53 protein-coding genes, 1 tRNA gene and 1 pseudogene are annotated in these 57,671 nt (G+C 64.6%); 34 read left to right on the forward strand and 21 right to left on the reverse strand.

Features of this window, described 5'->3' with window-relative positions; all coding sequences use genetic code 11:
* Window positions 1–603: ABC transporter ATP-binding protein (locus OXF11_11685; protein ID MCY4487756.1), on the reverse strand; the 603-nt coding region annotated here is incomplete at its 3' end.
* A gap of 418 nt (window positions 604–1,021) precedes the next feature.
* Here OXF11_11685 and OXF11_11690 point away from each other — a divergent pair.
* The 10 genes from OXF11_11690 (at window position 1,022) to hemB (ending at window position 13,469) form a co-directional block, all read left to right on the forward strand.
* Window positions 1,022–1,954: an ABC transporter ATP-binding protein gene (locus tag OXF11_11690; protein MCY4487757.1), complete on the forward strand. Its 933-nt coding sequence runs from the start codon at window positions 1,022–1,024 to the stop codon at window positions 1,952–1,954.
* On the forward strand, window positions 1,944–4,853 hold the full coding sequence (locus OXF11_11695; GenBank protein ID MCY4487758.1) for a Gldg family protein: 2,910 nt from the start codon (window positions 1,944–1,946) through the stop codon (window positions 4,851–4,853). The genes OXF11_11690 and OXF11_11695 overlap by 11 nt, the downstream gene beginning before the upstream one ends.
* A 90-nt stretch (window positions 4,854–4,943) precedes the next feature.
* Entirely contained in the window at window positions 4,944–5,870 is a 927-nt protein-coding gene (locus tag OXF11_11700) for a DUF4340 domain-containing protein (protein ID MCY4487759.1), read from the forward strand.
* Window positions 5,871–5,977: 107 nt separating this feature from the next.
* Window positions 5,978–6,613 (forward strand): hypothetical protein, encoded by a 636-nt coding sequence (locus tag OXF11_11705; protein ID MCY4487760.1) that lies wholly within the window; start codon window positions 5,978–5,980, stop codon window positions 6,611–6,613.
* Window positions 6,614–6,730: 117 nt separating this feature from the next.
* Window positions 6,731–8,389 (forward strand): LysM peptidoglycan-binding domain-containing protein, encoded by a 1,659-nt coding sequence (locus OXF11_11710; protein ID MCY4487761.1) that lies wholly within the window; start codon window positions 6,731–6,733, stop codon window positions 8,387–8,389.
* A 120-nt stretch (window positions 8,390–8,509) separates the two neighbouring features.
* Window positions 8,510–9,331, forward strand: coding sequence for a cytochrome c biogenesis protein CcsA (gene ccsA / locus OXF11_11715; GenBank protein MCY4487762.1), 822 nt, complete (start codon window positions 8,510–8,512; stop codon window positions 9,329–9,331).
* Window positions 9,324–10,682, forward strand: a complete 1,359-nt coding sequence (gene hemA, locus OXF11_11720; protein ID MCY4487763.1) for a glutamyl-tRNA reductase — start codon at window positions 9,324–9,326, stop codon at window positions 10,680–10,682. Before ccsA ends, hemA begins: the two co-directional genes overlap by 8 nt.
* Window positions 10,683–10,711: 29 nt before the next feature.
* Window positions 10,712–11,662, forward strand: a complete 951-nt coding sequence (gene hemC, locus OXF11_11725) for a hydroxymethylbilane synthase (GenBank protein ID MCY4487764.1) — start codon at window positions 10,712–10,714, stop codon at window positions 11,660–11,662.
* On the forward strand, window positions 11,638–12,489 hold the full coding sequence (locus OXF11_11730; protein MCY4487765.1) for a uroporphyrinogen-III synthase: 852 nt from the start codon (window positions 11,638–11,640) through the stop codon (window positions 12,487–12,489). The genes hemC and OXF11_11730 overlap by 25 nt, the downstream gene beginning before the upstream one ends.
* A gap of 11 nt (window positions 12,490–12,500) precedes the next feature.
* The gene (gene hemB / locus OXF11_11735; GenBank protein ID MCY4487766.1) at window positions 12,501–13,469 is read left to right on the forward strand and encodes a porphobilinogen synthase; all 969 of its coding nucleotides are present in this window, start codon (window positions 12,501–12,503) and stop codon (window positions 13,467–13,469) included.
* Here hemB and OXF11_11740 read toward each other — a convergent pair.
* From OXF11_11740 to OXF11_11750, 3 genes are read right to left on the reverse strand one after another with little or no spacing between them, the layout of a single operon-like run.
* Complete coding sequence (locus tag OXF11_11740; protein ID MCY4487767.1) at window positions 13,464–13,739, reverse strand: hypothetical protein; 276 nt, start codon at window positions 13,737–13,739, stop codon at window positions 13,464–13,466. The genes hemB and OXF11_11740 overlap by 6 nt on opposite strands.
* Window positions 13,740–13,752: 13 nt before the next feature.
* The gene (locus OXF11_11745) at window positions 13,753–14,193 is read right to left on the reverse strand and encodes a cytochrome c (protein MCY4487768.1); all 441 of its coding nucleotides are present in this window, start codon (window positions 14,191–14,193) and stop codon (window positions 13,753–13,755) included.
* A 12-nt stretch (window positions 14,194–14,205) separates the two neighbouring features.
* The gene (locus OXF11_11750; GenBank protein MCY4487769.1) at window positions 14,206–14,991 is read right to left on the reverse strand and encodes a PAC2 family protein; all 786 of its coding nucleotides are present in this window, start codon (window positions 14,989–14,991) and stop codon (window positions 14,206–14,208) included.
* Between the two features lie 153 nt (window positions 14,992–15,144).
* On the opposite strand from OXF11_11750, the gene OXF11_11755 reads away from it, so the two are divergent.
* Both OXF11_11755 and OXF11_11760 read left to right on the forward strand, forming a co-directional pair.
* Window positions 15,145–17,364, forward strand: coding sequence for a DNA polymerase II (locus OXF11_11755; protein MCY4487770.1), 2,220 nt, complete (start codon window positions 15,145–15,147; stop codon window positions 17,362–17,364).
* Window positions 17,365–17,520: 156 nt separating this feature from the next.
* Window positions 17,521–18,219: a urate hydroxylase PuuD gene (locus tag OXF11_11760; GenBank protein ID MCY4487771.1), complete on the forward strand. Its 699-nt coding sequence runs from the start codon at window positions 17,521–17,523 to the stop codon at window positions 18,217–18,219.
* 4 nt (window positions 18,220–18,223) lie between these two features.
* Here OXF11_11760 and OXF11_11765 read toward each other — a convergent pair whose 3' ends face one another.
* The 4 genes from OXF11_11765 to OXF11_11780 form a co-directional block, all read right to left on the reverse strand.
* Entirely contained in the window at window positions 18,224–18,448 is a 225-nt protein-coding gene (locus OXF11_11765; protein MCY4487772.1) for a hypothetical protein, read from the reverse strand.
* A gap of 190 nt (window positions 18,449–18,638) precedes the next feature.
* Window positions 18,639–20,003 carry a glutathione-disulfide reductase gene (gene gorA, locus OXF11_11770; GenBank protein MCY4487773.1) on the reverse strand — a complete coding sequence of 455 codons (1,365 nt, stop codon included), beginning with the start codon at window positions 20,001–20,003 and terminating at the stop codon, window positions 18,639–18,641.
* Window positions 20,003–20,911 carry a VOC family protein gene (locus OXF11_11775; GenBank protein MCY4487774.1) on the reverse strand — a complete coding sequence of 303 codons (909 nt, stop codon included), beginning with the start codon at window positions 20,909–20,911 and terminating at the stop codon, window positions 20,003–20,005. The genes gorA and OXF11_11775 overlap by 1 nt, the downstream gene beginning before the upstream one ends.
* A gap of 11 nt (window positions 20,912–20,922) precedes the next feature.
* Window positions 20,923–21,801: an LLM class flavin-dependent oxidoreductase gene (locus tag OXF11_11780; GenBank protein MCY4487775.1), complete on the reverse strand. Its 879-nt coding sequence runs from the start codon at window positions 21,799–21,801 to the stop codon at window positions 20,923–20,925.
* A gap of 178 nt (window positions 21,802–21,979) precedes the next feature.
* On the opposite strand from OXF11_11780, the gene OXF11_11785 reads away from it, so the two are divergent.
* From OXF11_11785 to rplI, 17 genes are all read left to right on the forward strand, one after another.
* A complete protein-coding gene (locus tag OXF11_11785) occupies window positions 21,980–22,495 on the forward strand; it encodes a thiamine pyrophosphate-binding protein (GenBank protein MCY4487776.1) in 516 nt (171 codons plus the stop codon).
* Between the two features lie 3 nt (window positions 22,496–22,498).
* The gene (locus OXF11_11790; protein ID MCY4487777.1) at window positions 22,499–23,113 is read left to right on the forward strand and encodes a thiamine pyrophosphate-dependent enzyme; all 615 of its coding nucleotides are present in this window, start codon (window positions 22,499–22,501) and stop codon (window positions 23,111–23,113) included.
* A gap of 46 nt (window positions 23,114–23,159) precedes the next feature.
* Window positions 23,160–24,164 (forward strand): amidohydrolase family protein, encoded by a 1,005-nt coding sequence (locus OXF11_11795; GenBank protein ID MCY4487778.1) that lies wholly within the window; start codon window positions 23,160–23,162, stop codon window positions 24,162–24,164.
* Entirely contained in the window at window positions 24,161–25,516 is a 1,356-nt protein-coding gene (locus OXF11_11800) for a UbiD family decarboxylase (GenBank protein ID MCY4487779.1), read from the forward strand. The genes OXF11_11795 and OXF11_11800 overlap by 4 nt, the downstream gene beginning before the upstream one ends.
* Before the next feature lie 28 nt (window positions 25,517–25,544).
* Window positions 25,545–26,633 (forward strand): alcohol dehydrogenase catalytic domain-containing protein, encoded by a 1,089-nt coding sequence (locus OXF11_11805; GenBank protein ID MCY4487780.1) that lies wholly within the window; start codon window positions 25,545–25,547, stop codon window positions 26,631–26,633.
* Window positions 26,634–26,643: 10 nt separating this feature from the next.
* Window positions 26,644–27,732 (forward strand): alcohol dehydrogenase catalytic domain-containing protein, encoded by a 1,089-nt coding sequence (locus OXF11_11810; GenBank protein ID MCY4487781.1) that lies wholly within the window; start codon window positions 26,644–26,646, stop codon window positions 27,730–27,732.
* A 40-nt stretch (window positions 27,733–27,772) separates the two neighbouring features.
* Entirely contained in the window at window positions 27,773–28,621 is an 849-nt protein-coding gene (gene ispE, locus OXF11_11815; GenBank protein MCY4487782.1) for a 4-(cytidine 5'-diphospho)-2-C-methyl-D-erythritol kinase, read from the forward strand.
* Window positions 28,622–28,659: 38 nt separating this feature from the next.
* Window positions 28,660–28,944, forward strand: a complete 285-nt coding sequence (gene spoVG / locus OXF11_11820) for a septation regulator SpoVG (protein MCY4487783.1) — start codon at window positions 28,660–28,662, stop codon at window positions 28,942–28,944.
* 34 nt (window positions 28,945–28,978) lie between these two features.
* Window positions 28,979–29,053 (forward strand) — tRNA-Gln (locus OXF11_11825).
* A 108-nt stretch (window positions 29,054–29,161) separates the two neighbouring features.
* Window positions 29,162–30,112 carry a ribose-phosphate pyrophosphokinase gene (locus OXF11_11830; protein ID MCY4487784.1) on the forward strand — a complete coding sequence of 317 codons (951 nt, stop codon included), beginning with the start codon at window positions 29,162–29,164 and terminating at the stop codon, window positions 30,110–30,112.
* Window positions 30,113–30,148: 36 nt separating this feature from the next.
* Window positions 30,149–30,799, forward strand: coding sequence for a 50S ribosomal protein L25 (locus OXF11_11835; protein MCY4487785.1), 651 nt, complete (start codon window positions 30,149–30,151; stop codon window positions 30,797–30,799).
* Window positions 30,800–30,866: 67 nt separating this feature from the next.
* Window positions 30,867–31,433, forward strand: a complete 567-nt coding sequence (gene pth / locus OXF11_11840; GenBank protein MCY4487786.1) for an aminoacyl-tRNA hydrolase — start codon at window positions 30,867–30,869, stop codon at window positions 31,431–31,433.
* 44 nt (window positions 31,434–31,477) lie between these two features.
* Window positions 31,478–33,526, forward strand: coding sequence for a sodium-translocating pyrophosphatase (locus tag OXF11_11845; GenBank protein MCY4487787.1), 2,049 nt, complete (start codon window positions 31,478–31,480; stop codon window positions 33,524–33,526).
* A gap of 163 nt (window positions 33,527–33,689) precedes the next feature.
* Entirely contained in the window at window positions 33,690–34,376 is a 687-nt protein-coding gene (rpsF, locus tag OXF11_11850) for a 30S ribosomal protein S6 (GenBank protein ID MCY4487788.1), read from the forward strand.
* Window positions 34,377–34,433: 57 nt separating this feature from the next.
* A complete protein-coding gene (gene rpsR, locus OXF11_11855; protein MCY4487789.1) occupies window positions 34,434–34,712 on the forward strand; it encodes a 30S ribosomal protein S18 in 279 nt (92 codons plus the stop codon).
* A gap of 31 nt (window positions 34,713–34,743) precedes the next feature.
* Window positions 34,744–35,688, forward strand: a complete 945-nt coding sequence (locus tag OXF11_11860; protein ID MCY4487790.1) for a DUF2232 domain-containing protein — start codon at window positions 34,744–34,746, stop codon at window positions 35,686–35,688.
* Window positions 35,689–35,698: 10 nt separating this feature from the next.
* Window positions 35,699–36,238 carry a 50S ribosomal protein L9 gene (rplI, locus tag OXF11_11865; protein ID MCY4487791.1) on the forward strand — a complete coding sequence of 180 codons (540 nt, stop codon included), beginning with the start codon at window positions 35,699–35,701 and terminating at the stop codon, window positions 36,236–36,238.
* Window positions 36,239–36,268: 30 nt separating this feature from the next.
* On the opposite strand, the gene OXF11_11870 is transcribed toward rplI, so the two are convergent.
* From OXF11_11870 to OXF11_11910, 9 genes are all read right to left on the reverse strand, one after another.
* On the reverse strand, window positions 36,269–36,769 hold the full coding sequence (locus OXF11_11870; GenBank protein MCY4487792.1) for a hypothetical protein: 501 nt from the start codon (window positions 36,767–36,769) through the stop codon (window positions 36,269–36,271).
* Window positions 36,770–37,271: 502 nt separating this feature from the next.
* Window positions 37,272–37,628: a hypothetical protein gene (locus OXF11_11875; protein MCY4487793.1), complete on the reverse strand. Its 357-nt coding sequence runs from the start codon at window positions 37,626–37,628 to the stop codon at window positions 37,272–37,274.
* Window positions 37,629–37,992: 364 nt separating this feature from the next.
* A complete protein-coding gene (locus OXF11_11880; protein ID MCY4487794.1) occupies window positions 37,993–38,394 on the reverse strand; it encodes a hypothetical protein in 402 nt (133 codons plus the stop codon).
* A gap of 300 nt (window positions 38,395–38,694) precedes the next feature.
* On the reverse strand, window positions 38,695–40,425 hold the full coding sequence (locus OXF11_11885; GenBank protein ID MCY4487795.1) for an alkaline phosphatase D family protein: 1,731 nt from the start codon (window positions 40,423–40,425) through the stop codon (window positions 38,695–38,697).
* A 109-nt stretch (window positions 40,426–40,534) separates the two neighbouring features.
* A complete protein-coding gene (locus tag OXF11_11890; GenBank protein ID MCY4487796.1) occupies window positions 40,535–41,170 on the reverse strand; it encodes a hypothetical protein in 636 nt (211 codons plus the stop codon).
* 642 nt (window positions 41,171–41,812) lie between these two features.
* The gene (dgt, locus tag OXF11_11895) at window positions 41,813–42,730 is read right to left on the reverse strand and encodes a dNTP triphosphohydrolase (GenBank protein MCY4487797.1); all 918 of its coding nucleotides are present in this window, start codon (window positions 42,728–42,730) and stop codon (window positions 41,813–41,815) included.
* Window positions 42,731–43,301: 571 nt separating this feature from the next.
* Window positions 43,302–43,877: an SLATT domain-containing protein gene (locus OXF11_11900; protein MCY4487798.1), complete on the reverse strand. Its 576-nt coding sequence runs from the start codon at window positions 43,875–43,877 to the stop codon at window positions 43,302–43,304.
* Between the two features lie 52 nt (window positions 43,878–43,929).
* Window positions 43,930–44,265 carry a universal stress protein gene (locus OXF11_11905; protein MCY4487799.1) on the reverse strand — a complete coding sequence of 112 codons (336 nt, stop codon included), beginning with the start codon at window positions 44,263–44,265 and terminating at the stop codon, window positions 43,930–43,932.
* On the reverse strand, window positions 44,234–44,524 hold the full coding sequence (locus tag OXF11_11910; protein MCY4487800.1) for a universal stress protein: 291 nt from the start codon (window positions 44,522–44,524) through the stop codon (window positions 44,234–44,236). Before OXF11_11910 ends, OXF11_11905 begins: the two co-directional genes overlap by 32 nt.
* A gap of 383 nt (window positions 44,525–44,907) precedes the next feature.
* Here OXF11_11910 and OXF11_11915 point away from each other — a divergent pair, with 383 nt between their 5' ends.
* The 4 genes and pseudogenes from OXF11_11915 (at window position 44,908) to OXF11_11930 (ending at window position 46,883) form a co-directional block, all read left to right on the forward strand.
* On the forward strand, window positions 44,908–45,306 hold the full coding sequence (locus OXF11_11915; GenBank protein ID MCY4487801.1) for a thermonuclease family protein: 399 nt from the start codon (window positions 44,908–44,910) through the stop codon (window positions 45,304–45,306).
* Between the two features lie 356 nt (window positions 45,307–45,662).
* On the forward strand, window positions 45,663–46,049 hold the full coding sequence (locus tag OXF11_11920) for a hypothetical protein (GenBank protein ID MCY4487802.1): 387 nt from the start codon (window positions 45,663–45,665) through the stop codon (window positions 46,047–46,049).
* 117 nt (window positions 46,050–46,166) lie between these two features.
* A complete protein-coding gene (locus tag OXF11_11925) occupies window positions 46,167–46,379 on the forward strand; it encodes a tyrosine-type recombinase/integrase (GenBank protein ID MCY4487803.1) in 213 nt (70 codons plus the stop codon).
* A gap of 208 nt (window positions 46,380–46,587) precedes the next feature.
* Window positions 46,588–46,883 (forward strand): annotated as a pseudogene (locus OXF11_11930) (DDE-type integrase/transposase/recombinase).
* A gap of 116 nt (window positions 46,884–46,999) precedes the next feature.
* Here OXF11_11930 and OXF11_11935 read toward each other — a convergent pair.
* Complete coding sequence (locus OXF11_11935; GenBank protein MCY4487804.1) at window positions 47,000–48,139, reverse strand: endonuclease/exonuclease/phosphatase family protein; 1,140 nt, start codon at window positions 48,137–48,139, stop codon at window positions 47,000–47,002.
* A gap of 602 nt (window positions 48,140–48,741) precedes the next feature.
* On the opposite strand from OXF11_11935, the gene OXF11_11940 reads away from it, so the two are divergent.
* Window positions 48,742–49,815: a phospholipase D family protein gene (locus OXF11_11940; protein ID MCY4487805.1), complete on the forward strand. Its 1,074-nt coding sequence runs from the start codon at window positions 48,742–48,744 to the stop codon at window positions 49,813–49,815.
* 248 nt (window positions 49,816–50,063) lie between these two features.
* On the opposite strand, the gene OXF11_11945 is transcribed toward OXF11_11940, so the two are convergent.
* From OXF11_11945 to OXF11_11955, 3 genes are all read right to left on the reverse strand, one after another.
* On the reverse strand, window positions 50,064–53,246 hold the full coding sequence (locus OXF11_11945) for an N-6 DNA methylase (protein MCY4487806.1): 3,183 nt from the start codon (window positions 53,244–53,246) through the stop codon (window positions 50,064–50,066).
* Between the two features lie 65 nt (window positions 53,247–53,311).
* The gene (locus OXF11_11950) at window positions 53,312–55,444 is read right to left on the reverse strand and encodes an N-6 DNA methylase (protein ID MCY4487807.1); all 2,133 of its coding nucleotides are present in this window, start codon (window positions 55,442–55,444) and stop codon (window positions 53,312–53,314) included.
* Window positions 55,431–57,284, reverse strand: coding sequence for a DNA methyltransferase (locus tag OXF11_11955; protein ID MCY4487808.1), 1,854 nt, complete (start codon window positions 57,282–57,284; stop codon window positions 55,431–55,433). The genes OXF11_11950 and OXF11_11955 overlap by 14 nt, the downstream gene beginning before the upstream one ends.
* Window positions 57,285–57,671 lie beyond the last annotated feature (387 nt).

The following is a 57,671-nucleotide window of genomic DNA, read 5'->3' on the forward strand; positions in this document are numbered from 1 at the left end:
GGGAAAACTCTCTCGCACCTGGTCGAGGTCATGCAGCACGGCGATGATCGTTCGTCCTTCGCCATGCCATCCCACCACCACCCTCAGAAGGTCGGCCGTGGTCTTGGCGTCGATTGCCGTGAAGGGCTCGTCGAGCAGAATGACAGGACAGTCTTGCAGCAGCATGCGGGCGAACAAGACCCGTTGAAACTGCCCCGCGGACAAGGAGGCAATCGGCCGTCGACCGAAGCCATCGAGACCGACGGCCACCAGCGCTTTCTCGGCTTGCCGCCGCAGGGTACGCGTGATCGGGCGGAACAGACCGGTGGTGCGCCAGTGACCCAGCAACACCGTCTCGATGACCGAAATCGGGAAACTGCGGTCGATCTCTGCCTGCTGGGGCAGATAGGCAATATCCCTCTGGCACAGGCCGTTGCGTTCCAAGTGGCCCTCAAGAGGCGCCAGGAGACCGATCAGTCCCTTGAGCAAGGTGCTCTTGCCTGATCCATTGGGGCCGACCAGCGCCGTCAACGAACCGGTTGCGAAGCTGCCGGTCAGGTGATGCACGGCCGGATGGCGGTCGTATCCCAGGGTGACGTCGTGGAGGGAAAAGGCGGTTGTCATGGCAGCCACCCCATTGCCCAGGCCGCGGCGACCCACAGCAGGGTCGCGAGGGTACCAGCCCAAACAAGCTGAACGGCCACGCCACTGCCTAGAGGCGAGACGGCACGTCCGAACCGCGTCTCTCCCGCGGAGCCCTTGATTCTGATTGGCCTGCGCATTGATGGGGAAAACGCTTTTCCCACTCGGCCGGCGTCCCGCATGGTCCCTCCTGATGTCTATGATTAATGATAAGCTAATATCAATAAAGAACCTTGTCAAACACCCCAGCGACGGTTGCCGTGAAACATTCATCCATCCCGCCCGCCGCCTCTGATTCGCACCCCGCGTCCCGATCTGTTAAAAATTCGTCATTCGGCTACAAGCAGCCATCCCCAAACCCTGAACATTGTAGTGAACAGTCCGGCCTGAAAGGTGCAGCGTGATCGAGGTCGAGGGTCTCACCCGAAAGTATGGTGATCTGGTGGCGGTGGACGACGTCTCCTTTTCCATCGGGAAAGGGGAGGTGGTCGGCCTTCTGGGGCACAACGGCGCCGGCAAGACCACCATCATGCGCATGCTCACGGGGTACATCGAGCCCACCGCGGGGTCGGTGGTCATCGACGGCATGGCGGTTTCCGAGGAGCGCCTGAGCATCCAGCGCAGGTTGGGTTACCTGTCGGAGAACGCGCCGCTCTATCCGGACATGTCGGTGGTGCGCTACCTGGAGTACGTGGCGGACCTGCGCGGGGTGGCGCCCGCCGAACGGCCGGCGGCGCTGCGGCGGGCGCTGGAGCGGACGTGGCTGGCGGACCGGGCGCTGGATCCGGTGGGGACGCTGTCCAAGGGCTACAAGCAGCGGCTGGGAGTGGCCCAGGCCATCGTGCACGAGCCGGAGATCCTGATTCTCGACGAGCCCACCAACGGTCTGGACCCGGCACAGATCTTCCAGATGCGCTCGCTGGTGAGCGACCTGAGCGAGAACGCCACCATCATCGTTTCCACGCACATCCTCCAGGAGGTGGAGGCGGTGTGCGAGCGGGTGATCATCATGGTGCAGGGGCGCATCGCGGTGGACGCCCGGTTGAGCGAGCTGCAACAGTCCAACCGGCTGGTGGTGGGGCTCGCCAATCCCTCCGACGACGCGGCCGGCCGTCTGGGCGAGATCCCCGGAGTGGCCGAGGTCCTGCCGGCGGAGGGCCCGCGCGGCGAGACCTACGCGCTGGAGCTCGAAGCCGCCACGGACGAGGTGGCTCCCGGCGTCGCCCGGGCGGCGGTGGAAGGCGGCTGGCAGCTCTACCGCCTGAGCGAGCAGGCGCGCACCCTGGAGAGCGTGTTCCGCGAAGTGTCGGAGAGAGGCAGCCATGGCAGGTAGCATCTGGAGCATCGCCAAGAAGGAGTTTTCCACCTACTTCGCGTCGCCGGTGGCGTTCATCTTCCTGGGGACGTTCTCGGCGGTGTGCCTGTTCATCTTCTTCTGGGTCGAACAGTTCTTCTCGCGCAACATCGGCGACGTGCGTCCGCTGTTCGAGTGGATGCCGACCCTGCTGATCTTCCTGAGCGCCGCGCTGACCATGAAGATGTGGAGCGAGGAGCGGCGCATGGAGACCCTGGAGTTCCTCTTCACCATGCCGGTGAAGACGCTCCACCTGGTGCTGGGCAAGTTCCTCGCCTGCATGGGACTGGTGGCCATCGCGCTGGCGCTCACCGTGGGGGTGCCCGCGACCGTGTCGTTCATGGGCCCGCTGGACTGGGGTCCGGTGCTGGGAGCGTACGTCGCGTCGCTGCTGCTGGCGGCGGCCTACTGCGCCATCGGCCTGTACATCAGCGCGCGCAACGAGAGCCAGATCGCGAGCCTCATCCTCACCACGGTGATCGGCTTCGTCTTCTATCTCCTGGGCTCGCTGACCTTCGGTTCCCTGGTGGGCAATCAATGGGCGGAATACCTGGGTCTGGCGGCCACGGGGGTACGCTTCGAGTCCATTACCCGGGGGATCCTGGACCTGCGGGACGTCTACTACTACGTCAGCGTCGTGGGCGTCTTCCTCGCCCTGAACGTCTTCTCGCTGGAACGGCTGCGCTGGTCCAGGGAAGGGCAGAAGCCGCGCCACCGGGCATGGCGGCTGGTCACGGCCCTGGTCATCGTCAACTTCGTGCTGGCCAACTTCTGGTTGCAACGCGGCGTGACGGTGCGCGCCGACCTGACCGCGGACCAGGACTACTCCATCTCCCAGGCCACCCGCGACCTCGTCGCCCAGTTGCAGGAGCCGCTGCTCATCCGCGGCTACTTCAGCGCCCGGACGCACCCGTTGCTGACCCCCCTGATCCCGCGCATCCGCGACACCATTCGCGAGATCGAGTCCATCAGCGGCGGCCGCGTGCGCGCCGAGTTCGTCGACCCGCGGGAGGAACCCGGTCTCGAGGAGGAAGCCAACCAGCGCTTCAACATACGTCCGACCCCCTTTCGCACCGTCGACCGTTATCAGAACTCGCTGGTCAACTCCTACTTCGACCTGCTGCTCCAGTACGGCGACAAGCACGAGGTGCTGCGCTTCAGCGACCTGATCGAGGTCAAGAGCGGCAGGACGGGAACGCGGGTACGCCTGCGCAATCTCGAGTACGACCTCGCCCGCGGCATGAAGAGGGTGCTGTACGGCTTTCAGGACATCGGCGCGCTCTTCGCCGGCATCGCTCAGCCGGTGGAGTTCGAGGCGTATGTTTCGCCCGCGGAGAAGCTGCCCGAGTCCATGGCGGTCTTCCGCAGGCAGTTGCTGATCTCGCTGCGGGAGTTGCGCAAGGAGTCGGACGGGAAGCTCAAGTATGCCGTCGTCGATCCGGAGGCCGAGGGCGGCGTGGTGGCGCGGCAGCTCGCGGAGCGTCACGGGTTTCGCCCCATGTCCCTGGGTCCCCTCGATCCCAAGAAGTTCTATTTCTACATGCTGATGAAGAACAACGGCACCACGGTACAGGTGCCTCTGCCGGAGAAGCTCAACCAGGAGGCCATCCGGCGCAGCATCGAGGGGGCGCTCCGGCGCCTGGCTCCGGGCTTCATCAAGACCATCGGCATACACGTGCCGCCGCTGCGGCCGCCACAGCAGCCGGGGATGCGCCCCCGGCCTCCGGAGCGCGGCTTCCGGTTCCTGGCGCAGAAGCTGCAGGAGAACTACCGCGTCGAGCTGGTGGACATGAAGTCCGGAGTGGTGCCGGAGAACGTGGACCTGCTGCTGCTGGCGGCGCCCGCGGATTTCACGGCCAAGCAGCGGTTCGCCGTCGACCAGTTCCTGATGAAGGGCGGCTCCGTGGCGCTCCTGACCTCGCCCTATGCCGTCACGCGGACCGAGGCCGGCCTGGCCGCCAAGCCTCATGCCTCCGGCCTCGAACCGTTGCTCGAGCACTACGGCGTGACCGTGCGGGAGGCTCTGGTGCTGGATCCGCAGAACGAACCCTTTCCGGTGACCGTGAACCGGAAGGTGGGAACCTTCACGGTGCGGGAACTCCAACTCGTGCCCTACCCCTATTTCGTCGATGTACGGGGTCGAGGCCTCAACGAAGACAACCCCATCACGGCCCGGTTGCCCCAGTTGACCCTGAGCTGGGCGTCGCCGCTGTCGCTTCCCGACGACGAGGCCGGGGGCGTCCGCGCGACGCCGCTGCTCTCCAGCTCCGGCGAGTCCTGGGTGTCCGACTCCTTGAAGGTGCACCCCGACTACAAGCTCTACCCCAAGCTGGGGTTCGAGCGCGAGGGACAGCCCGGGGCACAGGTGCTGGCCGCGGTGTTGGAAGGGGTCTTCCGCTCCTATTTCGCGGACAAGGAGTCGCCGTTGCTGGCCGGGGACGAGGAGGAGAAGCCGGAGGGGGCGGCGGACGCCGCGCCCGCGCGGGAAGCGGCCGAAGAGGAGCCGGAGCCGGTGGTGACGGGTCTGATCGACAAGTCGGCGGAATCGGCGCGCATCATCCTCGTCGGCTCCAACGACGCGTTCACCGACCAGACGCTGCAACTCTCCCGCGCCGCTGCCAACGACCGCTTCGTCAACTCGCTGCAGTTCATGGAGAACGTGGTGGACTGGGCGTTGGAGGACCGGGCGCTGCTGTCCATCCGCAGCCGTGCCCGCTTCGCGCGCACGCTGGTTCCCATGACGCGGGAGCAAAAGGCGTTCTGGGAGTATCTCAACTACGCTTTGGTGCTGGCGGGTCTCGCGCTGGTCTACGGCGGCCACCGCTACCATTTGCGGCGCGCGCGGGACCGCTACCACCGGATGCTGGCGGTCCTGTAGGGGCGACCTGCGGTCGCCCGTCCGTGCTTACTGCCGCTCCCGCCGCACGGAGCGGCCGGGACGGTGCTGTCGATACGGAGAGGTCTTAGCGTGAGTCGATCTATCAAGTTCCTGCTGCTGTTGTTGGTGCTTCAGGCGGGACTCGTGGCGTGGGTCCATCTGGAGGGAGACGCGCCCGACCCGTTCAAGGCCGACACACCGCTCGTGGCCGTGGACATGGACAGCGCGGATACGGTCACCATCGAACAGCCGCGGGAACGGCTCCTGCGCCTGACGCGCAAGGGCGAGGGGTGGGTGTTGCCGGACAAGAGCGACTTCCCCGTGTTGCCCGCGAAGTTCGAGCAGTTCACGGACAAGCTCCTGGGCGCCAAACGGTCGTGGCCGGTGGGGCGGACGATGGTGGGGGCCCGGCAGTTCAAGGTGACGCTGGACGAGTTCGAGAGGCGGGGGCGTTTCCTCAAGGGAGAGACGGTGCTGGGCGACGTCTTCCTGGGTTCGTCCCCGGGCTTCCGCAAGGTGCACGCGCGTCTCGATGGTGACGAGCATACCTACGCCATCGATTTCAATGCCTTCGACGTGCCGGTGGACCCGAGTCAGTGGTACGACACGGAGGCGCTCAGGACGCCGGTGGAGGACATCGCTCGCATCGATCTGGGAGTCTTCGCGCTGAAGGCCCAGGACGGGACGTTCCAGGTGGAGGACCTGCGCGAGAACGAGCAGACCGATGCCGAGCCCGTGCAGGAGATGGTCGAACGAGTCTCGGAGGTGGCCTTCACGGACGTGCTCGGGGACGACGGCCGGGCGCGGTTCGAGGCCGGCAAGCCGGTGGTGCGGTACACCATCGAGCTCAAGGAGGGAACCCCGGTCGAACATGCCGTGGTCGCCGAGGAGGAGAAGAGTCGGTACATCCTGAAGAGTTCCGCGCAACCCTACTACTTCGAGGTGGAGAAGGACCGGTTCGACAAGCTGCGCGATGCGAGCCGCGTAGGGGTGGTCAAGGGCGTGGCCGCGGGTTGACAGGGGCGGCCGATCCTCGGATACTTTTGATTCCCATGGGGCGGGCGAGCCCGCTCCCTACGCACGCAACAGCATTCACACCCCACGAAGCCAAGGGAGGAGACACCATGAGCGCACGTCCCATGCCGACCCAGGAAACGGAGCAATCCTCCGCCAAGCGTTTCATCGCGGCGATCCGGCAACTCCATGCCGACGAGCCCGACGTGGACCAGCGTTGGGAGAAGATGGGGTCGCTTCTGAGCGAGCTCCTGGCGGACCCCAGCGTGAAGGCGCAGGCCGAGCAGTGGCCGTCCTGTGATCAGGGCGGTCTGACCGTCGCCGAGGGCGGGCAGCGGGCACAGAACCTTCTCCTGTACGAAGACCCGGACCACGGTTTCGTCATCAACGGGTTGGTCAAGGCGCCGGGGATGCGCACCAGCATCCACGACCACGCGCACAACTGGACGCTGTACGGCGTGCTCGACGGCAACGAGACCATCGAACGCTACGAGCGGCTGGACGACGGCTCCACGCCGGACTACGCGGAAGTACGCAAGACCGAGAACGCCGAGGTGGGACCCGGCAAGATCGATCTCGTGCGCCCGTGGCAGATCCACGCCGAGCAGAGCGGCGAGGAGCGTACCGTGGCCATCATCGTGCGCGCGGAGAAGCCGGGCACCTTCCTGCAGGGAAGGTACGATCCGGAGACCCGCAAGTACTGGCAGGGATACGGACCCACCCAGATACCCTTCGACTTCGAATAGTTGCCGACGGGGCGGGGTACAGGTTGAAAGTGGAGTCTTTCCGGGGAAGAGGCCGGTATATTTGACATACAGGTTTACACCGGTTACTCTAAGCCCATGCTTTTGAAGGGGTTCTGCATGACACGCTTCTTCGTAGCCCTGGCGAGTCTTTTCATCCTCCTTTGCAGCAGCATGCCTTACGCGCCCGAGGCCTCGGCGCGCGTACAGGCTTCCAGGCAAGCGGATCCGTTCGCCATACCCGCGGGGCTCGAGCCTGCCGTCAAGTTCTGGAAAAAGATCTTCCTGGAATACGACTCCACCCAGCTCGTGTTCTTCGATCCCCGGAACATGTCGAGGATACATGAGGTGGTCAGGGTCAAGAAGGGTGCCAGCACCCGGAGAGTGATCCGTTCCGTGCGCGCGCGGCTCCAGCGGCGCGGAATTTCGTCGCGCCGGATCAAGGCGCAACGGGGCATCCGCGAGCGTTTCGAGGGCGGGGTGCGACGATCGGGACGCTACATGGAGCACATGCGCAAGGTCTTTGCCGCCCGCGGCCTCCCGGTGGAGTTGACCTACCTGCCCCTCGTCGAGTCGTCGTTCAGGAACGACGCGCGTTCGTTTCGCGGTGCCGTGGGCATGTGGCAGTTCATGCCCGGCACGGGGCGGCGGTACATGCGTGTGACCCGGCTCGTGGACGAGCGCAGGGACCCGATGGAGGCGACCCGAGCGGCGGCGCGCCTCTTGCAGGAGAACTATCGGGAGCTTCGCGTCTGGCCGCTGGCGGTGACCGCCTACAACCACGGGCGCGCCGGCATGAAGCGGGCGGTGCGCCAGGTCGGCTCACGGGACATCGTCAAGATCATTCGCCGTTACCGCAGCCGCACCTTCAAGTTCGCTTCCAAGAATTTCTACGCGGAGTTTCTCGCCGCCGTGCACATCATGCGCGATGTCGAGCGGCACCTGCCCCATGTCCGCTTCGATCCGCTGGTGCATCTCGAAGAGATCAGCCTCACGAAGCGCGTGTCGGTGTCCTCGTTGCTGCGTCACAGCCGGGTGTCGCGGGCGGAGTTCCTCAAGTGGAACCCCGCGTTGAGCCGTCGTGCCGCGTGGCTGCCGAAAGGCTATCGGCTCAAGGCGCCGGAGCTGCAGGGTCAATGGTTCCGCAAGGCGTTGGCCGGCATCGGTCCGATGTCGTCTTTCCCGTACCATGTGGTCAGCCGGGGCGATACGCTCTCCGAGATCGCAAGAGTCTATGGTACGTCGGCGAGCGCGATCCAGTCCATCAACGACCTGAGGAGCGCCCACCGCTTGCGCGTCGGGCAACGGCTGGAGATCCCGGGCCGGTCGTCGGCCAGGTCCCGCAACGAGAAGCGGTCCGTCAGCGTCGTGGACAAGCCGCGGGCAGTCGCGAAACGGCGGGCGGCGGACAAGCCACGGGGGGCGCAGGCGGTCGCTGACGACAAGGCTGTACACCATGTGGTGAGGCGCGGCGACACGCTGTGGGACATCGCCAGAGTCCACGGCACGACGGCGCGTGCGATACGGAGTGCGAACGGTGTGCAGAGCGTCCGGCGTTTGTCCGTGGGACAACGGTTGGAGATCCCGAACCGGTCGTCCACGAAGCGGGTGGTGAAGCAACGGCGCTTGTACCACCGCGTGCGTCGCGGGGAGACGCTTTCCACCATCGCCGACCGCTACCGGGTATCGCTGGCCGCCCTCCAGCGCGCCAACGCCATCCGCGACCGGCACCGGATACGTGTCGGCCAGCGCCTGAGAATCCCAGGCACGCAGTCCTGATCGCACACGGGCGGCTCGACACGGCCGCGGTTGCCCTGGATCCGCGTGACGGGTTCGGGCGCGCGTCATCCATGCGCCGGTACACCCTGCTCCGCCGATGCGATATAATCGTCGGAGATCATGTACCAGAGCCTCCTTCAGGCCACGGCCGGCTTCTACCTGCTGGCGACCGGCGCATTCATCCTCCACCTGTTCTTTCAGCGGGAGGCGTTTTCCCGGGCGGGCCAGTGGCTGCTGCTCGCCGGTTTCGTCGGCCATGCGGTAAAGTTCGCCTTCCTTTTTCATGACGCGGGCTTCCCCGCCCTCGCCCAGACCGCGGCCACGCATTCGTTCTACGGCTGGCTGATGGTGGGGGTCTACCTCACCGTGCAGCTTAAGTACCGGCTTCCCATCCTGGGAGGCTTCGTCGCTCCGCTGGCGTTTCTCATGTCGCTGCGCTCCATCGCGTTGGGGGAACCCGGTCTGGAGACGCCGCCGGCGCTGTTGACCTACTGGCTGCCGCTGCACGTGACGCTGGCGCTGCTGGGGAACGCCGTCTTCGCCCTGGCGTTCGCGGTGAGCGTGGTCTACCTGGTGGTCCGCCGACAGCTCAAGCAGAAGCGCATGACCGGCCTGAGCCGTACCGTGCCGGCCCTGGAGACCCTGGACCGTCTCAACAAGATCTTCCTGGTGTGGGGCTTCCCGTTCATGACCCTGGGCATCCTCACGGGCAGCGTGTGGGCGCACGCGCAGTGGGGCAACTTTTGGTCCTGGGATCCGCGCCAGATCACCTCGGCGCTGACCTGGCTGTTGTACGGCATCCTGCTCCACGGCCGGCTGACAGCGGGCTGGCGCGGGCGCAAGGCGGCGCTCTGGACCATCGCCGGATTCCTCATCGTCCTGGGCTACTTCCTCGGGGGCGACGCCTTCTTCCTGAGCCGGCACGGAGGCCGCTTTGAGTGACGCGGCGCACCAGGTCCCGCACCAGATCCTCGTGGTCGGCGTGAATCACCGCACCGCGCCCGTGGAGGTGCGGGAGCAGCTCGCGTTCCCGGCCAAGCGCGTCGATGGCGCCTTGCAGGACCTGCTGACGCTGCCGTCGGTGGACGAGGGGGTGATCCTGTCCACGTGCAACCGGGTGGAAGTGGTGGCGGTGGCACGGGACGGCCACGCCGGACTCGTCGAGATCGAGGACTTTCTCAAGAGCCAGCCCGACGTCCACCTGAAGCCTGCCGAGGACCATCTCTACCACCACGCGCGCAAGAACGCGGTGCGGCATGTCTTCCGCGTGGCCTCCAGCCTCGACTCCATGGTCGTGGGCGAGCCCCAGATCCTCGGTCAATTGAAGGAGTACTACGCCATCGCGCAGCAGGCCGGCACCGTCGGCAGCATCCTGCACCGGCTCTTCCATCGTTCCTTCGCCGTGGCCAAGCGGGTGCGGCAGGACACGGGCATCGCCAACCGGCCGGTGTCCGTGGGCTCGGTGGCGGTGGACCTGGCCCGGCGCATCTTCGACAAACTGGAGGAGAAGACCGTCATGGTCATCGGCTCCGGCGCCATGGGCGAAGCGCTGGTGCGCCACCTGGTGGAGAGCGGCGTGCGCAGCCTGATGATCACCAACCGCACCTTCGAGAAGGCGGTGGAGCTGGCGGACCGCTTCGAGGCCAGCCCCATCCGTTTCGAGGACTACGACCGCTATCTCAGGCTGGCGGACGTGGTCATCGGTTCGGTGGAGTCGGAGGAGGCTCTGATGACGCGCGACACCGCGGCCGAGGTGCTGCGGGAGCGCAAGCAGGACAACATGTTCCTCATCGACCTCGGCGTGCCGAGGAACTTCGACCCGCTCATCAACGACCTGGACAACGTCTACCTCTATCATATCGACGACCTCGCCGACGTGGCGCGGGAAAACCTGCGGGGGCGGGAAAGCGAGGCGGACAAGGGAGAGGTGATCGTCGACCACGAGGTGGAGGCGTTCCATCGGTGGTTGACGTCCCTGGATCAGGTCCCCACCATCGTGGCGCTCAAGCGGAGGCTCGAGGAGATCCGCCGGGGCGAGCTCAAGAAATCGCTGGAGTCGAGTCTCAAGGACGTGTCCGAGCGCGAGCGCAAGGCCATCGAGGATCTGACCGCGGCCATGATCAACAAGATCCTTCACGCCCCCTTGACGCGGCTCAAGCAGCGGCCCCCCGACGACGCGGACTACGACGACGTCGTTCGGGCGCTGTTCGACCTGGACGAGGAGCCCGAACGGGGGCTTCCCCCCGAAACGTCATTCCCGCGAAGGCGGGAATCCGGGGGCGGAGAGGGGTAGCCCGGGCCGAAAGGCATCCCGACCACGCCATGAACGGATTTCGTATCGGTACCCGGCGCAGCCCGCTGGCCATGGTCCAGGCGGAATGGGTCCAAGGCCGCATTCGCGAGCACCATCCGCGAACCGCGGTGGAGATCGTGCCCATCCGCACCAGCGGCGACCGCTTCCAGAACGTTCCCATCGAGCAGATCGGCGCCAAGGGCGTGTTCATCAAGGAGATCGAGGAGGCGCTTCTGCGCGGGGACGTCGACGTCGCGGTGCACTCCATGAAGGACCTGCCCACGGAGCTTCCCGAGGGGCTGGCCATCGCCGCGGTGCCGGAACGCGAGAATCCCGCGGACGTGCTGGTGAGCCGGATCGCGGGGAGCCTCGACGCGCTCCCGGCCGGAGCCCGAATCGGCACGGGCAGCCTCCGGCGGCGCGCGCAATTGCTGTACCACCGCCCGGACCTCACCGTGGTGCCCATCCGGGGCAACGTCGGCACGCGCATCGCCAAGCTCGACCGCGGCGAAGTGGACGCCCTGGTGTTGGCGCTGGCCGGGCTCACGCGTCTGGGACGGGCGCACGAAGCCACGCAGTTGCTGCCGTTGGAGACCTGCATGAGTGCCGTGGCCCAGGGCGCCCTGGGCCTGGAGACGCGCGGCGCCGAGGTGGAGCGCCTGCGCTTCCTGGACCACGCGCCGTCGGCGCTCGAGGTGGCGGCGGAGCGGGCTTTCCTGGCGCGCCTGGAGGGAGGCTGCCAGGTACCGGTGGGCGCGCGGGCGGTGGTGCGCGGCGACCGGCTCGCGCTCACGGGCATGGTGGCGGAGGTTTCCGGCAGGCAGGTCTTCACGGGGGAGCTGTCGGGAGCGTCCGCGGACGCCGTCTTGCTGGGGACACGACTGGCGGAGCGGCTGCTGGCGGGAGGGGGGGGAGGCGGGCTGCGGGGGGGGCGGCGGGGGAGGGGGGCGGGCGCGTGGCTGGGGGGGGCGCGGCGGTGAGCGGCCCCGCCGTGCCCGGCGCGCCGGTTCCCGCCGCCGCGCCGCTGTCCGGGCAACGCATCCTCGTCACGCGCCCGCGCGAACAGGCCGGCGCCTTGGTGCGCGGCGCGGAGGCTCTCGGCGCGCGCGCCGTGGTCTTCCCCACGGTGGAGATCCTGCCGCTCGCGGACAACGCCGCCCTCGACCGGGCCATCCGCGGTCTACCCGAACAGGACTGGGTGGTCTTCACCAGCGCCAACGGGGTCCGGCATTTCCTCCCGCGCTGCGAAGCCCTGGGCTGCATGGACAGCCTGCGCCGGCTCTCCATCGCGGCCATCGGTCCGCAGACGGCCCGGCTGCTGGAGGAGCGCGGCCTTGCGGTGAGCCTCGTGCCGGAGGAGTACCGCGCCGAGGGCATCCTGTCGGCCCTCGGCCCGGAGCGGGTGCGGGCGCGCCGGTTCCTCCTCGCCCGTGTCGCGGGCGCGCGCGACGTGCTCCCGGAAACCCTGCGCCGCTGGGGCGCGGAAGTCGAGGTGGTGGAAGCCTACCGCAACGAACCCGTGCGCACGGGCGCCGCGCGCTTGCTGGAAGTCCTCGATCAGGTGGACTGGGTCACCTTCACCAGCCCCAGCACGGTGAACGCCTTCATGGACCTGCTCGCGGGGGCGAACGCGGTGCTGCCCGCCGCCGTGCGGGTCGCCTGTATCGGTCCCGTCACCGCCGACGCCGCCCGCCACCGCCGCCTGGACGTGAGCGCGGTAGCGCGGGAATACACTATTCCCGGCCTCGTTCAGGCACTGGTGACGGCCGTGGACAAGCACGTTGATAAACGCCGAGAGACGTTGTAGGGGAGGCAATCATGGCATTTCCCGTCACCCGACCGAGAAGGCTCCGGCGCACCGCCTTGCTGCGCGACATGGTGCGCGAGACCGCGCTCAGTCCGCGGGACTTCATCTATCCGCTGTTCGTGTGCCCGGGGCGCGACCAGGTGCAGCCGGTGACGTCCATGCCCGGGGTGTCCCAGCTCTCCGTGGACCGGGCGGCGGCGGAGGCGGAGAACGTCTGGCACCTGGGCATTCCGGGCGTGATCCTGTTCGGCATTCCCGAGACCAAGGACGCCGTGGGGTCGGAGGCCTACGCCGATCACGGCGTGGTGCAGCAGGCGGTGCGGGCCATCAAGGACAGGGTCCCGGACTTGCTGGTGATCACCGACGTGTGCTTGTGCGAATACACCGACCACGGCCATTGCGGCGTCGTCGACGCCGGCGAGGTGGACAACGACGAAACCCTCGAGCTGCTGGTCAAGGAGGCCCTGTCCCATACCCGCGCCGGCGCCGACGTGGTGGCCCCGTCGGACATGATGGACGGCCGCGTGGGCGCCATCCGCGCCGCGCTCGACGGCGAGGGCTTCGAGAACGTCGTCATCATGGCCTACGCCGCCAAATACGCATCGGGCTTCTACGGCCCGTTCCGCGAGGCGGCCGAGTCGACGCCCCGGTTTGGCGACCGGCGCTCGTATCAGATGGACCCGGGAAACAGCGACGAGGCGCTCAGGGAGGTGGAGGCGGACATCGCCGAGGGCGCCGACATCGTCATGGTGAAGCCGGCCCTGGCGTATCTGGACGTGATCTCAAGGGTGAAACAGCGTTTCGGCCATCCCACCGCGGCCTACAACGTGAGCGGCGAGTACGCCATGATCAAGGCCGCCGCGCAGAACGGCTGGATCGACGAGAGCACGGTGGTGCCCGAGGTCTTGCTGTCCATCAAGCGCGCCGGCGCCGACCTGATCCTCACCTACTTCGCCAAGGAAATGGCGGCGGGGCTATGATGCCCGCCCCAGCAGGCGGCGCACTTCGCCGACCCGGTTACGCAGGATCTTTTCGCATTCCGGTTCCCGTCCGGAGGTGTGCACCTGCGCTTCGGAAAGCCGGAACAGCAGCACCCGGGCGCCGCGCGCCAGGCGGATGACGTAGGTGTTGGAGTCGGCGTCGTGGTACGACTCCGTCGCGCTTACGGAGTTATCCTCGGAGCGGATGATGGCGTTGGCCCATGCCTCGATGTCGGGCACGGCCGCGTCGCCCACTTGTTCGGCGATCATCGGGGCGCGAGCGCTAGCTTTTGGGTAAGCGGAACGGGCGGTGGCAGCTTCCGCAGGCGCTTCTGCCGTAGCCCTTGACCAGTTCGGCCGTGTCCTCGCCCGCGCGCGCCTTGGTCGCGATGCCCTGGGCCAGCATGACGGCGTTCTTGGCGGCCGCCGTGAACTCGTCCCACTTCTCCCAGATCTCGGGCTTGGCGCGCGAACCCTCCGAGCTTCCCTTGGGGAAGGTCTCCTCGTTGACCTTGGCGAAGGCTTCCGCGAGCTTGTCGGCGTTGGCCGCCACCCCCGCCGCGTCCGTGGCCTGGCGCATGGCCTTGCTGAACCCGCCGATGTCCTTCATCAGTTGCGTGCGCGCCTCGATGACCTTGTCGAACGGTCCGGCCGAGAACGCGTTGGCGCCGATCATGAGAAAGGCTCCCGCCACCAGGGTGTACAACCACCACTGTCTCCGCATGGGTTTCCTCCGTTACTGCTCGAACTCGTGTTTCTGAAGCTCCTTGATGAGAGCCGACAGGTTGGGGTCGCTGTTGATCGCGTCGTTCACCTTGTTCTGGAATTCGCCGGCGGCGCGTTCCAACGGACCGGTGTCGATGCGGATGCCGAGCCACTGGGTCAGGCGCAGCACCAGCGCCAGGGTCCCGCGCGGGTTCGGCGACGGCGCCAGGTAGTGGGGCAACGCGGCCCACAGGCTCACGTGCGGCATGCCTTCCCGGCGGAACGTGTCGCCCAGGATACCCACGATGCCGGTGGGGCCCTGGTAGCGCGAGGGAGTGAAGTCCAGCTCCTTCACCAGCGCCGGGTCCGACGAAAACCCGTTCAGGGGCACCGGCTTGGTGTACAGCACCTCGTCGAGAAGCGCCCCGATGGTGATGACCCTGGCCACTCCCCAGCCGTGCGCAAGCTCCATGATGGTCCGGGTGAACGCTTTCCAGTGGAGGTGCGGCTCGGCGCCGGTGGCGAAGATGAAGTCCCGCTCCATCTCGTTGCCGGTTCTGTAATAGTGGAAGTCGTACGAGGGCCACTCGATCTCGCGCTGGCCCTCCACCAGTCGTACCTGGGGACGGTGAACGGAGAAGTCGTAGTAGTCCTCGGGATCGATCTTGGCCAACTCCGCCGCCAGCAGTTGCTCGACAAGGTAGCGAACCGCCGACGTGGCCGACGACCCGGCGTCGCTCCAGCCCGAGAACGACAGGATCAGGAACGGGTGGCGCAGATTGGGCCGGCGGATGTGTGAAATGGCGTCGGACTCCATGCGTCCTGTCTACCACATCTGCCCGACGCAGTACCAGCCGTGCCCGTGGTTCCGGCGAAACGGGGCCGCTCTCCGGTCGCGTTCGCGCCACCGCCCGGATCTGCTGGAAACTGGGTGGGGTCCGTGCCATGATTCTCCACCGGCTCCCCCATCATGTGTCCTTCAACCACCGCATACGACCCGGTCCTGTTCGGCCGGGATGCGACTCCTTCCGTAACGGCGGTGGAACCGGAGGGAAACGGTCACGTCCGAATCTACGTCAGGGAGCCTTCGGTAGTTTCCTCCACCGTGGTGCCGTTCGAGCCGTTCCTGTGGCTGACCTCCGAGGACAGGCTCGCCGGGTGGAGGGGCGAAAGCCGCATCGAGCCGCTCGCGGGCACCCACAGGTTCCGCCGGCTGGCGTTCTTCCCGGACATGGACAGCCTGGAATCCGCCCGGGCATGGCTCCTGCGCAAGAGCGGGAAGAGCCAGAACACCCCCGGGCTGCCGTTCCTGTATGTGCGCGACCCGGTCCGGCAATACCTTCTGGGGTCCGGCACGACCCACTTCAACGGGATGCGCTTCGACCGCCTCTTGCGCATGCAGGTGGACCTCGAGGTGTACCGCACCCCCGGCTTCGAGTTCCCCAATCCGTTGCGGGACGGCGACCGCATCACGGCCATCGCCATGTCCGACAGCAGCGGCTGGGAGCGGCTGATTTCCGGCCGGGAACATGACGAGGGGACGATGCTGGCGGAGATGGTCCGGGAAGTGCGCCGGCGCGATCCGGACGTCATCGAAGGGCACAATTTCTTCCGCTTCGATCTCCCTTACGTCGAGGAGCGCGCCCGGCGGCACGGCGTGAGCCTCACGCTGGGCCGGGACGGCGGCACGCCGCGCCGGCGTTCCGCGCGTTTCCAGGTGGGTGACCGCGTGATTCCGTACCGGCACTACGAAATCCACGGACGCCACGTCATCGACACCTGGTTCCTGGCGCAACGCTACAGCCGCGCCGACCGCGCGCTCAAGCGCAACGGCCTGAAGGACGTGGCGCGTCACTTCGGCGTGGCCGCGCCCGACCGGACGTACATTCACGGCGCCGAGGCGAGTTGGTATTTCGATCACGATCCGGACACGCTCTTCCGCTACGCGCTCGACGACGTGCGCGAGACCCGCGCCATCTCGGCGGCGCTTTCGCCCGGCTGCTACCTCCAGGCGCGGATCCTGCCGTGCCGCTACCAGGATACCGCGCTGGTGGACCAGAGTACCGCCATCGACTGGCTCATGCTCCGGGAATACCATGCCCGGCGGCATTCCGTGCCGGTTCCGATGACCCCGGTGCCGGTCACCGGAAGGATGGCGGAATCAAGGACCTTGGGCGTGTCTCGACGCGTGCTGCGCTGTGAACTCGGCCCGATTTATGCCGCGGTCATGCTGCACGGCGGTTGCCGGCCTCGATCGGACGACCTGGAGGTCTTTCCGGCGCTGCTGCGCGGGTTCCGCGACCTGCAAGGAGGCGCGGCGCCGGTGGCGGACGCCGCACCGGACCAGGACCCCTCCCGCTTCATGGCCACGGCGCGCGCCGAATTCTCGGTGCTGGTGGAGTCGCTGCACGGTTATCTGGCCGCGCCCGCCGTCCACTTCAACGACCATGAAGCGGCGGACCGTGTGACGCGCGTGGGGGGAGATCACGTGCGGAGCCTGGCGGAAGGCTTCGAGTCGCGCGGCGCACGGTTGGTCACGATGGACTCCGACGGCCTCTATCTCGTGCCTCCGGCGGACGTCGTGGACGGTCCCGCCGAAGACGCACTGGTGGGAGCGGTGCTGGCGGCGGCGCTGCCGTGGAAGGTGGACCTGCCGCTCGGGCGTTATCGGGCGATGTTCTGCTGCGGCGCGGAGGACCACGCGCTGCTCGACCACGAGGGCGGCCTGTCCTTGAACGGGCCGCGGCTCAACTCGCGCGGCCTCGAGCGGTACCGGCGCCAATGGCTGGAAGAGATGCTCGGGTTGCTCCTGCAAGAGCGGAAGGACGAGATTCCGGCGCTGTACGAGCAGTACCGCGAGGCGCTCACGCACCACCGGCTCGACCTGGGGCTGCTGAAGCGCACCGAAACGCTGCGGGAATCCCTGGACGAGTACCAGATGAAGGTCAAGGGCGGGAAGCAGCATCCCCGCGGCGCCTACGAGGTGGCGCTACGGTCGGAACGCCGTTACCTGGCGGGGGACCAGATCTCCTATTACGTCGTGGGCGAAGGCGCCAACGTCATGGTGAACGAGAACTGCCGCTATGTGTCGGAATGGGACCCCGCACGCCCCGACGAGAACGTGGAATACTACAAGGCAAGGCTGCGGGACCTCTACGAGCAGTTGCGTCCCTTCTTCACGGAGGAATGAGTCGAACCGGGCGGTACCGCACCAATCCGGACGGCCGGGATCGACGCGGCGCCTCGGGCTATTTTCGTTGACGATTCGGCCCGGTAGGGCCTATAATAGGCAACGGTTCATTCTTCCACGAAGCGATAACGAGAACCAACAAACAGGAGGTGCTTGATGGATACGATGGAGCTCGTTCAATTTCTACTGCGCTGGGTGCATTTACTGGCGGGCGTCACCTGGATCGGCCTGCTCTACTATTTCAACTTCGTGCAGACGCCGTTCTTCGCCGAAACCGAGGCCTCGACCCGTACCGGCGCCATCCAAAAACTCGTGCCGCGCGCCCTCTGGTGGTTCCGCTGGGGCGCCATGTTCACCTTCCTGGCCGGTATCCTCATCTACATCATCAAGTGGTCGCAGCTCGGCAGCGATTTCTTCCCGTCGGGTTACGGCATGGCCATCACCATCGGCGGCACCATGGGCACGCTCATGTTCCTGAACGTGTGGCTGGTGATCTGGCCCAACCAGCAGGTGGTCATCGCTTCCGCCGACCAGGTGGCCGGAGGGGGAGAGGCGCTTCCGGACGCGGCGAGCAAGGGCCAATGGGCCGGGTTTGCGTCGCGCACCAACACTCTCTTCTCCATCCCCATGCTGTTCTTGATGGGGGCGGCGAGCCACTATCCGCACGGCGCGTCCGGCGGTAACGCCGCGGTCTTCTGGATCGTGAGCCTCGTGATCATCGCCATCGTCGAGCTGAATGCCCTGGTGGGCGATGCCGGGGGAGGCACCAAGAAGCTGCTGACGTCGATTCCGGGCGTGATCTGGAGCGGTCTGATCCTGACCGCGATCTTCTGGATTCTTCTGGAGATTGCGTAGGCGCCTACGGCTGCGCCAGAAAGGCGGCGATATCCGGAATTCTTTTCCTCACCTGAGGGTAGGTGGGCATGGCGCTGGAGGTCCGTTGGGGCTTGTAGTCCGGCGGGTAGGTCTTGCGCAGGACCTTGGCCTCCAGCAGTTCCACTGAAGCCCCCTTGACGGCCGGACCCTGGGAGCCGGGTTTGCTCGGATCGATATTGTGGCACAAGATGCAGGTCGCGATGTACATCCGTCTCCCACGGGCCGGGTCCGGCCCGGTCACTTCCTGAGCTCCTTCGTCCTTGCCACACGCGCTGGTCAACGCCAGCGCCAAACACACCGTTAGAGTCAAGACAAGTTTCTGCATCTTCGTTCCGCACGGTTTTCTTGAAACCCGGGGGATAGACGTTTCGGGGTGTTGGCGCCGCCCGTGGGGGAGACTACCCGCCCGCCACCGGTTCGCGCATGGTGACGAACTCTTCCGCGGCGGTGGGGTGAATGCCGATGGTGCGGTCGAAGTCGGCCTTGGTGGCGTTGCACGTGAGGGCCACGGCCAGTCCCTGAACGATTTCGCCGGCGTCGGCGCCCACCATGTGGCAGCCCACCACCCGGTCGCTCGCCCGCTCCACGATGAGCTTCATCATGGTCTTCTCGTCGCGGCCGGACAGGGTGTGCTTGAGCGGCCGGAAGGCGGAGCGGTAGACGTCCACTTCGCCGTAGTGCTCCCGCGCGGCCTCCTCGGTGTAGCCTACCGAGCCCACCGGCGGCTGGCTGAACACCGCGGAGGGAATGTTGCGGTAGTCCATGGGTCCGACGTCGCCCTTGAACAGCATCCGGGAGAGGATCATGGCCTCGGCGATGGCCACCGGGGTGAGCTTGACCCGATCGGTGACGTCGCCCAAGGCGTAGATGGAGGGCACGCTGGTCTGGTAGCGGTCGTCGACCACCACCGCGCCGTTGCGGGCCAGCTCCACGCCGGCCTCCTCCATGCCCAGGCCGCGGGTGTTGGGCAGCCGGCCGGTGGCGAACATCACCGCGTCGGTCTTCAGCGTCTCTCCGTCCTTCAGGGTCGCCGTCAGGCTGGCTCCGTTCCGCTCGATGGCGGCGATGTCGGCCTCGAAGCGCAGGTCGATGCCCTTCTTGCGCATCTCGTCCGCCAGGGTGTTGCGCACGTCGAGGTCGAAGCCGCGCATGAACAGCGCGCCGCGATAGAGCTGGATCACCTCCACGCCCAGGCCGTGGAAGATGCCGGCGAATTCCACCGCGATGTAGCCGCCGCCGACGATGACGATGCGCTTGGGCATCTCCGGCAGGTAGAAGGCTTCGTTGGAGGTGATGGCGTGCTCCTTGCCGGGCACGTTGGGCACCGTGGGCCAACCGCCGGTGGCCACCAGGATGTGGGCGGCGGTGACCTTGCGTCCGGCCACCTCCACGGTGTGCGCGTCCAGCACCCGCGCGCGCGACTCGAACAATTCGACGCCGTGGCTCTGGAGCAGGTTGCGGTAGATCGAGTTGAGGCGCGCGATCTCCTGGTCCTTGTTGCGGATCAGCGACGGCCAGTCGAAGCTGCGCTCGCCCACGCTCCAGCCGAAGCCCGCGGCGTCCTCGAAGTCGTCGGCGAAGTGGGAGCCGTAGACCAGGAGCTTCTTCGGGATGCAGCCTACGTTGACGCAGGTGCCACCCAGGTAGCGCTCTTCCGCCACCGCCACGCGCGCGCCGTAAGTGGCCGCCATGCGGCTGGCGCGCACGCCTCCCGAGCCCGCGCCGATGGTGAAGAGATCGAAGTCGTAGCGTGTGTCCGCCATCAAAGGATTCCTCCCTCCGGCGATTCATGGAACAGAAAGGACGCGCCCAGGGCCTCGGCTCCCGGCACCCGGACGGCGTCGTCGCCCGCGGCCTCGTAACGGATGCCGGCCTGGTCGAGGCAGCGTCGCGCCGCCGCCAGGTCGCCCGTGCGCATGGACACCTCCGCGATGTACGGCGTGCACGGAAGCTCGCGGCCGGGGTAGCGCGCGCGAAAGCGGCCGCCCTCGATGAACACCACGCGCCCCTCGTGGAGCCCCATCTCCCAGGTCCCGCTCTTCTCCAGCGCCTCGACCCCGACGAAGCGGCAGAAGCGTTCGGCCGCCTCCCGCGGGTCGTCCACGCACACCAGCACGCCCGTGAGCGCCACGACGCCGTTGGGCTGGTGCTGGTAGCGCGGCTGCCACACCAGCTCCGGCGTGTGGTGCGTGACGATCTGGATGCGCCCCTCGGGCATCACCTCCGGCGGCACCCGGATCACCGAGAAGCGGCAGGTCTCCTCGCCGCCGTCCGTGGGCACCGGGCGCGCCAGGCGCACCAGCGGCAGCGGGCGGAAGCCGTCCCGGCCGATGCGCTCGTGGTTCTCCTCGGGATGGTTGGCGGCGAACGCGATCAGATGCCAGCCGGGATAGCGGTCGAGTTGCGCCCGGAGCTGGCGCGACAGCGGCGTGTCCACGGTGGGGCCGAGCATCTCCAGGTATCCCTGGCGGAAGATGGCGCACTGGTTGCCGGTGCCGCTCGGGGTGGCCGCCACACCCGGCTCGGTGCTGGCCATGTGCGCCACGAAGGGCGTCAGCGAAAAACCCAGTTCCTCGAGCCGGCGCGGGGAAGCGTCGAAGTCGGGGACGAAGAGCCCCACGTGGTCCAGGTAAACCTCATGTCCCTCGGGGACGAGTCCGCTTGCTGCCATGCTTTCCCCCGTCACGCGTCGGCGACGACGTCGGTCAGGCGCTCGTACTGGTCCGGCTCCAGGGTGGCCGGCTTGAGGATCAACTCGTCGGTGCCGAGATCCCGATGCAGCGCGATGGCGTCACGAATGGACGCGGGCGTGGACAGGTTGGCGCGCGCCAGCCGCGCCTCGAGACGAGCGGGGTCGGCGCCGTAGTAGCCCGCGAAGGCGTCGCGGATGGCGTCTTCCGCGCCCGGCTCCAGCGCCGCCAGCACCGATGCCACGACGCGCGGGCGGCCGCTCCGGCCGTGCCGTTGCCAGGATTCGTTCACTTGTTGCAGCAACCCCGCGGCCCCCTCCCGGTCGAGCCCGCCGCCGCCCATGACGTAGCCGTCGGCGTACTTGCCGACCCGGTCCAGCGCCCGCGGCGCGCTGCCGCCGATGAGCAGCTCGGGACCGCCCGACCGCACCGCCTCCGGTCCCACCGGACGCTGGGCGCCGTTGACGATCTCCCCGCGCCAGATGCGGCGCATCAACTCGAGCTGCGTGTTGAAGCGGCGCCCGCGGTCGTGGAACCCCGAGGGCGCCACCAGCGAGTCGTCCTCCCGGCTGCCGACGCCCATGCCCAGGCTCAACCGTCCGCCGGAGATGGCGTCGATGGTGGCCGCCTGCTTCGCCAGCACCCCGGCCCGGCGCAGCGGCCCCACCAGCACCGCGGTCATGAGGCGCACGCGCCGGGTCACGGAGGCCAGCGCCGCCAGCATGATCAGCGGCTCGTAGTTGTCGTAGGCCAGCCGGTCGATGACGGCGAAGCTCGAATAGGGTCCTTCGTCCGCTTTGCGCGCCAGCGCCTCGATGGCCGGCCAACTGTCCCTGGATGTCTTGAATGGCAACCCGATACCGATCTTCACGTGCTCGCGGCTCCTCCTGAATGGCGTGGGAAGGCGTTTCCACCCCCTATTATTGAACGTAGCCAATAGCCCTGGCTGCCGCAACTCGCATCCGGGTGTTCCGGGTCGTCATGCGCGCGGTTGACGCGACGGGTGCAAATGGGGATATTCAGTTTTCGCGTTGACGGAGGAGCATTTCGTGGCCGAGAATCCCGGACCCGCACTGATCGTGGAAGGACTCAAGGAGGCAGGCGTCGACTTGGTGGCGTCCCTTCCGGACATCAACCTGCACGCGGTGCTGGAGCGCGTCGCCGCGGACCCGGACTTCGTTCACGTGCCCCTGTGCCGGGAGGAGGAGGGCATCGGCATCTGCACCGGCGGCTACCTCGTGGGCAGGAAGTGCGCCATGATCATGCAGAACGGCGGCCTGTTCAACAGCGTGAACGGCATCGTCTCCACCCTGCTGCAGTACAACCTGCCGTTGCTGCTGCTGGTGTACTACGCGGGCGACGTGGGCGACCGCTCCTTCGCCACCAACGGCGCCATGACCCAGCCGGTGTTGAGCGCCCTCGGCGTCCAGCACTTCATCCTGCGGGACCCCAACGAGGCCAAGGCGCTGATCAAGCGCACGCTGGTGCTGACGCAGGACTACAAGCGGCCGGTGGCCGTGCTGCTGACCAAGGACGTGCTCGGGCGGCGGCGTCCGGGAGAATAGGCCATGAAGCGCATCGACTGTTTCAAGGTCATGGCCGAGCTGGCGGGAGACGCCCTGGTGGTCACCGGCGCGGGCGCCAACACCGTCGAGTGGTACGCGTGCCGGCCGGGCGACGGCAACTTCCGCGTGCGCACCATGGGGCTGGTGTCCTCCATCGCCCTGGGCATGGCGCTGGGGCTGCCGCACCGTCAGGTCATCGCCATCGACGGCGACGGCTCGCTGCTCATGAACCTGTGCAGCCTGCCCACCATCGCGCGCAAGAACCCGCCCAACCTGGTCCACGTGCTGGTGGACAACGAGGTGTACGAGGCCTCCGGCGAGATCGATACCGCCACCGGCGCCGGCACCGACCTGGTGGCCGTGGCGCGCGGCGCGGGCATCCGCCGGGCCTCCTGGGTGAATAGTCCGGACGAGATGCGCACGGTCTTTTCCGAGGCCCTGGACGCGCGCGACGCCACCTTCATCGGACTCAAGGTGGAACGGGCGCGCAGCGAGGTGCCGCCGTACCCCATGGACGAGGTGGAGAACAAGTACCGCTTCATCCGCCACGTGGAACAGACCGAGGGGCTGAGCATCCTGAGCGCGCACATGCCCGCCAGCTTCCTGAAGGAAACCTAGGCCGGGTCTCGCCCGGCACCGGCGACATCGTCATCGAGGCTGCACCATGAACATCGACTGTCACGCTCACTATGTCCCGCCGGCCGCGCTGGAGCGGCTGCGCAAGGACGGCGCCTCCTTCGGCGTGGAGGTGGGGGAGGAGACCCCACAAGGGCCGCGCCTGCGGCTGGGGGAGGGGAGGCCGCTGTCCCGGCCGATCCTGGCGCCGGCCACGGACCTGCCCAAGCGCGTGGACACCGTGCGCGAGACGCGCCTGGACCGGCAGATCCTGTCGGCGTGGATGGACATCGTCGGCTACATGCTGCCGGTGGACAAGGCGGTGAGCTGGAGCCGCATGCTCAACGAGTCCATGCGCGAGGCCCTGGCCGACGGCGACAAGGACGGCCTGTTCCGCGGCACCGCCACCGTGCCGCTGCAGGACGGCGCCCGCGCCGCCGACGAACTGGAGTTCGCGGTCAAGGAGTGCGGTCTCATGGGCGCCATGATCGGCTCCAACATCGACGGCGCCAACCTGGACGATCCGGGGCTGGACCCTTTCTGGAAGACCGCCGAGCGCCTGCGGGTGCCGCTCATCATCCATCCGCTGAACCCGCTGGGCATCGAGCGCCTGGGCAAGTACTTCCTCACCCACGTGGTGGGCCTCCTGGCCGACACCACGGTGGGGGTGGCGTCCCTCTACTTCAGCGGCGTGCTCGACCGCTTCCCGGACCTCAAGATCATCCTGTGCCACGGCGGCGGCTTCCTGCCGTACCAGTTCGGGCGCATGACCCGCGGCCGCGAGATACAGCCGGACATCCAGAAGGCCACCGCGCTCATGGGCCGGGACGTGCTGCGCTGGTTCTACTACGACACCATCGTGTTCGAGCCCGACGTGCTGGAGTTCCTGATCGCCGAGGCGGGTGCCGACCATGTGCTGATGGGAAGCGACTGCCCCTTCGGCATCGGCGACCCGCGGCCGCTGGACATCATCGACAAGATTCGCATCGACCCGGCGGACAAGGCCAAGATCCTGGGCGGCAACGCCGAGCGCCTGTTCGGAGACAACGTATGAAGGACCTGCGGTCGTTCATGGACCGGCTGGAGGGCGAGGGCCCCGAGGAACTGCTGCACATCCGCAAGCCGGTGCGGCCCGAGCACGACGTCACCAGCCTGCTCATGGACCTGGAGTCGTCGGGCCGGTTCCCGGCGCTGTACGTGCACGAGGTCGCGGGCTACTCCATGCCCGTGATCACGAACCTGCACGCCACGCGCCGGCGACTGGCCATGGCCCTGGACGTGGACGGCGCCGACCTGGTGGAGGAGTACCGCCGGCGCGAAGCCGCCCCGATCCCGCCGGAGGTGGTGCGGGACGGTCCGGTCAAGGAAGTGGTGCGCACGGGCACGGACGTGGACCTGGGCGAGATTCCGCTCCTGACCCATTTCGACATCAGCACGGCGCCGTACGTGACCGCGGGCATCGTCGTGGCGCGCGACCCCGTGAGCGGCGTGCGCAACCTGAGCTTCAACCGCGCGATGATGGTGGAGCGGAACCGGCTGCGCATGCACCTCGCCCCGGGCATGCACCTGCGCCGTTGCCAGCGCAACGCCGAGGAACGGGGCGAGCCTCTGGACATCGCCTTCATCATCGGCGTACATCCCGCCTTCGCCATCGGCGCGCTGTCGCTGGCGGCCTTCGACGTGGACGAGTACGACGTCATCGGCGGCATGATGCAGCGGCCGCTGTCGCTGGTCTCGTGCGAGACCGTGTCCCTGGAGGTCCCCGCCCACGCGGAGATGGTGCTGGAAGGGCGCATCCTGCCCGACGTGCGCGAGGCGGAGGGGCCGTTCGGCGAATTCACCGGCCATGCCGTCGGCGTACGCGACAATCACGTGGCCGAGATCACCGGCATCACCCTGCGCGAAAAGCCGCTCTACCAGGACATCTTCACGGGGCACTCGGAGCAGCGCCTGATGGGTTCCATCCCGCGGGAGGCCGCGATCTTCCGGGCGGTGAAGGCGGTGGCCGCGGGCACCCGCGCCGTGCACATGCCGCCGTCGGGCTGTTGCCGCTTCCACTGCTACATCGCGCTGGACAAGCGCAGCGACGGCGAGGTGCGCAACGCGGTCATGGCGGCCATGGCCACGGACCTCTACCTCAAGCTCGTCATCGTCGTGGACGGCGACGTGGACGTGTACAACGACCGCGACGTCATGTGGGCGGTGGCCAATCGGGTCCAGGCCGACGCCGACACCTTCATCATCCCCCGTTGCCAGGGGTCCGAGACCGACCCGTCGAGCGGGGAAGGGGGAATGACCGCCAAGATGGTCATCGACGCCACCAAGAAGCGCAAGGACTTTCCCAAGCGGCTGGCCGTGCCCGGCGAGGTGCGCGAACGGGTCCGGCTCGAGGACTACATCGGCTGAGCGGGGACGCTCGGCAAGGAGGTACACGATGGCAGAGACCAGTAGAGCGGCAACCCTGCTTGCCCCGAACAAGCTCGAGATCCGGGAATATCCCATACCCGATATCCCCGACGACGGCGGATTGCTGAAAGTCGAGATGGGCGGCGTGTGCGGCTCGGACGTGAAGTACTATCACGGACGCATCAACCTGCCGCTGCCCATCATCCTGGGCCACGAGATCCTCGGCCGGGTGGCCAAGCTCGGCAGCAAGGCCGAGAAGATCCACGGGGTCAAGGAGGGCGATCGCGTCATCATGAAGGGTGCCATCGGCTGCGGCCGCTGCTCCGACTGCCGGCGCAACGCCCAGCGCTTCTGCCGGAACCGCACCAACTACGGCGGGCGCACGACTTCGGCCAACCCGCCGCACCTGTTCGGCGGCTTCGCGGACTACCTCTACCTGGCCCCCGACGTGCTGATGACCAAGATCAGCGAGGACCTTTCGGCGGAGGCCGCGGCCCTCATCGGCTCGGTCATGGCCAACGGCTTCCAGTGGGCGCTGCGGCGTGGTGGGGTCAAGATGGGCGACTACGTGCTGATCCAGGGCCCCGGACAGCAGGGGCTGGCGTGCACCTGGGCCTCCAAGCACGCGGGCGCGGCCAAGATCTTCGTGTCCGGCATCGGCCGGGACAAGCCGCGGCTGGAGCTGGCGAAGAAGTGGGGCGCGGACCGCATCATCAACGTCGAGGAGGAGAACGTGGTGGACGTCATCCGGGAGGAGACCGACGGCGCCATGGTCGACGTGGTGGTGGACGTGTCGGGCAACCCCAAGGCGATCCTCGCCTCCATCGACTGTCTGCGGCGCCAGGGGACCATGGTCCTGGCCGGGCTTACCGGCGACAAGACCATCACCGAGGTCCACATGGACAAGCTCGTGTGGGGCGAAATCAAGCTCCAGGGCTGCTTCACCGGCGACAACGACGCCGTGGACGCCACCCTGCGCCTCATGGAGGCCACCAAGTTCCCGGTGGAAGAGATGGTGAGCCACGTGTTTTCGCTGGAGGAAACGGAGAAGTGCATCCAGGCGGTGGGCGGCGAGATCCCGGAGCTGTTCCCGACCAAGGCGCTGATCCAGCCCTGAGCCGCCAGATATGAGCGACACTTGCCGCGCGGCGACCCTGGTGGGTGCCGCGAAGATCGAGATCCGCGAATACCCGGTGCCGGACATCCCGCCCGACGGAGGCCTTCTGAAGGTGGAGATGGGCGGGGTGTGCGGTACCGACTACAAGTACTACACGGGCAAGCTGAACCTGCCGATGCCCATCATCCTCGGCCACGAGATACTGGGCCGGGTGGAGAAACTCGGTGCCAGGGCGGCCGAGATTCACGGCGTCCGGGAAGGCGACCGCGTGATCATCAAGGGATCCATCGGCTGCGGCCGCTGTGCCGACTGCCGCCGCGGCGGGGACCGCTTCTGCAAGCAGCGCGCGGCCTACGGCTCGAGGATGTCCTGCGCCGAACCGCCGCACCTGTTCGGCGGCTTCGCCGAATATCTGTACATCACGCCCACGGCGCTGTTGACCCGCATCAGCGATGACCTCCCGCCGGAGGCCGCCGCCCTGGTCGGGGCGGTCATGGCCAACGGCTTCCAGTGGGCGCTGCGGCACGGCGGCGTCAAGATGGGCGACTATGTGCTGATTCAGGGACCCGGCCAGCAGGGGCTCGCCTGCACCTTCGCGGCGAGCCATGCCGGCGCCGCGCGCATCTTCGTCACCGGCATCGGGCGCGACAAGAGCCGGCTGGAGGTGGCCGAACGCTTCGGGGCGCACCGCACCATCAATGTCGAGGAGGAGAACGTCGCGGAGGTCATCCGGGAGGAGACCGGCGGCGCCATGTGCGACGTCGCCGTCGACGTCTCCGGCAACCCGGCCGCCATCGTCACGTCGGTCGACTGTCTCCGGCGGCAGGGCAAGCTGGTGCTCGGGGGACTGACGGGAGACAAGACCGTCACCCCCATGCCGATGGACAGGCTCGTGTGGGGCGAGATCTGCGTGCAGGGCGCGTACACCGGGGACAACGACGCCATCGACGCCACCCTCAGGCTGATGGAAAACACCGGCTTCCCCGTGGAGCAGATGGTGAGCCACATCTTCTCGCTGGACGAGACCGAGCAGTGCATTCGCGCGGTGGGGGGTGAGGTGCCCGAGATGTTTCCGACCAAGGCGCTGATCAAGCCGTAGCGTCACGCAGGACAACAGCCGCCGCCCGCGGGGCAGCCGCATGAAACTGTTCGCCCCCGCCAAGATCAACCTCTACCTCCGCATCGAGGGCCGCCGCGACGACGGCTACCACCTGCTGGACACCCTGATGGCGCCCATCAGCCTGGGGGACGAGGTGGAGGTCACCGGCTCCGAGGGTGCGGCGGGTTCCATCACCGTGCGCGCGGACGACCCGGCCGTGCCTCCGGGCGAGGACAACACCGTGCACCGCGCCGCGCGGGCATTCCAGGACCGGATGGACTGTCGCGAGCCCGTCGCCGTGAGCATCCGCAAGCGCATCCCCATGGGAGCCGGGCTAGGCGGCGGCAGCACCGACGCCGCGGCCGTCCTGCGCGGCATGAACGAGTTGTTCGACGCCGGCCTGTCCGCCGAGGAACTCGAGGCGCTGGCGCTCACGGTGGGCGCGGACGTACCCTTCTTCATTCGCGGCGCGGCCGCGCGCGCCCGCGGCATCGGCGAGCGGCTGAGTCCGGCGGGTGCGTTGCCGCGGCTGTGGATGGTCGTGCTTTTCCCCGGCTTCCCCGTCTCCACCGCCTGGGCCTACCGCAACTTCCGGTTCAAGTTGACAAAACCCTCCAACAATAATAACTTGATCGGAAATCTGAGCACTCCCCAGGAAGTGGCTCGGGTCATGGCAAACGACCTTGAAGCGGTAACCATCGGCCGCTATCCGGGCATTGCTCACCTCAAACAGCGGCTCGACGACAAGGGGGCAATCGGCAGTCTCATGAGCGGAAGCGGCTCGGCGGTCTTCGGCGTTTTCGCGGACGAGGCGCGGGCGAGAAGGGCATTCACGGGCTTCAGGGGCGAAAAAGACGTTCGGGCGTATCTGGCTTTTTCGCTGACATAAGGGCAAGCCGTCCGTCGCATGACGGAGAGGAGGTCCCTGTGGAGGTCACGGAAGTCAAGGTCTTTCCTGTCGAGGAGGATAAGCTCAAGGCTTATGTGACCATCACCCTGGACGATTGCTTCGTGGTTCGTGATATCAAGGTGATTCGCGGGACCTCGGGTCTTTTCGTCTCCATGCCCAGCAAGAAGCGCCGGGACGGGACCTACAAGGATGTGGCGCATCCGCTCAACAGCGAGACCCGCCGGATGCTCGAAGAAAGGATCATTGCCGCGTACAGAGAAGTCGTATCGAGCGATACGGGCCAGGATCGGGACGAACATTAGACCTCCCGGGGATTCTGGACGCCGACCGGACGGGTGGGCGGTCGCCAAGTGGTAAGGCCCCGGATTTTGGATCCGGTATACGAAGGTTCGAATCCTTCCCGCCCAGCCAAGCTCTCTCGCCATGAGCCGGCGCAAGGAGCGGATTTCAAACCCGTGGTGACGGCACGAAACCGCCGGCGCTTTTCCAGTCCATGTTTCAAACCAACGCAGGTAGTCCATGGGATCGTTGCACGATGAAATGAGGATCTTCGCGGGGAATTCCAACCCCCCCTTGGCGCGCGACATCTGCCACGCCATCGAGATTCCGCTGGGGGAGGCCATCGTCGAGACCTTCAGCGACGGCGAGATCAGGGTCGAGATCAAGGAGAACGTGCGCGGTTGCGACGTCTTCGTGATCCAGTCCACCTGCGCGCCGGGCAACGACAACCTGATGGAGCTGCTGATCATGCTGGACGCGTTCAAGCGCGCGTCCGCCAAGCGCATCACCGCCGTCATCCCCTACTACGGTTACGCGCGCCAGGACCGCAAGGTCGCGCCCCGGGTACCCATCAGCGCCAAGCTCGTGGCCGATCTCATCACCACGGCGGGAGCCTCGCGGATGCTGACCATGGACCTCCATTCCGGTCAGATCCAGGGTTTCTTCAACATCCCCGTGGACAACCTGTACGCCGCCCCGGTGCTGCTCCAGTATCTGTCGAGCCGCTTCGGAGGGGAGGGACTGATCGTCGTGTCCCCGGACGCCGGCGGCGCCCAGCGCGCGCGCGCCTTCGCCACGCAACTCAACGTGTCCATGGCGGTCATCGACAAGCGCAGGGCCGACGCCAACGTGGTCGAGGAGATGAACATCATCGGCGAGGTGAAGGGCAAGACCGCTATCCTGGTGGACGACATGGTGGACACCGCCGGGACCATTGCCATGGCCGCCGAGGCGCTCATGCGGGCCGGCGCCAGGAAGGTCGTCGGGTGCTGCACCCACGCCATCTTCTCGGGAAAGGCGTTGGACCGGATCAACGATTCGCCCATGGAAGAAATGGTCGTGACCGATACCATCCCGGCCGCGGACAAGACGGCCCGGTGCGAGAAGATCAAGCCCTTGTCGGTGGCGCCCCTCATCGGTGAAGCCATCCGCCGCACGCACCTGGAGCGTTCCATCAGCTCCCTATTCTGATCGACATAACCGCGGTTCTCATTCAGGAGGTTCAGTTTGGAAACAGTCGAAGTACCGGTAGAGGCAAGGCAGGCCGGCAACAAGCGTGACGCCGGCCGTCTGCGTCGCAACGGCAAGCTCCCGGGCGTGGTCTACGGACGGGGCACGGGGGGGTTCGCGGTGCAGGTGGATGACCTGGAGTTGCGCCGCCGGGTGGGACACATGGAAGGCTCCCATCTGCTGCGCCTCAAGTCCGAAGCCGGCGCGGTCGACGGCAAGCTCGTGCTCATCAAGCAGATCCAGTACAACCCGGTGACACACGCCATCAACCATATCGATTTCTACGAGGTGGACGTTTCCAGGAAGATCACCCTGATGGTGGGCTTGAACTTCGTCGGGCGACCCGAGGGCGTGGTCCACGGCGGGGTCCTGCAGCCCATCATGCGGGAGCTCGAGGTCGAGTGCCTGCCGCTGGACATTCCGGCGGAGATCGAGGTGGACGTTTCGCCGTTGGAGATCGGGCACAGTCTCAAGGTGGCCGACATCACGCTGCCGCCCAACGTGATCAACCATACCCCGGAGCAGACCCTGGTGTCCGTGCTGGCGCCGACCGTCTCCACGCTGGACGAGGAAGAGAGGGGCGAGGGCGAGGCCGCCGAGGAACCGACGGAAGGCGCCGAGGAGTCGGCGGACCAGACCGGAGCGTGATTTCGACGGACGTTGCCGGCAACGAGGAAGGGCGCGGCGACGCGCGCTTCCATCCCAGGACATCGTAATGAAGCTCGTCGTGGGCTTGGGCAACCCGGGCCGGCGTTATGCGCGCACGCGGCACAACCTCGGGTTTCTGCTGCTGGACCGCATCGCCGACGCCACGGACACCCGCATCGGCGACGAGCGTTGCGAGTCCCTGGTGGGCAGGGGCCGGTGGGATCAGGAACCCCTGGTGCTCGCCAAGCCCCAGACCTATATGAACAACAGCGGCCTGGCGGCCGCGGCGCTGGTGAAGCGCTTCCAGATCCGCGGCGCGGACCTGGTCGTGGCCTACGACGACCTGGACCTGCCGTTCGGACGGCTGCGCATCCGTTGCGGCGGCTCCGCCGGCGGTCACCGGGGCTTGGCGTCGATCCTGCAATACGTGGCCGACCGTGACTTCGTCCGGTTGCGCCTGGGCATCGGCCGTCCGCCGGCCGGAATGGACGCGGTGGATTACGTGCTGAGCCGCTTCTCGCCCGAGGAAGATGGCGAGTTGGACGGCCTGTTGAGCAAGGCCGCGGAGGCATTGGAAGCCATCGTGTTCGAGGGCCCGGCAAGGGCCATGGAGAATTTCAACCGAGTTGCATAGGGGTGTGTGGCGAATTCGCCGGGCCCCACATCAGAGGAGGCGTTATGGAGGGTTTAGCGGTCTGGGCTCCGCCACTGGGCGCGGTCGGACTGATCATCGCGTACGGAGCCTATCGCTCCATCGTCAAGGTCGCGGTCAAGGACGCGGGCATGCAGTCCGTCAGCGACTCCATCTACGAAGGCGCCATGGCCTTCCTGAGGCGCGAGTATACCGTGCTGTCGGTGTTCGTGGTGGTGGTGGCGCTGCTCCTCGCGTGGCAGCTCGGAGTCGTCACCGCGGTGGCGTTCTTCGCCGGCGCCGTGTGCTCGGTCATCGCCGGGTTCCTGGGAATGAAGGCGGCGACCCGGGCCAACGTACGCACCACCCAGGCGGCCGCCGATAGCGGCCAGGGGGCGGCGCTGCTCATGGCCTTCAACGGCGGTTCGGTGATGGGTCTGTCGGTGGCCAGCCTCGGCCTGCTCGGCGTCGGTCTGCTGTTCCTGGCTTACGGCGACCCGGACAACGCCCAGAACATCAGCGGCTTCGCCATGGGCGCCAGCTCCATCGCGCTGTTCTCCCGTGTCGGCGGCGGCATCTATACCAAGGCCGCGGACGTGGGCTCCGATCTCGTGGGCAAGGTCGAGGCCGGGATCCCGGAAGACGATCCGCGCAATCCCGGAGTCATCGCCGACAACGTGGGCGACAACGTGGGTGACGTCGCCGGCATGGGCGCCGACCTGTTCGAGTCCTACGTCGGCTCGATCATCGCCTCCATCGCCATCGCCGCCACCGTGACGCCGGAGACCCTCGCCGTGCTGTTCTCGGCGCAGGCGCCGGCCGCCCGCGCCACGTTGATGGCGTTGCCGCTGGTGCTCGCGGTGGTCGGGCTCATCGCCTCGGTCATCGGCATCTACTCCATGCGCGTCTTCAAGAACATCAACCCGCAGTCCGCGCTGCGCGGCTCCACCTTCCTGACCACGGTGCTGTTCCTGGCGGGGGCGCTCGTGCTCATCCTCGCCCACGGCGTCACCATCGGCGTCTTCTGGGCGGTGCTCGCGGGTTCGCTGGGCGGCATCCTCATCGGCCTCATCACCGAGTACTACACCTCGGCCGCGCCGGTGAAGCGCATCGCCGAAGCCAGCCGCACGGGCCATGCCACCAACATCATCCACGGCCTGGCCGTGGGCCTGGAGAGCGTGGCCTTGCCCGTGGTGGTCATCGCCGTCGCCATCTGGGTGTCCTACGCCACCGCCGAGCTCTACGGCATCGGCGTGGCCGCGGTGGCCATGCTGGCCACGGTGGGCATCACCATGAGCGTGGACGCCTACGGCCCCATCGCCGACAACGCCGGCGGCATCTCCGAGATGTGCGGCCTGGGACCCGACGTGCGCGAGATCACCGACGGGCTCGATTCGCTGGGGAACACCACGGCGGCCATCGGCAAGGGCTTCGCCATCGGTTCGGCGGCGCTCACGGCCTTGGCGCTTTTCTCCGCCTATACGCGGACCGTGGATGCCGAGCTGGCCGCGGCGGGGCAGCCGCCGATACAGATCCTGGTGACCTCGCCCGAGGTAGTGGTGGGCCTGTTCATCGGCGGTCTGATCCCCTACCTCATCGGCGCCATGACCATGACCGCCGTGGGGCGGGCGGCCGGCAAGATGATCGACGAGATCCGCCGGCAGTTCCGCGAGATTCCCGGGCTCCTGGAGGGGCGCGAGGGGGTCAAGCCCGACGCGGCGAGCTGTGTGGACATCTCCACCCGGGCGGCCATCAAGGAGATGGTGGTGCCGGGGCTCGTGGCGGTGGTGGTGCCTGTGGTGGTGGGCTTCGGCCTCGGGCCGGTGGCGCTGGGCGGAACCCTGGCCGGGGCCTTGGTGTCGGGTGTGCTCCTGGCGCTGCTCATGTCCAATGCGGGCGGTGCCTGGGACAACGCCAAGAAGTATATCGAACGGGGAGACCTGGCGGGCGAGGCGAAGGGCGGAGAGGCGCACAAGGCGGCCGTGGTGGGCGACACCGTCGGCGATCCGTTGAAGGATACCTCGGGGCCGTCCATGAACATTCTGATCAAGCTCATGTCGGTGGTGTCGCTGGTCATCGCGCCGCTGCTGGTGTGAGGCGCATGGTTGTAATGGGCCTACCCCTGTGCTAGGTAAGGAAGGCCCGTATCCGTTGAAATGGCGTCCTCCATGGGCGCCATTTCAGATGTTGGGACAGGAACTGAAACGCGCCGGACAAGCAGTTCCGGACAAAGAGTAACGGATAGAATCTCGACGGACCATGACTGACGAAACGACCCATTACGAGACGCTCTTCATCGTCCACCCGGTTCACAGCGGCAGGAACAAGGACCTTTGCGACCGCTTCCGGGGGGTGCTGGAAGGACAGGGTGCCACGGTAACCCACTTCGAGGAATGGGGGTTGCGCGACCTCGCCTATCCCATCGAGAAGCAGAACCGAGGGCTCTACAATCTGGTTCAGTACCAGGCGCTGGCGGGAACGAGCGACGAGCTTGAACGGGTGATGCGGCTGAGCGACGAAGTCATTCGCTGCATGACCGTGGTGCTCGACGAGGACGTGCTCCCCCTGGCCCGCGCGGAGGCACCCGCGCCGGCGGTGGAAACCGCGCAAGCGGCCGAACCCACGCCGGCCGCGGAACCCGAACCGGCGGCCGCGGCCGTGGAGAGCGCGCCAACGGAACCGGCGGCCGCGGCCGTGGAGAGTGCGCCAACGGAACCGGCGGCCGCGGCTGTGGAGAGTGCGCCAACGGAACCGGCGGCCGCGGCTGTGGAGAGTGCGCCAACGGAACCGGCGGCCGTGGAGAGTGCGCCAACGGAACCGGAGCCGGCCGTTGCGGCCGTGGAGAGTGCGCCAGCGCCGGACGCGCCGGAAGAATCTACGCCGCCGGAGCCCACGCCGGCGCCCACGGAGGCGGCGGAGGGCGTGCAGGAAGAGTCGAAAGGATAGCGCCTTTCCCGCGGCGCGGCACCGACGAACGAGAACTGCGGGACGAACTGAGGGATAATGGCAGAATATCGTGGGAGAAGAGGTTCGGGTGGTGGCGATGGGCCGCCGCGCCGGCGTGGCGTCTCGCGCCGGAAAGTGTGCCGTTTCTGCGCCAACAAGGACCTGCGCTTCGACTACAAGGATACCAAGCTCCTTAGCGGGTTCATGACGGAACGGGGCAAGATCACCCCGAGCCGCATCACCGGAACCTGTTGCTGGTGTCAACGACGCCTGGCAAGAGCGATCAAGCGCGCCCGCCTGGTAGCGTTACTTCCCTATACCACCGTCAAGCTTTGACCCGGAGCCTCCGTCGCCCGGAGATCGGCTTATGAAGGGGCTGGACACTCTCACGGGGTTCGGGCTGGGGCTGGCCGCGACCCTGCTGCTCTTCTTCGCGGGGTTGAGAGTACCTCTTCTGGGGCTCGCGACGGCGCCGCTGGTGATCTACCCGGCGCTGTACGTAGGTGTCAGGCTGGGGCGGCAGCCGGGACAATGGCTACCGCTGGCGGTCGCCGTGTGCGTCTACGCGCTGGCTGGGCTGGAAGCCACGGCGGCGTACCTGGTATTCGCGCTGGTCACGTACCTGCTGTTCTTCTCTTTCGGAAGAGGCTGGAACCTCGCGACGGTCGTAAGCGGGACCGCTGGCGTGACGGTGGCGGCCATGCTGGTGACCGCGACCGCATTGGCTGGCTCGCTGTCCGCGTTGTGGACCGCGCTTCAGACCGGCGCGGAGGCGCAGGTGCTCATGACGCTGGAAGTGTATGAGCGCATGGGCCTCTCGGGCGACACCATCGAGTACCTCCGGGAACACGCCGGCGAGATGGCGACGCTCTTCGTACGGATGTTGCCGGGCATGATCTTCTTCATGCTGGTGATCGTGGTGCTGGCCAATCTGGCCCTGCTGTCGTGGCATTTCCCGCAGTATCGCTCGTTTTTCTGCCACGTGGGGGATCTCAAGGAATGGAAGTCGCCCGACCACATGGTGTGGCTCCTCGTGGTACCGGGTATCGCGCTTTTCCTTCCCCTCGGCGACGCGGTGCGGGCGTTGGCCGTGAACCTGGTGCTCATATGCGCGGTGTTCTACTTCTTCCACGGGCTGGCCATCGTGTCGTATTACTTTCATTACAAGAAGGTCCCGATGTTTTTTCGCGTTTTGGGATATCTGCTCATCGTCTTCGAGCAGATTCTCACGGTGCTGGTCATCGGCCTGGGGTTCTTCGACCTTTGGGGCGACTTCCGTCGTCTCAAGCGGCGTACCGCGGGCCTGACTTGAAGGAGAGTCGATGGAAGTCGTTCTGAAGGAAGACATTGAGAACCTCGGCCACATGGGCGACGTGGTCAAGGTCAAGGATGGTTACGCCCGCAACTACCTGCTCCCCCGCGGCCTCGTCGTGCGGGCCGACAAGAAGAGCCTCAAGGCCCTGGAGCACGAGCAGCGCATGATCGCCCAGAGCCGCGAGCGCCTCAACAAGGAAGCGCAAGGCATCAGCGAACAGCTCTCCCGGGTCTCCCTCGAGTTCACCGTCAAGACGGGCGAAGAAGGCCGCCTCTTCGGCTCCGTCACCAACATGGACATCGAGAAGGCCCTGAAAGAGCAGGGCGTCGACGTCGAGCGCCGCCGCATCCTCCTGGAGACCCCCATCAAGAGCGTGGGCGAGTACGACGTGCCCATCCGGCTCAGGCCGGAGGTGACGCCAAGCATCAAGGTGAAGGTGATGTCGGAGGATGGCGACGCGGAGGTAGCCGCTGCCGTAGCGCAACCGGCAGAGGCAGAGAAGGGCGAAGCGCCGTCAGGTGACGCCGCGGAACCGCAATCCACGTAAGCTGGTCCGAGCCGCGTTCGAGGGCGCTCCTCACCACTCCATCTTGTAGGCCAAACCGACCTGCCATTGGGTCTGTCCGGGCTCATGCCCCGCATTCCAGGAATGGGCGGCTTTGATGACTCCACGGCCGCGACCGATTGGGGCTTCATGCGTCAGGGCGAGTTCAAATTCGCGGCCTTCCGGGGCCAAGGGAACCGTCGCCTTATCGTAGAACGGCAAGCCGCCCTTTAATCCGGCAAGATAAGTGAGCCTTCCCTTGCCCGATTCAGCCCGAAGTGGTTGCGAAACAGACAACTGCGACCATTTGCCATGACCCCGCCGCCCGTGCTCCAGTTCGACTTGCCATGCGGACATCACGTGAGGATCCACCTCCAGCATCCCGCTCGACTCTAGGAACACGCGTCCCAATGCCAGCGTAGCGGAGCCGGTCAGGGTCAGGGTGTCGTTGAGTTCGACGTGGGTCCCGCGGCCGACCCATGTTGTGACGGACTGTACTCGCTCCCCGAAAGCGCCGGATGCGCGGCCGCCCATCCACGATGACGTATCTCCAAGCGCACCCCATCGAAAGCCCTGGCTCGGCGCCCTTTCGAGACCGATCTGACTTGCGCCCCCGAGCATTTGAAACTTGGCCGTGTAGGGTTTGTCCTACCACCCGCCGCCCGTAACTAGCTGAAAACCAAGGAGTAAAACTCTCCTCTTAAAGGACTGACGATTCGGGCCGGAACAATCAACACATGGTCAACACCGCGCCTCGGGCCGCTCGCCGCTCGGCTTGGGGTAATCCTTCGACCGTACCGTGATGGATGACCCTGTGCATCTGACCCTGGCGGATCTTCCCACCACTTCCAACGGTACCGGAGAATCAGGCGTTTACGCAACATAGCGCACACATGCGTGCTAGGGACCATGTCCAAAGGACCGCCGTCAAGCTTGACCCGCAAGCCCGCAATCACGGCCTCACCGAAGGGTTACCGGCTTGGCGCTTGGCGGCTTGGGCGTTTCTTACAACACCGCAGACCTCTGCGCAGAGGTACTAGCTGGCGGGACGCCATGCGGACACTCCGTAGTAGGCACCTACGATCGCTGTCAAGAACGCCTCGATCGAGATCAGGAGGCTTGAGTCCTTGAGCGCTTCGAAACACTCGCCGCAGGCGAACGCCAAGATGAATAGCGCTGCTAGCGATAGCAGCAGCGCCGCTAGTGCGATGTACGCCATACGGCGCCTATGGCGGAAGCGGTTCTTGGCGAACTCGATCAGCTGAGTCTTGTCCGCAGATGCCAAATCCGCATCCTTCGCTATCTCCATCATCACCTTGATGGGATCAAGTCCCGCCGGCGCTTGCTGCGCTGCAGCAATCACGCCGGGCTGGTGCTCGTTGGCATTCGCCATGGTAGCTACCTCTCGTCCCGGCTAGGTCTTCTGCTACGTTGCGTCCACTGCGCCCGCGATCTTTCGTGCGATCAATTCGAAACCCCGTTCTCGAGGATGCAATTCATCCCCCCACTCTTGCCTGTGATGAGGGGAGATGTCTCGCAGTGTGCCTCGGAGGTCCACGTATCACACCGCCTGCCTGATTGCTGGAACGATATCGTCTTCAAACTCAGCCAAGTCGTTTCGTCTACCGCACTGAGAGCCTCATCCTTATCGTAAGCATACTGTAAGCGATTCATTCCCGTCTGCGCGCACTCCAGCGCCGCCCTGTCTAGATGAACCTTCCAACCAACGGGAATTATATACAATCCGTAACCAGAAGTTAGTCGCGGAAGAAGAGAGGGTAGAGGGCAAGGTGGCTGATCTGCCAAAGATCGAGACGCTTCTTACCAACGAAGAGGTTGCATTCGGCCTGATTCTTGTCCCACCGAGGCGTCACCTTGAACATGTCGCTCTCGGTGCCATGAATCTGGATGTGGTCGCCTTTCTTCTTCAGCTCGACGATGGGGGTACGCCCGGACTCTTTGCGGCCACGGATTGCCACCTTTGTCACTACGTCACCGACGACTTTCTTATGAACGGTGAAGTCGCTATCGGGATGAACATCTTTCTTCTCTCCGATGTCCGCCTCAAGACGAGTGAGCAAAGCCTCGAACACGTCGTCGACGGTGCACGACACTCTTCGCTTCACCCAATTCACTGGCGCCTTGTCCCGGATTTCCATGCGGCGAATATAACTCCCGGCTAGCGGCAAGGCAAGATCGGATGCGAAAGACCGACTTGTGCGGGGGACAACGCCAAGGCCCCGCCTGGCGCACGGGAAGGGTCCGACCCTCTGATTAAGGAGAAAGTGGCTGTTAAGGCGGGCAGAACCAGGAAGGAGGACGAGTGTTGCCCCGAGTAAGACTTCCCCATTGAAGGATCAGATGATTCGTTCACGAACAATCACGTGGTCAACACCACGCCCTGGACGGCCAAACGGCCAGGGTAGTCCTTCGGTGACTCTTCCCGGAACGGTTACCCCTCATGCGCCTCGCTCGAGTTCTCCCCCGTTCTGGAACAGGCATATCTTCGCCAGCGAGTGGCTGAGCGCAACGGCGCCTCCTCCCACCGCGGGCGGGGCGTCCAGCGCCTGGCCGCTGTAGAGCTTGAACCATGCCTCGCCGGCTTGCGGATCGACGCTGATCAAGGCGTAGGAGCTCTGCGTGTACAGCGCCAGACGCTCGAAGCGGTAGCCCTCGGCCGTTTCGCCGTCGTCCGCCGCGCCCAAACGCAGCACCCACGACTGCGGCAACGACAGGCTGTAGGTAATGGCGCTCGAGGTGAGCTGGTAGATCCGGTGGCCCGCGCCGTCCTCGATCGCGAACACAGCCGAGACGTGGACATCCCCGCTCAGGACCGAGACCTTGATCCCTCTGGCCGCGGCGTCGAACAGCACCTTCATCAGCGCCTCGCGTTCGGTGGTATGCAACTCGTGCTCCCAGGAATCGCGCAAGTCGTCGCCCAGCCCTCCCAGATGCTCGTCCGCCTGGACCAGCGCCGCGCGCGTGTGCAGCACCGGCACCGCCGAGACCACGAACAGGAAGGGCGTATCCTCCGGCGTCAACCCGCCCACCCATGCGGCGAAACGGTCGAACTGCTCACGTCCCAGGATGCGGTAGCTCTGGCGCTCGACGTCGCGCTGGCCGCGCCCGTCGAGCACGTAGAACGCGCACCCGCCCCGGCGGAAGCCGTAGTCGAGCGCCCCGTCCGCGGTCGGCGGATTGTGGCTGTGCTCGTACTCGAAATAGGCGCGCCGCGCCGCGCGGAACATGCGGCGCATCAGCTCCCGGCCCTCGCCGTGGCTCAGCCCCCGCTCCTCGAAGTCCGGCAGCAGCCGCCGCACGCCATCCTGCCCGTCTTCGGGGTCAAAATAGTAGGAACCCCACCCGTCGCCGATCTCGTGGTCGTCCCAGATCATGTAGGTGGGAAAGCCGTCGAACACCTGCTGAACGCTCTCGAACCCCCAGTAGCCGCGGTAGATGTCGCGGTACCAGCTGAGCATCGCCTTCTCGTCCGGCAGCAGCCGCCCGTCCTCCTTGCGCATCGTGCGGTTGAGATGGCGCCAGATGTCGAGGGTCTCCACCCCGTCGCTGTAGCACACGTCGCCGCCGGCGATGACGAGATCCACCTCGTTCTCGTGGCGGCGCAGGGTGGCGCCGAGGAAATCCCACATGTCGAGGTTCGCCGTCTCGGTGCGCTGGTGGAACAGGCCGTTCACCGCGTAGGGCTTGTGGCAGGAAAACAGCGCGAACTGGAACGCCCGGCGCTCGTTCTCGGGCGGCGGCGTGCGGAACCGGCGCAGCCGGTTGTGTCCCAGCACCACCCGCTCGCGGTCGCGGGCGTAGAGGACGTAGCCGTAGCGGGTATCGGGGGCGAGCCCACGCAGTTCCACCACCCGGGTGGTGTCGGCCGCGTAGTCGGCGATCTCGAAGTCCTCCCGCCGCATCTCCGGCAGCACAGCCGACGCATCTTCGAGCGGCAACGGCGCGGCGCTCAACGCGGCCCGCAGCCCCGCCTCCCCGGCGGACGATGCGAGCGCAGCCTCGCGGGGGTACACGAGCAGGGAGAACTCGCCCGGCCGCCCGGTACGCAGCCACACCCGCGCGCTGTCCGAGGTGGCGTGCCCGATGATCGCCGCCACCTTCAGGCGCGCGTTCGGCCAAGGCCGGTCGGTCTTGAAGACGAACGAGTCAGGGATATGGGATTGGGCCACGTGTTTCCTCCCGGCGGGTCGATTCCGTTCAGCCGCCGGCGCCCGCCACGACGGCCTGATTCAAACAGACCACTCTCGTAAGATCTCCGAGGCGCTTGCCGCACCCCTGTCACCGGCATCGCACGGCGTCACTCCAACAGTTCCCGTTACGACAATGTTCCAGTCCCTCCACCGGTTCGTAGAGCCGGCTCAAGCCCCTGCGGCGCTCCCACCAGACCGATCCCGTAGTGTCTGCGATCGTGGACCGGAAACAGCCACACAACATACCCGGACCGCATTCCAGCAGTCGGTGGACGGTCGCGCTGTCGCGACGACGCCCCTTCTCTTGGTAGTGAACCAGCAATGTGTCCCGCGACAGGTAGTTGCGCGTGATGGAGCCGCGCACCTGGATGTTCGTTCGTCTGTCGCCGACGTAGTCCACCGCGTCCTGTCCCGGACCCCGGTCGGACAGCTTTTCGCCGTGGCCCGACAGTTTCACACCCTCCTGAACAAGCAGCACCTGGTACGTCACCTGCAGGTCCTTGAAGGCGCCGAGGGCCGTGTCCTCGTATATGACGGTGAACTTCCAGCTTCCTGACAGATCGCCGGGTGGAGCAAGGTAGTCATTGAAGATCATGTATCCGAGACTCAGCGACACGGTCGTCACCAGCGCCCCAACGACCTGATTGGAGAGGGAGGAGGCGTGTCTCCATATCCAGGTCCCCCACGTACTCGCTTCGCCTTCCCGTGGTGGATCACCGGTCATGAGCCCAACCCATCCCTCCCCGAGCATCCGCTTTGTCGCGACGGTGCGCTGTCAACTGCCGAATTCCATCGCCGGCCGCTGTTATCCCGAACGGATGGTCTCTCGCCGCCATTGAACCGCCATGGCGCCGTCGGAAGCACTGTCTCGGTCGAGGTGGGCAGCTCAGCCCGCCGCAAGGGACTCACCCAACCATTCCGAAGTCACTCACGGCGCAGTACATTGCTAGTATGCAGCACCCCGCTTTCGCAACTCGACGCCACGCCTCAGCCTACCTTCCTCGGAAGTCCTCGCCCGGGGCGTTGACAATCGCCGTGGGCGCACCGCGGATAGTGGGACAATCATCCCGCAGAGTGTCGCGCGTACGAAGGTGATCTCCCCACAAGAAGCCGGCCGACTGAGTGGCGACTTCTTGTAGTGGCGCGGGAGCCCGATTCGATTCGGGTGCCGCCGCCGACGTCCACGCCGACCAGGTATCGACCTTGAGGACCAATCATAAGTGATTGATATTGTTATGTTATTTTAGAGGTAAGGCTGCCGCGCTGCTATATTGCGTAACCGTCACCGAGTCCAATCCATCACATCAGCGACCTCGTTCCGCGACAAGGTACACCCGGAGGCCTCGTGGCGTATGCAAACTGTCAGTTATAACTCGTCGTGGCTGGATCCCTCGCCCGGAATGAATAGCCGTTTGTAGATCTTCTCCGCGTAGCGATCCGTCATTCCCGCAATGTAGTCACATACACGTCTTTCAACAGGGTCGTCCTCATCAAGCGCTTCTCTGGCGTTCCTAGGTATCAGCCTATCGGGCGCCGCAACGAGTTCCTCGAAAAGCTTATTGACGACATGTTGACCGCGACGTTCAAGTTGTTGGACTTCCGCACGGTCAATGACGAGTCTATAGGTAAGGTCTTTTAGGGCTTTGAGCAATGCCCCCACCAGCGGCTCGAATCCGATATAGTATTTGAGCAATGGGTGCGAGACCACGCAACGTTCTTTGATCTCGGAAGTTGTCACAAACAAGTTTACCAGTTTTCCGATGAACTGTTTTCGCTCGAAACTGTCAGCGAAAAGGCACTTGTCGAATTCCCGCAGAGATACGGCTTTGTCGCCTGGCCCGATCGTCGTCGAGCAATCGCGAAATACAGGTCTCAAACCGTCGAGAACATCTCCCTTGTCTACCATATCCCTCGCCACGATATCCTCAAGATCGTGTACTCCGTACGCTATGTCGTCCGCTATTTCCATGAGGGAACTATCCAGAGTTCGGCGACTTGGTTTCTCATCGTCGACGTCCCGTGACGTAAAATGCGCTACTTCCCCACGAGTGAATGGTCGACCGAATGCCCAGTTGACAATTTTCTTCTCCGTGTCGAAGTAACATTTCGGCGGCTTGACACGAACTTGTTCTCCATCGAATGCTGAATAGGGGACCGGATACTTTAGAAGCGCTAGGACAAGCCGGCGCGTCGGGTTCATACCCATCCTTCGCTTGTATTTCTCCAACCGCATGACTATCCGTAGTGTTTGACCGTTCCCTTCGAAACCACCACAGTTGAGCATTTTTAATATGGAGTGCCCTTTCGCCTCCATGGCCAAAGGGGGGGTGTCCTAAATCGTGTGCTAGACATGCAGCGACTAGCAAATCGGCTGGTGGAAGCCATGCACGCACTTCGCGCGTAACTTCAGGCCGGTCCTTCAAGGAACGCAAGAGGCCTTGTCCAATCTCCGCTGCCTCGATAGAATGCGTAAGTCTAGTTCGATGGAAGTCGCCTTCACCGACACCCATGACTTGTGTTTTGGCTTGCAAGCGGCGAAACGCGGATGAATGAACTACGCGTGCCTTGTCGCGCGCGTATTCATCGCGCTCGTCATCGGGCCTGCGCTCTTCGGGCTCCCAGTACCGGCACCGGAAATCGTCGTCGATCATGTGACTCCGTCTACCCCAAAATCAGTGAAACATCAACGTCAGAACACGTCTATGAGAAACACCCTAGGGTCAAGGTCACTCTGACCAAGCCCACCGTTGACACTCCCGAGTCGACAAAACAAGGCTTTCGTTGGTTGCGACGACAAGTTCACGGGCTTCGGCGTGTGCGTCCATCCCGCGGGCGCCAAAGGCGTTGGCTATTATTCATTCAGACGGCTTGTCCGCCGCTGTTGGTGCAACAACTCGCGCCGTGGTCCAGATATCTTGCGGCACCACTGGACCGTCCCTGGAGAGCGTATCCATCCGTTCACGAATGCTATCGACGGTCTGTTGCCACACTTCGCCTCCCATTCCTAACTTTGCGATTTCCTGATCAAGTTGGCGCTTTACTGAACCATATTCCGCCGCTATGGATCTGTGTTTTGACGCTAATTCATCAAATCTCAGAAACGTTTGAAGCGCTGCTAGTACAGCGGCGACAACGCTCACAAAACCGACGAGGATTTGAATATGTAGTTCAACGCTCTGACCTAGTGCTGCAAAAACGGTCGTCGCCACCATTGCGGATAGGACAACTGTCGGCACACCGAGAAAGTAGTTTCGATTGGCGAATCGGTTCGCGGAAGTGTAATTGGCGATCTGGCTCCGACGGCAGTTAGTTCGCCACCTGTTAAGCATTTCCAAATTATCACTACTTCTCATTTCCAGTGCTTTCGTCGTAACCGAAATAGACGTCATAATCAGCGGTGTTGTCCGCAACAACGTGACTTTATGTGTCAACAGGTTAGGAGTGTACTGTTTCCAGGGGTTGGTCCGCACCGGCGGGTGCACGTCACGGAACCGTTCCGCCGGGCGGGCGCCCGGGAGCCGGCAGTCCTCTCCGACGCGCGTCCGTCACTCGTCGCTTGACCGTGAGACACGAGCACTCGGTGAGGTGCGCTACCTTGTGCGAGACGCTTCCCATCACCAAGCCGGCCACGTTGCCGAGACCCCGGCGACCCATGACCACCAACTCCGCCTTCTCATGCCCGACCGCGGCGATGATGTTGCTTGCCGGGTCGCGGTCCACGACCCGGGTCTCCAGGTGCTGGACGCCCTTCGCCGACAGTGTCTCGCGCGCCTTCTCGGCGATGCCTTCACCGACCTTGCGCAGAGTCTCGGGCGACACGGGAATGGGGCCCCTGCGGGTAACCCGATGCGGCGACCCGCTCGACCATCGATGTGAGTTCGTCGATCTCCTTCACGACATCCCCTGCGATGCCGATTTCCTGGCAACTCGCCTTCAGATCCGGAGCTGTGGCATGTTGCAGCAGAGCCTGCACGACCACGACGCGCGCGCCGAATTTCACGGCGATCTCGCCCGTCATCTCGATGGCCTTGTTCGCGTGATCGGAACCGTCCGTTGGAACTATGATGGTGTTGATCATGGCTGTCTCCATAGGCGCTTTCGCGCCAGCCATCTGATTCGTCGTCCGGACAAAGGACGTGCGTGGATTCTGTCACAAAACCGACGGCGCTGCCAGACAGGCACGAACGGAGGACAACTCCGGGAAGTCGCCTGCACGCCTCCGCCGGAGATCAACCTGTGGCGGTTTCTACTCGCGTTCGCGCAGATCGGCGCCATCCATGCGGAGCTTCGCGACACGATCGATGTTGACGGGATTCAACGACGCGACGCTGACGCTGGAGTCGCAGATGCTGCCATGCTACCTCTACTCCCTGCCGCCGGTCTCCGGATCGCCACGAGGAAACGGACTTTGTGCGGCCCGTGGGTGTCGTCATCGCACCCGTCAGGGGGAGAGTCATAGTCATGCCCGGCATCATCGCAGCTTGTATCATCGTCTCGGCTTTTGCCTTGTCGTCGGTTGTCCATGCGGACGCGTCCGGCCGAGCGTCCGCAATCGACGGCGACACCATCGAAGTGGGCGATGAACGCATACGTCTCCATGGCATCGACGCGCCGGAGAGCGCCCAAACCTGTCTCGCCGGTGGCGAAGGTTGGCGGTGCGGCCGGCGCACGACTCGCGCATTCCGCGACCGGATCGACAGCCAGGCGGTTGCGTGCGAGGAAAGAGACCGGGGTCGTTACGGGCGCATGATGGCGGTGTGCCGGGAATATGTGGCGGAAGAAGCGTCAGCGAAAGCGGCTCGGCGTGGGCTCTGGCGCGGCGACTTCGTGGTGCCCTGGGACTGGCGGGCGAACGCCTGAAGGCGGTCCGTCAGGAGACCAAGAGCGATGCCGGCCAGGACACCGCCGAATGCCGCATCAAGGGAAAATTCAGCCGCAAGGGCGCTCGCATCTACCATGTGCCCGGCGGGCGTTACTACGAACGGACAGGGATCAGTCCGTCCAGAGGGGAGCGTTGGTTCTGTACGGAGGCCGAGGCCTAGGCGGCGGGGTGGCGCCGGTCGCGGCGTTCACGCGCCGAAGTCCCTGCGAAGGGGAGCCGGAGGTTCGTTTCGCCCGTGGTCGGACACGCCGCCATCGTGACCGCGGGGGAAGTGCAAGCCCCGGCTGGACGGCAGCGCGGTTTGTGCCGTGTCCGCGCACGAAAGGAGGAGAAAATGGCTGTGGATCTCAAGGTCAACGTAAGGAAAGAAATCGATCGGCTGAAGCAGGAGTTGAGCGCGGCCACAGGGCGAGTCGCCGCGTTGCGGGATGAGGTCAAGAGGCACGAACGGGTCTACAACATGCTGGATGCGGGGAAGACCGGCAAACGATCCCGGTGGGGCCGCGCTCTGGTTGGGCCGACGAAGCGGGGGCCGCGCGGCACGATGATCGACTGGAATGCTGTGCTGGCGACTCTTCCCAACCAGTTCACCCTGGATACCATGAGCGCCCACGAGAAAGCGGGCGAGAAGCCACGGTCCTACCTCAGGCAGGTGGCCGCACGCTGGTCGAAGGAGCGTCGGATCAAGCGCACCGCACGGGGCATGTACCAGAAGACCTGACTCCAACGGCGAAGAAACGGGACGGGCACGCGCTGAGCGGCGCCTTTGTTGTATTCAAACTGCTTCCGGTTTGCTTACTGGCGATAGCGGCGCCGAACAGAAGTACCGCATTTTCAAATGGTTAGCCGCCTGCCATCCATTCGTGTCCATGACCTCCGACACAGCTTCGCTTCGAGGGCGCTCGCCCTGGGGGAGAGCCTCACGATGATCGGAGAGATCCTCGGCCACCGGAAGGTGAAGACCACGGCCCGCTACGCCCACCTTGCACGAGAGTCGGTGAAGATGTCGACCGCCAGGGTCTCGGAGAGTATTGCGGCCGATATGGAATAGCCTTGCTCCAGGGCAGCCACCCCAAGTGCCGACCGGCGCAGAAATTGCCATTGAGCGTTATAGATTCCGGGGCACCCGGATCCCAACACCTTGGTCAGGCACTCTGCGGCATGACCACATGGAGAGCCGGATGCGGTGAGAGTCGCACGTCCCGTTCGGAGAGCGGGCCGGAGAAATTCATCGCTCGAAAGACGACAGGGCGCTCCGGTCCGACCTCTACACCCACATTCCCGTCCAGCGCGGGTTCCTGTACCTGGTCGCCATCATGGACTGGGCCACCCGCGGGTGCTCTCCTGGTGCCTCTCCAACACCCTCGACGCCCGCTTCTGCACAGTGGCGCTGACCGAAGCCATAGAGCGCTACGGCCGCCCCGACATCTTCAACACCGACCACGGCAGCCAGTTCACAAGCTTCCCCTTCACCGGGTGCCCGCAGGTGCCCGGAATCCCGATCTAGATTGACGGTCGAGGTCGGTGCATGGACAACATCTTCATTGAGCGCCTGTAGCGCTCGCTCGAATACGAGGCGGTCTGCCCGCACGTGGTCTCAGACGGCTTCACAGCCCGACTCGCATATCAACTACCCCAACATACGCCCGGCCTTTAGCAGCAGTCGTCGGATCAAACATCAATATCGGCATAGATCGCGTGGTGGTCTGAGGCCGCGTCCCGCTTTTCGTTCAGTTCAGGATAAACCCCCCACCTACGCGGGCTGCTTCCAGGCCAAGCGCCCTTTCTGAATATGCCGCCATTCTGCATCCGGTCGTACAGCGCCGGCGAGAGCAAAAGATAGTCGATCTTGTTCGAGTCATTGCCGAGCCCGTACGTACCGATCCCCTGGTGGCCGTTATTCGCGCGGAACTCGACCTTGGAAAAGTTTTCGTGGTCCGAGGCGTCTTTCAGGTCAGTCGACAACAAGGGAGACAGCGGTATGCTGTCCGGCGTGTCGTTCAGGTCTCCAAGCACAGTGATGTATTTGTATCCTTCATCGCGAAGACGTTGATAGATCTCTGCGGTCCTTTGCGCCTGCGCCCGCCGCTTCTCCTGACTTGCCGCATCGTTGCCGCCGTACTTGCTCTTGAAGTGGTTGGGAATGACCCAAACGACATCGCCCGATGGCGTGGTGACTTCGTATTCGGGACAGTCTCGGCTGAAGATTGGATGGCCATCGGGTTTCATGTCGTGGACATGGCTTCTCATGACGCCGATCGGATATCCGGCCTTGGTCATGATCCCCACGTCGATTCCGCGCTGATCGTTCCCGTCGATGATCATGACGTTGGGATACCGGTCTGCCCCAACCTGCGGAAGGATCAACCGGTTCATCTCCTGTAGAACTGGACGGCTTTCGGCCTCCACGACGGCCAGGATATCGGCGTTCATGTCCCGGATCACACGGCCGGTATTCATGATGGCCGTGTCGCGGATGGCAGCCGTGCGCAGCTCGCACCATCCGACCCAATCAACGCGGCCGTTGGCAACGATTTCCCGTGCTTTGGTTCGGTCCCGGGGGCGCCTAATGATCCGGCCTCGAATCTTTCGCAACAGGACGTAGGGGCCCTTGTTCTCGTTCAAGATTCCCAGCAGGTCCATAAGGCGCAGCATCTCTTGTTTGTTCGTGCCCGAATACGACGTCTTTTCGAACAAGCCGTTCAGCTTCGCATACTGCTTGAGAGCATCATGCCTGTCGGCAGGCTGATCGTCGTCAAAGGCTCTCGGTCGGTCGAATAGATTTTCGAGATTGTACGCCGCAATGCGCATGCTATGTTTCCCCTCGCCCAAAGCGTGTATGAATGTCGCTGACAGTGCAAGAGGTACTTAATCTTTAAATTGGACTGCGTGATCGAGTTCGGTCATCGCCGAGGAACAGTTCACGGATATCCAGGGACTGCTCTAACGCCAACTGACCCCAAGCGGCTGTCAACTGGCAGTCCGCCCCTTGAACCTGAGCGCTAGTTGCCACCTCCGCACGTGATTCATGATCCTCTTGTCGCAGAGACCGATGTACCGGCCCTTGCGGTAGAGGGTTTCGCCGTTTGGGATCTCCTTCAGCCAGGAGGGTGCCTTCGCCGTCAACAACGCCGACGAACCTCTGTGTGCTCGAGCTCGCGGTAGTACAGGGTGTTGCCGCGAATCGAGATCCTGGGCACGGGTGGGGTCCTCCTTTCCTCACAAGGCTACTGTCAGGATCAGGACCCAGCAAATTCGAACTGAGACAGTACCCGGCCTCGACTGTCTGTGGCGAGCAGAGCACAGTTAGCGTAGAGTATTCGGCGGCGGCACAGTAATTGCCGCCGCCCCAGCTTGTCGCTGAGGCGGGGGAAAGGGAGAAGCTGGTACTCACGGTAGGGAGAGTCGCCCTGATGCTCATTGTGCAAAATCAGTCTTGCCCCGGAACGATGCTGAGCGGGCTGCTCGACCTGATGCGCGACGGCGTTGTCAGCGTTCGGATATGTTGCGCCTATGTCTCGATGTCGGGAAGTCAGATGCTCTTTGACGGGATTGCGCGGTCGGCTGCAAACGGCAATCCTGCGACCGTGGACAAAACAATTGTGGCCTCTCTTGATTTCGGACTGACCGAACCCGATGCTTTGCGGTTCTGGAGGGAAATGGACAATAGCCGTGTTCTTGTCGCTGGCGCACCGTACCTAGAAGCCGGGCGCCTTACGACATACGCAGCCTTTCATCCGAAGCTGTATATACTCGGAAGGCACGACGGGACCGTCGGCAGTCTGGTGGGATCGGCCAATCTCACGAACCGCGGTTTGATGGTCAATACTGAGGCCGGCTGGCTGGAAATGGAACATCATGTGCCGGAACCGGTGAACGGCGCATGGAACGCAGCAATTGGTCCAGCCGTAGATTTGACGCCTGAGATCCTCGATCGTTACAGCGCGCTTCGGCAGCGTCTCCCGCGTGAGCAGCGAGCCGAGGAGTTGGAGCCGGTACCTGCGCCGCAGATTGGCCAAGTTGGCGGTTACGGGCTGATGACAGACGCAGGCATCGATCCCCGGATCCATCAACAGATGTGGGTGCAAGCAAACCGCCTCTCTGGCGGAGCCCGAACGCAACTCGAACTACCGCGCGGCAGCCATCGTTTCTTTGGCCCCGCCTATCAAGGGTACGATTATGAACGGGTGGAGCATATCGCTGAGCCGTCATTGGTTTCCGGACAAAGGATGTGGCGGAATCGTCCCGTGACTTGGCATGGCGATAACCGCATGGAGCGGATCAACCTGCCCTCGGCTCGAATGGGCGGATTTACGTATGAAAATTCGCTAATCCTGTTCAGGCGGATGGGACCAAATACGTTCGAGCTACGGGTATACCCTTGGAACTCGGATGCGGCGCGTTCCTTGGTCGAAGCCTCACGCCTTGCGGGGCTCGTATTTCGCGTCGGAGGGATGAGTCCACGGCTCGTGGGCTTGCTCACCTGATTCTTCGTGCCAGCAAGAAGACACGGAACCTGAGGTGCGCCGGCTCCGTGCTGGTCAGGGCTGCCAAACGATCTGTGGCGGTGATATAGGCAGGCTCTTCGTGCTTGAGCGATCGCAAAACTGCGCGTAGCGTAGTCTTGCCCGGCCGTTGGGCGCAAAGTTCAAGGTGTTGTGCCTGAATTGTCACATCCCCCGATGCGGCGGCATTGAGGAAACGGCCAATATTCTTGACGTGTTACGCCCCCTAGCTACTCATCTCCCCCGTCATCCTCATCTTGGCCAAAGGTGGTGGTGGCCAGCGCGGCGGCGCAGAGCTGTTCCAGTTCCCTGTAGGGCGCTATCTGCTCAAGCTTCGTGCGCAGCCGCGTGCGGCGGGTAGCGAGTGCTCTGTTCGGATCGGACAGATACGCATCCGCCGCTACGATCCTTCCGGCCGACTCCGCGATCTGCTGCGCAAGCGTTGCGATTTGGAGGTGATCCTCATTCGCGGGATCGAATGCGGGCATCAGCCGATAAGGTAAGGCATGAATGTGGCGTTCCCCGAAAGCGCCCCTCGGGTTGAATGGCGTGATCGCCTCGGTCATAGCGTGGCTGTTCAGCATGCCAACGAGAAACCACGCCTCCACTTCGCCGGAAACCGCGCGCCAATAGAGCGTTTGATCCACGACTAGATTGTCGTTGGGGGCAATCTCGACACAGGCAGCGCAGATATGCTTGCCGCCAGCCCCAGCCAGAATGAGGTAGCCGTCCTCGGGCATCACCTGTTTTGACAGCTTCATCCGTTCATCAATTCGCAGCTGGAGCTTCTTGCCCTGGCCGACCTGTTCGAGCTTGTCGTTGATAGTGCGAAAGCGGCGTGCTGTTTCGGTCAGGCCCATTCCGCGGATATCGGCCTCATCAAGAATCCGCCATGCGCCGTGATCGTCGCGGAGTGCCGGGATTGCGATCGGGGCGCAGTGCTCTCCGAGAACAAAGGGCAGCAAGTTTGCCGACTGTGCCATGCGGTAGACGAAACACGGCGCAACATTGCCGGGAAAGCGCTCATCCTTGAGCTCCTTTGCCGACTTGATAGTAAATCCGTAAGGCGTGCCACGTGACGGCGTATCAACCCTGTACTCAGCGCCGGCTTCATTGACGATCTCGATGCAAATGGCCGTGCGCGGCATAAGGTCGGCGCCCTGCTGCGGCATCACTGTGGCCGTGGAGGCCGCAGCGGGTAGTCCTCCCTGTTCGAGTACCCAAGCGGTGCGCTTGTTGCCGATGGCGCGGACCGAGAATTCGGTGGCCTCAAGGCCGTCCCATCGCGCCAGAAACCCAGCAATCGCCGCTTCTGCAAGTTTGGCCGTCCTGGCCCGCTTGTGGCCGATGACGGCCGCGCCCGGGTATTTGAAGGTACCGGGCTCGATCTGCCACATTTCGCTGATGTCAAGCCGGATAGGGCGTGCGGCGGTCAAGAACTCGCGCTGGCGGAAGAGTTCGTGATGGTGGCCGTTGAAGACGGTGCCAGGAATCAAACAGGCAACAGCCGCATCAGCAGCGAGATAGCGGTCCACGGCGTGCAGTAGATGAGTCGTGCCAAGCTCCAGATGTAGGAACGACTGGCCGGGCGGGCGGATACCGTAAAGCTTAGCCCTGCCGGTGAGGACTTCTCGGTACGGGTTATCGCCAAGACGGCTCATGGCAAGCCATGGTGGATTCGAAACAAGCCCATTAAACCGGCCAGCGAGAAGCCCTGGCCGATAGGTATTGCGCAGAATGAAAGCCCAGATACCATTGCGGCCAGCGAGAGCTAGCTCGGCCATGCGATGAACCAGCGCGAAGACGGCCGGGACCAACGTCTCTTTTAGTTCGGCGCTGAGCGAAATACCCAGCGCGGCCGCGGCGCCCTCGAGGAACCGCGCCGTGCCCTGCTCAGTCAGTTGATCGGTGCCGCCATTGGCTTGAGCGTCGAGGGTCTCGTCATAGGCCCAGTCAATGATCCGGTCGAACAACTCGCGGCATTCAGGCTGAATCAGTGCGTCGGGCAGGTCAATCTTGATACCGTCCAGTGAAATGGGGATCGTCTCGCTCTCGCCAAAGTCCGGTAGTCGCGACGTGATCGGCGTGACTGAAAACAGCGAGTCGGCATGATAGATCGGGATGATGATCGGGCTTGTCGCGGCCTTGATCTCGTCGGCGAGCGTCACGACCCAGGTGGTCTTGGCCAGGCTGACAGCAAGCGGATCGATGTCAAAGCCCGTCGCCACCTCATGCAGCGTTGCGATGTCGGTAAAGCCGAACCGGTCTTTAGCGGCTTTGAGCACCTCGGCCAGGATGGAGCCGGAGCCACAGCACATATCGACAATGCGCGGTTCCTCTCCCTCCGGGAGATTGTCCAGGCAACGCAAGGCGAGATGTCGGCCGAGCCAGCCAGGCGTCCATTCCTGTCCAAGCAGCTTGCGTTGACTACGCCGGGCAAGTTGCGCCATAAGCCGGCCGAACAGATCCGTTTCGGGACGCGACGAGAAATCGTAGGCGTAGAGATCCTGCTGAATCTGCTGGGCAATGGGAACGAGATGGCCGAGATGAGCCGCATTGACGAGCCAGCCGAAGTAGTCCTGTTCGACCACATTGGAAAGCTGGTAGCGGTCCCTGAAATACGATCCGTCCAGGATCGCCTTAAGGTCGGCCTCATCGCTGGAGATTGCATGGCCTGCGAGAACATTCGCGCTAAGCAGCCGGGCGAGAATGCAGAGATAGACTTCATCGACATATGCCGCGGCGCGGAAGGCGCCCTTCTCGCCTTCGAGGTGGTCGACAAACTGGGACCACAGGTCAGTTGCCAAGGCGATTGACGGGTCGGCGGCGCGGCCGTCATCGACAAGCTTGCGCAACGGCTCCTTGCTCCGCTGGCAGGAAATACTCTCCAGACCGAGATCGACTGTAAGGAACCCAGCCCTGAGAGGGCGGGACTGTTCGCGGGCCAGATGCTTACGAACGAAGCCAATGAGGCGCGTAGCGGACGATTCGTCATCGGTGGTCAGATTCAACTTGTCCACCGGCACCAGCGTAATATCGTCTGCAGTGCAGGCGGCGGGATCGTTGTTGGGGGCAAGCTCCGCGTCGTAGGCCAGCCACTCGACCGTATCGGACAGAATCCCGCGCACCTGGCACACGGGGACAAGGCTGCGGACGAGCCCGGCGACGTGTTCGCGCACCTGCGCAAAGCCCTGTTCGCGCTTCGCCGCGATGCGCAGGTCGGGCTCGTATTCAATGGTCGTGCAGCCAACGAGATTATCGATGAACCGGTTCGCGACAGCACCTCCAGCCTGCCCGACCTTTGTCCCGGCCTCTGCACCCTCACCATAGTGATTGATCCACGCCTGATCGTCGGCATCCGGAAAGATCAGGCGCAGCCGTGACTGGAACTCGCCGCGCAAAACGGCTTCCACTTTGCCTGCCTCGCGTAGCTCCCGACATCGTCTGATCACTTCCCTGGCTTGCGTGATATCGCCTGTCATGACGCAACCCTTTGCCGGGCAGCGCAGAGGGCGCTCGTTTGCTTCGCCATGCGGTGGGCCAGTTCCAACAATGACGCCTCCGGCATCGTACAGGGCAGTAGCGCTTGCAGGATGATGCGATCGATGTCCGCCTGCACGTCTTCTGAATCTCTGGTCAGCTTCCTACCGGCCGCATCCAGTGTAGATCGGGCCTCGATCGCAAGAACGGGCACAGGCATTTGCCGCAAGTGCGTAGCCTCCAGTTTCAGGGCGCCACCGCCGAGCGGTGTGCCGGCTACTTCCATGAAGGCGCGACACCATACGCTATTGAGCAAGGCTTTCAGGGCAAAGCGGGTCCAATCCCCGTCCGCCGTCCAGAAGGTCGAGAAATTAGCATCGATCAGCAAAGGCGGATCCGTGTTGCATTCAACCCAAGGCGTTCCCTGATTTACCCGCGCCACAAAAGCCGCCGGCAGGTGACGGGGCGTAAAATCCGGAAGCATGTACCAGAAACGGGGGATCACGCCCTTGCGACCGGGCTGGCGCACATTTGAGCGCACCGCCGAAAGCTCAGGGATGGGTTTGTTGCTTGCGGACCCCTCAAGAGACACGGTTGCGGCGTGGCGGACAAACGCGGTCAGTGTAGCCGGCATGACGCGCGGGCGATTTCTTCGATGCTGCTCATAGGCCGAACGCGCGTCCGCTACGATTCGGGAATCTTCCGGGAGCACCCAACCCCGCAAGTCGAGAACGCGACCGGGCGGAACCTCACCGCGTTGGACAATCTGCATTTCCGCCTGGCGCCGGAGCACGGGGTGAAGCGCATCTGATGGGACTGTAAACGTCGTACCGCCCAGTGCAAGTGATGCGTTCACCTGTTCGCTGCCGTCTCCAGCCGTGCCGCATGTGGTGACATAGAAGAATCCGTTGCATCCGGTGCGGAGGCCCTGACCGACCTTGATGCCGGCACCTTCTAGTGGAACCAGCTTCGCGGTAGCGGCAGCGGTCGGCAACATGTCACGCAACACTTCGGGAAGGGCCAGCAGCGCAGACTTTTGATGAGTTGAGAATAGCGGTAGGTCGGAACTGCCTCCTTCAAGTATCGAGTACCAATGCCGCCGACTGATGCGTGCATGCAGCGTCACCCATTCATGGTGCAGGTCGAAGACTCTGGCCTCAATGCCGCGCGCAGCGTCGGCGGCGCTGGCGCGGACGTAGGCAGCAAAGTCGGCTTCGGGATGTTCACCCTCGAAAGCAGATCCAACCAGCGAGCGTTGGTCAGCCGCGTCCGGCGCAACGTGAAGCCACCGCGCTTCGGGCCAGCGCTCTCTACCGCTAAGGCACTGGCGGGCCTCGGCAGCGATTAAGCGTCTGGCGATGATCAGATGGGTGCGGACCAGAGCATCCGAGAACCAGCCGGGTTGGGTATCCGCGACGATGGTTTCAAGCGCAAAGCAGCGCAAGAGCAGATAGCGGATAACATCGGCGTAGTCACGGGAACGCCAGGTAGCCGGGAGGACAAGAGCGAGCCGGCCGCCGGGGCGTACCAGGGACCCGGCGAGAATCGACGCCGGTACGGACAGGTCGGCAAGGCCCGAATAGCTCTGAGCCAGCACTTTCCAGATCGCGCCGCCAGCTCCCCTGTGACGACTGTCAACGATCTGCTCAAGGCCCGCGCGAGCTAGGTCGGTTGCGGCATCGTTGCCGTTGCGCGTCTGATAACGCACATAGGGCGGATTGGTTATGACGAGGTCGTAGCTCGGGACCGGCAAGGCATCCGGCGTAGTCGGATCAAAGGCGTCTGCTGCAAGGATTGAATAATCGGGAGCAGATGTCTTGGGGATAAGCGCCGCGAGCCGGTCGCGGCATGTATCCGCAGTGGCTTTGTCGACCTCGATGCCGTCAAGCCGAGCGATGGAATAGCCGCGGTCGGCTGCCGCTTCGCAGGTCGCATCCAGAAGATCACCGTGCCCGACCATCGGATCGAGAACGGTGCGGGTATCGGACTGCAAGGCGAGATGGGCAAGGAGCTTACCGAGTGGAACGCCAGTGAAGAACTGGCCGAGCCGCTTGCGCCGTACCGGGTCAAGCGCCTGCTCGAAGGCACGCGCGGTATGTCTGGCTCTCCGGCGCGCCTCATCGCGTTGCACGCTCTCTCACCTCCGCATTATACCGCTCTTCATGCCACCGGTAAAATGAATCGGCGTCGAGCGGCACCAGTTGATGACGGGTCAGGAAGTGGCTGACCAAACGTGAATAGAGCCTTTGCGCCGTCTGTTCGTCTGGATCCAGGGTCAAGGCTGCTTCCTGCCACAGCCGTTCAGCAACCGTCCAGACGCAGGCAATCGGCTTGGTTTGCTGTGCCTTCTTCTCGCCGAGCAACAGAACCGGATCACCTCGCACCGCGCCGTTTGTGGTGACCTGCTTGAAGCTCCCCTGCGTCTTGTCGAGAACGCCTGCACATTCTACGCCGAATCCAGCATCAGTATAGGCCGCCTGGAGGGCGTTCCAGACACCGGCCGAGGCCGAGTGGAAGATAAGTGTGGCCTTGCCGCCGGGCCTCAGGATCCGGCGGGCCTCGCTGAGTGCAGTCGTGAGGAGTCGCTGATATTCGGAGATGGTCTTTTCCTGTGCGTTGCTGACAATGATTTCCTCGGCACGGTCCGTATATCGCCCGAGCCAAGCTTCATTGATGAAACTGACTTCGGCATAAGGGATGTTTCCGCCAAAAGGTGGGTCAGTGAAGATGTAATCGATGCTGTGATCGGGGACATGGGTGCGGCAACTCGATGCCTGATAAACCTTGACCCGGCCCTTGCGGCCGTGCGTGACCGCGAAAGCGCTGGCGATAGTCGAAAGCTTGCGCCGCAATCCGGCAATCAGGTTCTTCTCGACCGGAAGGCCGCTGACATAGAGAACGCCGGGCTGGGCACTGGTGAGCGCCAAGTCTCTCTGGCCCGACTTTGCGACAACGCGTGTCATGATCGTCGCATGCGAAGCGTTGTAGCTCAGCAGCCAGAAACGCAGGGCGTCACGAAGAGCGCTGTTATAGCCCGCCGTGCGCTCCCATAGGCGGCCAAACACGACCAGGTTGCGCCTGGTGTAGAAGTGATGGAGGTGGGTGATACCGAGATGATAGCCGCGGCGGTACAGATCGCCCCAGGGTATGGCCACGCGCGGCACGGAATCCGGGATGGGCTCGGCCTCGATGCGTTTGAGCAAGGAGAGATCGTGCCCGTTACCTTCGCGCGACCAGCCCTTCTTGCCGGTCAATCCGTAGATGCGGGCGATGCGCCGGACGCGGAGCTGCCGTTTGTTCCCGTTAAGGTGATCGCGCGTCTTGTGAGTTAGGCGCTCTACGTCATCGAGCGGCGCTTCATTTGCACAGGATGGGCAAGTGACGTGGGAAGCGATATGGGCGGGGCCAAAGAAGACGCAGGAATCCCACAGAGTCGCTTCACGCCGGCACGCCGGGCATTGCAGCACGTCGGTCCAGATGACATAGCGGATGATGCCGTTCCGTCCTCCCGGTTCCTTGGCTCCGTACATCCAGCCGTCTTCGGTTTCAGCGGCGCGCAGGATGTCTTCCGCCGCTTTCCGAAAAGTATTCGGATCTGGCGGGTTAGTCAGAGTCTGGCCAACAAAGGCGCCAAGAGCGCCCAGTTCGTACAGCACGGCGTTGCGAGCGCCCCACTTTGCGTCCAGGCCAAGCCGCTGCGCTTCCGCGCGCAGCACAGCCGGCGGGTCTTCGCAGAGCAACGTTGCAAGACCGGTGGTGCCGCTCCCGGCAAAGCCGTCGAAGACGGTATCGCCCGGGCTAGTATGGGCGGCGATGAAGAGCGCGATCGCTTCGGGTGAGATCTTGGTGGGGTACGGAAAGGCGCCGTAGAGGTGACCGCTACGCTTTGCCGGCAGAGCCCTGGCATAAAGCCCTTCCAGGTAGCCGGTAGGAATCCGGGCATGCGATCCCTCGGGCTCTGTCCGCTTCATTGCTCCCCCTCGGGACCAGCTTTCTTGCGGTCGCACTTGGCGTGATATTCCAGCGTCCTTGGAGCCACACGGCGACAGCGAGCGTTCAGGGTCTGGCGACGCCTACGGGGATACACCTCAGTGGTGCAGCACCGGATGACCCACGATATCGAGACATCATCCTTGTCGCCGAGCACAGCGAGCGCTTCGCACTCGTTGCCGGTCAGACTGACCGTGAGCCGGGAACCTGACGTGCGAGTGCTTCACCTTCATGGTTGGACGCCGCATCGTTCCCGTTTTGTTCACTCTGCCGTATTTGCGTGCGGGGTGCAACTGCGGGTATTGCGGCCGTTTTAGGCGCTCTTCGCCACCTCCGTCGTATCCGACGGAGGTGGCGAGCTAGTTCCG

It is taken from the genome of Deltaproteobacteria bacterium, assembly GCA_026712905.1.
Lineage (GTDB): Bacteria > Desulfobacterota > Binatia > UBA9968 > JAJDTQ01 > JAJDTQ01.

What these genes read in the sequence shown, in the direction of transcription:
- OXF11_11695 (MCY4487758.1), top strand. Translation starts at nt 1,944, where the DNA reads ATGGCAGGTAGCATCTGGAGCATCGCCAAGAAGGAGTTTTCCACCTAC.
- OXF11_11705 (MCY4487760.1), top strand. Translation starts at nt 5,978, where the DNA reads ATGAGCGCACGTCCCATGCCGACCCAGGAAACGGAGCAATCCTCCGCC.
- OXF11_11710 (MCY4487761.1), top strand. Translation starts at nt 6,731, where the DNA reads ATGACACGCTTCTTCGTAGCCCTGGCGAGTCTTTTCATCCTCCTTTGC.
- ccsA (MCY4487762.1), top strand. Translation starts at nt 8,510, where the DNA reads ATGTACCAGAGCCTCCTTCAGGCCACGGCCGGCTTCTACCTGCTGGCG.
- hemC (MCY4487764.1), top strand. Translation starts at nt 10,712, where the DNA reads ATGAACGGATTTCGTATCGGTACCCGGCGCAGCCCGCTGGCCATGGTC.
- hemB (MCY4487766.1), top strand. Translation starts at nt 12,501, where the DNA reads ATGGCATTTCCCGTCACCCGACCGAGAAGGCTCCGGCGCACCGCCTTG.
- OXF11_11740 (MCY4487767.1), bottom strand. Translation starts at nt 13,739, where the DNA reads ATGATCGCCGAACAAGTGGGCGACGCGGCCGTGCCCGACATCGAGGCA.
- OXF11_11745 (MCY4487768.1), bottom strand. Translation starts at nt 14,193, where the DNA reads ATGCGGAGACAGTGGTGGTTGTACACCCTGGTGGCGGGAGCCTTTCTC.
- OXF11_11750 (MCY4487769.1), bottom strand. Translation starts at nt 14,991, where the DNA reads ATGGAGTCCGACGCCATTTCACACATCCGCCGGCCCAATCTGCGCCAC.
- OXF11_11755 (MCY4487770.1), top strand. Translation starts at nt 15,145, where the DNA reads ATGTGTCCTTCAACCACCGCATACGACCCGGTCCTGTTCGGCCGGGAT.
- OXF11_11760 (MCY4487771.1), top strand. Translation starts at nt 17,521, where the DNA reads ATGGATACGATGGAGCTCGTTCAATTTCTACTGCGCTGGGTGCATTTA.
- OXF11_11765 (MCY4487772.1), bottom strand. Translation starts at nt 18,448, where the DNA reads ATGTACATCGCGACCTGCATCTTGTGCCACAATATCGATCCGAGCAAA.
- gorA (MCY4487773.1), bottom strand. Translation starts at nt 20,003, where the DNA reads ATGGCGGACACACGCTACGACTTCGATCTCTTCACCATCGGCGCGGGC.
- OXF11_11775 (MCY4487774.1), bottom strand. Translation starts at nt 20,911, where the DNA reads ATGGCAGCAAGCGGACTCGTCCCCGAGGGACATGAGGTTTACCTGGAC.
- OXF11_11790 (MCY4487777.1), top strand. Translation starts at nt 22,499, where the DNA reads ATGAAGCGCATCGACTGTTTCAAGGTCATGGCCGAGCTGGCGGGAGAC.
- OXF11_11795 (MCY4487778.1), top strand. Translation starts at nt 23,160, where the DNA reads ATGAACATCGACTGTCACGCTCACTATGTCCCGCCGGCCGCGCTGGAG.
- OXF11_11800 (MCY4487779.1), top strand. Translation starts at nt 24,161, where the DNA reads ATGAAGGACCTGCGGTCGTTCATGGACCGGCTGGAGGGCGAGGGCCCC.
- OXF11_11805 (MCY4487780.1), top strand. Translation starts at nt 25,545, where the DNA reads ATGGCAGAGACCAGTAGAGCGGCAACCCTGCTTGCCCCGAACAAGCTC.
- OXF11_11810 (MCY4487781.1), top strand. Translation starts at nt 26,644, where the DNA reads ATGAGCGACACTTGCCGCGCGGCGACCCTGGTGGGTGCCGCGAAGATC.
- ispE (MCY4487782.1), top strand. Translation starts at nt 27,773, where the DNA reads ATGAAACTGTTCGCCCCCGCCAAGATCAACCTCTACCTCCGCATCGAG.
- OXF11_11830 (MCY4487784.1), top strand. Translation starts at nt 29,162, where the DNA reads ATGGGATCGTTGCACGATGAAATGAGGATCTTCGCGGGGAATTCCAAC.
- pth (MCY4487786.1), top strand. Translation starts at nt 30,867, where the DNA reads ATGAAGCTCGTCGTGGGCTTGGGCAACCCGGGCCGGCGTTATGCGCGC.
- OXF11_11845 (MCY4487787.1), top strand. Translation starts at nt 31,478, where the DNA reads ATGGAGGGTTTAGCGGTCTGGGCTCCGCCACTGGGCGCGGTCGGACTG.
- rpsF (MCY4487788.1), top strand. Translation starts at nt 33,690, where the DNA reads ATGACTGACGAAACGACCCATTACGAGACGCTCTTCATCGTCCACCCG.
- rpsR (MCY4487789.1), top strand. Translation starts at nt 34,434, where the DNA reads ATGGCAGAATATCGTGGGAGAAGAGGTTCGGGTGGTGGCGATGGGCCG.
- OXF11_11860 (MCY4487790.1), top strand. Translation starts at nt 34,744, where the DNA reads ATGAAGGGGCTGGACACTCTCACGGGGTTCGGGCTGGGGCTGGCCGCG.
- rplI (MCY4487791.1), top strand. Translation starts at nt 35,699, where the DNA reads ATGGAAGTCGTTCTGAAGGAAGACATTGAGAACCTCGGCCACATGGGC.
- OXF11_11870 (MCY4487792.1), bottom strand. Translation starts at nt 36,769, where the DNA reads ATGGGCGGCCGCGCATCCGGCGCTTTCGGGGAGCGAGTACAGTCCGTC.
- OXF11_11875 (MCY4487793.1), bottom strand. Translation starts at nt 37,628, where the DNA reads ATGGCGAATGCCAACGAGCACCAGCCCGGCGTGATTGCTGCAGCGCAG.
- OXF11_11880 (MCY4487794.1), bottom strand. Translation starts at nt 38,394, where the DNA reads ATGGAAATCCGGGACAAGGCGCCAGTGAATTGGGTGAAGCGAAGAGTG.
- OXF11_11890 (MCY4487796.1), bottom strand. Translation starts at nt 41,170, where the DNA reads ATGACCGGTGATCCACCACGGGAAGGCGAAGCGAGTACGTGGGGGACC.
- dgt (MCY4487797.1), bottom strand. Translation starts at nt 42,730, where the DNA reads ATGCTCAACTGTGGTGGTTTCGAAGGGAACGGTCAAACACTACGGATA.
- OXF11_11910 (MCY4487800.1), bottom strand. Translation starts at nt 44,524, where the DNA reads ATGATCAACACCATCATAGTTCCAACGGACGGTTCCGATCACGCGAAC.
- OXF11_11915 (MCY4487801.1), top strand. Translation starts at nt 44,908, where the DNA reads ATGCCCGGCATCATCGCAGCTTGTATCATCGTCTCGGCTTTTGCCTTG.
- OXF11_11920 (MCY4487802.1), top strand. Translation starts at nt 45,663, where the DNA reads ATGGCTGTGGATCTCAAGGTCAACGTAAGGAAAGAAATCGATCGGCTG.
- OXF11_11925 (MCY4487803.1), top strand. Translation starts at nt 46,167, where the DNA reads ATGGTTAGCCGCCTGCCATCCATTCGTGTCCATGACCTCCGACACAGC.
- OXF11_11935 (MCY4487804.1), bottom strand. Translation starts at nt 48,139, where the DNA reads ATGCGCATTGCGGCGTACAATCTCGAAAATCTATTCGACCGACCGAGA.
- OXF11_11940 (MCY4487805.1), top strand. Translation starts at nt 48,742, where the DNA reads ATGCTCATTGTGCAAAATCAGTCTTGCCCCGGAACGATGCTGAGCGGG.
- OXF11_11955 (MCY4487808.1), bottom strand. Translation starts at nt 57,284, where the DNA reads ATGAAGCGGACAGAGCCCGAGGGATCGCATGCCCGGATTCCTACCGGC.